The sequence below is a fragment of the Rhizobium sp. N621 genome (assembly GCF_001664325.1).
Classification (GTDB): domain Bacteria; phylum Pseudomonadota; class Alphaproteobacteria; order Rhizobiales; family Rhizobiaceae; genus Rhizobium; species Rhizobium esperanzae.
Genome location: NZ_CP013495.1, coordinates 2,760,184 through 2,815,131, shown reverse-complemented (window position 1 = coordinate 2,815,131; position 54,948 = coordinate 2,760,184). Strand labels below are relative to the sequence as shown.

General features: G+C 62.0%; 59 protein-coding genes and 3 pseudogenes (2 of these 62 cut by a window edge). 29 read left to right on the top strand and 33 right to left on the bottom strand.

What is annotated here, in order from left to right:
- Positions 1–154 carry the 3' portion of an ArsR/SmtB family transcription factor gene (locus AMK00_RS13750; protein WP_064810708.1) on the top strand. It extends 497 nt beyond the left edge of the window, so only the last 154 of its 651 coding nucleotides appear in the window; its start codon lies beyond the left edge, outside the window; the stop codon is at positions 152–154.
- Positions 151–1,389, top strand: coding sequence for an MFS transporter (locus AMK00_RS13745; RefSeq protein WP_064810707.1), 1,239 nt, complete (start codon positions 151–153; stop codon positions 1,387–1,389). Before AMK00_RS13750 ends, AMK00_RS13745 begins: the two co-directional genes overlap by 4 nt.
- Positions 1,390–1,411: 22 nt before the next feature.
- Here the strand turns inward: AMK00_RS13745 and AMK00_RS13740 are convergent, their stop codons facing one another.
- Both AMK00_RS13740 and AMK00_RS13735 read right to left on the bottom strand, forming a co-directional pair.
- Positions 1,412–2,308, bottom strand: coding sequence for a LysR family transcriptional regulator (locus tag AMK00_RS13740; protein WP_064810706.1), 897 nt, complete (start codon positions 2,306–2,308; stop codon positions 1,412–1,414).
- Positions 2,309–2,495: 187 nt separating this feature from the next.
- Positions 2,496–3,518, bottom strand: a complete 1,023-nt coding sequence (locus tag AMK00_RS13735) for an LLM class flavin-dependent oxidoreductase (protein ID WP_064810705.1) — start codon at positions 3,516–3,518, stop codon at positions 2,496–2,498.
- Between the two features lie 148 nt (positions 3,519–3,666).
- Here AMK00_RS13735 and AMK00_RS13730 point away from each other — a divergent pair, with 148 nt between their 5' ends.
- On the top strand, positions 3,667–4,296 hold the full coding sequence (locus tag AMK00_RS13730) for an SDR family NAD(P)-dependent oxidoreductase (RefSeq protein WP_237350400.1): 630 nt from the start codon (positions 3,667–3,669) through the stop codon (positions 4,294–4,296).
- Positions 4,297–4,395: 99 nt separating this feature from the next.
- Here AMK00_RS13730 and AMK00_RS13725 read toward each other — a convergent pair whose 3' ends face one another.
- Both AMK00_RS13725 and AMK00_RS13720 read right to left on the bottom strand, forming a co-directional pair.
- Entirely contained in the window at positions 4,396–4,725 is a 330-nt protein-coding gene (locus AMK00_RS13725; protein ID WP_064810704.1) for a hypothetical protein, read from the bottom strand.
- 5 nt (positions 4,726–4,730) lie between these two features.
- Complete coding sequence (locus AMK00_RS13720; protein WP_064810703.1) at positions 4,731–5,528, bottom strand: DUF899 domain-containing protein; 798 nt, start codon at positions 5,526–5,528, stop codon at positions 4,731–4,733.
- Between the two features lie 115 nt (positions 5,529–5,643).
- Between AMK00_RS13720 and AMK00_RS13715 the strand changes: the two genes are divergently transcribed.
- A complete protein-coding gene (locus AMK00_RS13715; protein WP_064810702.1) occupies positions 5,644–6,864 on the top strand; it encodes a hypothetical protein in 1,221 nt (406 codons plus the stop codon).
- 27 nt (positions 6,865–6,891) lie between these two features.
- Positions 6,892–7,521, top strand: coding sequence for a Vgb family protein (locus AMK00_RS13710; RefSeq protein ID WP_064803522.1), 630 nt, complete (start codon positions 6,892–6,894; stop codon positions 7,519–7,521).
- A gap of 73 nt (positions 7,522–7,594) precedes the next feature.
- Here the strand turns inward: AMK00_RS13710 and AMK00_RS13705 are convergent, their stop codons facing one another.
- Positions 7,595–8,542, bottom strand: coding sequence for an IS110 family transposase (locus AMK00_RS13705; protein ID WP_064809531.1), 948 nt, complete (start codon positions 8,540–8,542; stop codon positions 7,595–7,597).
- A gap of 569 nt (positions 8,543–9,111) precedes the next feature.
- Here AMK00_RS13705 and AMK00_RS13695 point away from each other — a divergent pair.
- Positions 9,112–9,405 (top strand): annotated as a pseudogene (locus AMK00_RS13695) (sensor histidine kinase); the annotation flags it as partial.
- An 11-nt stretch (positions 9,406–9,416) separates the two neighbouring features.
- On the top strand, positions 9,417–9,818 hold the full coding sequence (locus AMK00_RS13690; RefSeq protein WP_064803518.1) for a response regulator: 402 nt from the start codon (positions 9,417–9,419) through the stop codon (positions 9,816–9,818).
- Between the two features lie 233 nt (positions 9,819–10,051).
- Here AMK00_RS13690 and AMK00_RS13685 read toward each other — a convergent pair whose 3' ends face one another.
- Positions 10,052–11,464 (bottom strand): aminotransferase-like domain-containing protein, encoded by a 1,413-nt coding sequence (locus tag AMK00_RS13685; RefSeq protein ID WP_064810699.1) that lies wholly within the window; start codon positions 11,462–11,464, stop codon positions 10,052–10,054.
- 179 nt (positions 11,465–11,643) lie between these two features.
- Here AMK00_RS13685 and AMK00_RS13680 point away from each other — a divergent pair, with 179 nt between their 5' ends.
- Entirely contained in the window at positions 11,644–12,507 is an 864-nt protein-coding gene (locus AMK00_RS13680) for a DMT family transporter (protein ID WP_064811721.1), read from the top strand.
- A gap of 173 nt (positions 12,508–12,680) precedes the next feature.
- A complete protein-coding gene (locus tag AMK00_RS13675; protein WP_064806220.1) occupies positions 12,681–13,127 on the top strand; it encodes a DUF4168 domain-containing protein in 447 nt (148 codons plus the stop codon).
- Positions 13,128–13,228: 101 nt separating this feature from the next.
- Here AMK00_RS13675 and AMK00_RS13670 read toward each other — a convergent pair whose 3' ends face one another.
- The 3 genes from AMK00_RS13670 to AMK00_RS13660 all read right to left on the bottom strand — a co-directional run bounded on the left by AMK00_RS13670 (position 13,229) and on the right by AMK00_RS13660 (position 15,597).
- Positions 13,229–13,615, bottom strand: coding sequence for a cupin domain-containing protein (locus AMK00_RS13670; protein WP_064811720.1), 387 nt, complete (start codon positions 13,613–13,615; stop codon positions 13,229–13,231).
- Between the two features lie 144 nt (positions 13,616–13,759).
- Positions 13,760–14,026 (bottom strand): DUF2277 domain-containing protein, encoded by a 267-nt coding sequence (locus tag AMK00_RS13665; RefSeq protein WP_064803514.1) that lies wholly within the window; start codon positions 14,024–14,026, stop codon positions 13,760–13,762.
- 359 nt (positions 14,027–14,385) lie between these two features.
- The gene (locus AMK00_RS13660) at positions 14,386–15,597 is read right to left on the bottom strand and encodes an ROK family protein (protein WP_064810698.1); all 1,212 of its coding nucleotides are present in this window, start codon (positions 15,595–15,597) and stop codon (positions 14,386–14,388) included.
- A gap of 203 nt (positions 15,598–15,800) precedes the next feature.
- Here AMK00_RS13660 and AMK00_RS13655 point away from each other — a divergent pair, with 203 nt between their 5' ends.
- The 5 genes from AMK00_RS13655 (at position 15,801) to AMK00_RS13635 (ending at position 22,346) form a co-directional block, all read left to right on the top strand.
- Positions 15,801–17,075, top strand: a complete 1,275-nt coding sequence (locus AMK00_RS13655) for an ABC transporter substrate-binding protein (RefSeq protein ID WP_064810697.1) — start codon at positions 15,801–15,803, stop codon at positions 17,073–17,075.
- 202 nt (positions 17,076–17,277) lie between these two features.
- Positions 17,278–18,162 carry a carbohydrate ABC transporter permease gene (locus AMK00_RS13650; protein ID WP_064810696.1) on the top strand — a complete coding sequence of 295 codons (885 nt, stop codon included), beginning with the start codon at positions 17,278–17,280 and terminating at the stop codon, positions 18,160–18,162.
- A complete protein-coding gene (locus AMK00_RS13645; protein ID WP_064810695.1) occupies positions 18,162–19,013 on the top strand; it encodes a carbohydrate ABC transporter permease in 852 nt (283 codons plus the stop codon). The genes AMK00_RS13650 and AMK00_RS13645 overlap by 1 nt, the downstream gene beginning before the upstream one ends.
- Positions 19,014–19,050: 37 nt before the next feature.
- Positions 19,051–20,196 (top strand): ABC transporter ATP-binding protein, encoded by a 1,146-nt coding sequence (locus AMK00_RS13640; protein ID WP_064810694.1) that lies wholly within the window; start codon positions 19,051–19,053, stop codon positions 20,194–20,196.
- A gap of 17 nt (positions 20,197–20,213) precedes the next feature.
- On the top strand, positions 20,214–22,346 hold the full coding sequence (locus AMK00_RS13635; RefSeq protein WP_064810693.1) for a beta-galactosidase: 2,133 nt from the start codon (positions 20,214–20,216) through the stop codon (positions 22,344–22,346).
- 334 nt (positions 22,347–22,680) lie between these two features.
- Here the strand turns inward: AMK00_RS13635 and AMK00_RS13630 are convergent, their stop codons facing one another.
- From AMK00_RS13630 to AMK00_RS33030, 3 genes are all read right to left on the bottom strand, one after another.
- Complete coding sequence (locus tag AMK00_RS13630; RefSeq protein WP_064810692.1) at positions 22,681–22,974, bottom strand: 4Fe-4S binding protein; 294 nt, start codon at positions 22,972–22,974, stop codon at positions 22,681–22,683.
- Between the two features lie 42 nt (positions 22,975–23,016).
- Positions 23,017–23,946 (bottom strand): NAD(P)-dependent alcohol dehydrogenase, encoded by a 930-nt coding sequence (locus AMK00_RS13625; RefSeq protein WP_064810691.1) that lies wholly within the window; start codon positions 23,944–23,946, stop codon positions 23,017–23,019.
- A gap of 99 nt (positions 23,947–24,045) precedes the next feature.
- Positions 24,046–24,366, bottom strand: a complete 321-nt coding sequence (locus AMK00_RS33030) for an MBL fold metallo-hydrolase (protein WP_237350475.1) — start codon at positions 24,364–24,366, stop codon at positions 24,046–24,048.
- Positions 24,367–24,480: 114 nt separating this feature from the next.
- Here AMK00_RS33030 and AMK00_RS13615 point away from each other — a divergent pair, with 114 nt between their 5' ends.
- Complete coding sequence (locus AMK00_RS13615; protein ID WP_064810690.1) at positions 24,481–25,080, top strand: TetR/AcrR family transcriptional regulator; 600 nt, start codon at positions 24,481–24,483, stop codon at positions 25,078–25,080.
- 141 nt (positions 25,081–25,221) lie between these two features.
- Here AMK00_RS13615 and AMK00_RS13610 read toward each other — a convergent pair whose 3' ends face one another.
- From AMK00_RS13610 to AMK00_RS13545, 14 genes are all read right to left on the bottom strand, one after another.
- Positions 25,222–25,854 carry a hypothetical protein gene (locus AMK00_RS13610; protein ID WP_064810689.1) on the bottom strand — a complete coding sequence of 211 codons (633 nt, stop codon included), beginning with the start codon at positions 25,852–25,854 and terminating at the stop codon, positions 25,222–25,224.
- Between the two features lie 201 nt (positions 25,855–26,055).
- Positions 26,056–26,994 (bottom strand): sialate O-acetylesterase, encoded by a 939-nt coding sequence (locus AMK00_RS13605; RefSeq protein ID WP_064810688.1) that lies wholly within the window; start codon positions 26,992–26,994, stop codon positions 26,056–26,058.
- Between the two features lie 482 nt (positions 26,995–27,476).
- Positions 27,477–27,815, bottom strand: a complete 339-nt coding sequence (locus AMK00_RS13600; RefSeq protein ID WP_064803488.1) for a slr1659 superfamily regulator — start codon at positions 27,813–27,815, stop codon at positions 27,477–27,479.
- Positions 27,816–27,822: 7 nt separating this feature from the next.
- Positions 27,823–28,383, bottom strand: a complete 561-nt coding sequence (locus AMK00_RS13595) for a slr1658 superfamily regulator (RefSeq protein WP_064810687.1) — start codon at positions 28,381–28,383, stop codon at positions 27,823–27,825.
- Between the two features lie 3 nt (positions 28,384–28,386).
- Positions 28,387–30,747, bottom strand: coding sequence for a SpoIIE family protein phosphatase (locus tag AMK00_RS13590; protein ID WP_064810686.1), 2,361 nt, complete (start codon positions 30,745–30,747; stop codon positions 28,387–28,389).
- Positions 30,744–31,916 carry a class I SAM-dependent methyltransferase gene (locus AMK00_RS13585; RefSeq protein WP_064810685.1) on the bottom strand — a complete coding sequence of 391 codons (1,173 nt, stop codon included), beginning with the start codon at positions 31,914–31,916 and terminating at the stop codon, positions 30,744–30,746. The genes AMK00_RS13590 and AMK00_RS13585 overlap by 4 nt, the downstream gene beginning before the upstream one ends.
- Positions 31,913–32,419, bottom strand: a complete 507-nt coding sequence (locus AMK00_RS13580; RefSeq protein ID WP_064810684.1) for a hypothetical protein — start codon at positions 32,417–32,419, stop codon at positions 31,913–31,915. Before AMK00_RS13580 ends, AMK00_RS13585 begins: the two co-directional genes overlap by 4 nt.
- A gap of 73 nt (positions 32,420–32,492) precedes the next feature.
- Entirely contained in the window at positions 32,493–34,139 is a 1,647-nt protein-coding gene (locus tag AMK00_RS13575; RefSeq protein WP_064810683.1) for a putative bifunctional diguanylate cyclase/phosphodiesterase, read from the bottom strand.
- A 240-nt stretch (positions 34,140–34,379) separates the two neighbouring features.
- The gene (locus AMK00_RS13570) at positions 34,380–35,213 is read right to left on the bottom strand and encodes a sugar phosphate isomerase/epimerase family protein (protein ID WP_064810682.1); all 834 of its coding nucleotides are present in this window, start codon (positions 35,211–35,213) and stop codon (positions 34,380–34,382) included.
- The gene (locus AMK00_RS13565; protein WP_064810681.1) at positions 35,210–36,415 is read right to left on the bottom strand and encodes an NAD(P)/FAD-dependent oxidoreductase; all 1,206 of its coding nucleotides are present in this window, start codon (positions 36,413–36,415) and stop codon (positions 35,210–35,212) included. The genes AMK00_RS13570 and AMK00_RS13565 overlap by 4 nt, the downstream gene beginning before the upstream one ends.
- A gap of 57 nt (positions 36,416–36,472) precedes the next feature.
- Positions 36,473–37,417: a substrate-binding domain-containing protein gene (locus tag AMK00_RS13560; protein ID WP_064810680.1), complete on the bottom strand. Its 945-nt coding sequence runs from the start codon at positions 37,415–37,417 to the stop codon at positions 36,473–36,475.
- Positions 37,418–37,489: 72 nt separating this feature from the next.
- A complete protein-coding gene (locus tag AMK00_RS13555; protein ID WP_064803471.1) occupies positions 37,490–37,801 on the bottom strand; it encodes a MocE family 2Fe-2S type ferredoxin in 312 nt (103 codons plus the stop codon).
- Complete coding sequence (locus tag AMK00_RS13550) at positions 37,798–38,832, bottom strand: sterol desaturase family protein (protein ID WP_064803469.1); 1,035 nt, start codon at positions 38,830–38,832, stop codon at positions 37,798–37,800. Before AMK00_RS13550 ends, AMK00_RS13555 begins: the two co-directional genes overlap by 4 nt.
- 167 nt (positions 38,833–38,999) lie before the next feature.
- Positions 39,000–40,001 carry a LacI family DNA-binding transcriptional regulator gene (locus AMK00_RS13545; protein WP_064810679.1) on the bottom strand — a complete coding sequence of 334 codons (1,002 nt, stop codon included), beginning with the start codon at positions 39,999–40,001 and terminating at the stop codon, positions 39,000–39,002.
- Between the two features lie 252 nt (positions 40,002–40,253).
- On the opposite strand from AMK00_RS13545, the gene AMK00_RS13540 reads away from it, so the two are divergent.
- From AMK00_RS13540 to AMK00_RS13530, 3 genes are all read left to right on the top strand, one after another.
- Positions 40,254–40,946: a type 1 glutamine amidotransferase domain-containing protein gene (locus AMK00_RS13540; protein ID WP_064810678.1), complete on the top strand. Its 693-nt coding sequence runs from the start codon at positions 40,254–40,256 to the stop codon at positions 40,944–40,946.
- Positions 40,947–40,998: 52 nt separating this feature from the next.
- Entirely contained in the window at positions 40,999–41,412 is a 414-nt protein-coding gene (locus tag AMK00_RS13535) for a GFA family protein (protein WP_064810677.1), read from the top strand.
- Positions 41,413–41,524: 112 nt separating this feature from the next.
- A complete protein-coding gene (locus AMK00_RS13530; protein WP_064803462.1) occupies positions 41,525–41,968 on the top strand; it encodes an SRPBCC family protein in 444 nt (147 codons plus the stop codon).
- Positions 41,969–42,112: 144 nt separating this feature from the next.
- Here the strand turns inward: AMK00_RS13530 and AMK00_RS13525 are convergent, their stop codons facing one another.
- A complete protein-coding gene (locus tag AMK00_RS13525; protein WP_064810676.1) occupies positions 42,113–42,436 on the bottom strand; it encodes a hypothetical protein in 324 nt (107 codons plus the stop codon).
- 481 nt (positions 42,437–42,917) lie between these two features.
- Between AMK00_RS13525 and AMK00_RS33525 the strand changes: the two genes are divergently transcribed.
- Positions 42,918–44,666 carry a VCBS domain-containing protein gene (locus AMK00_RS33525; protein WP_064810675.1) on the top strand — a complete coding sequence of 583 codons (1,749 nt, stop codon included), beginning with the start codon at positions 42,918–42,920 and terminating at the stop codon, positions 44,664–44,666.
- Between the two features lie 123 nt (positions 44,667–44,789).
- Here AMK00_RS33525 and AMK00_RS13515 read toward each other — a convergent pair whose 3' ends face one another.
- The 3 genes from AMK00_RS13515 to AMK00_RS32575 all read right to left on the bottom strand — a co-directional run bounded on the left by AMK00_RS13515 (position 44,790) and on the right by AMK00_RS32575 (position 46,562).
- Positions 44,790–45,113, bottom strand: coding sequence for a hypothetical protein (locus tag AMK00_RS13515; protein WP_064810674.1), 324 nt, complete (start codon positions 45,111–45,113; stop codon positions 44,790–44,792).
- 82 nt (positions 45,114–45,195) lie between these two features.
- The gene (locus AMK00_RS13510; RefSeq protein WP_064810673.1) at positions 45,196–46,128 is read right to left on the bottom strand and encodes a hypothetical protein; all 933 of its coding nucleotides are present in this window, start codon (positions 46,126–46,128) and stop codon (positions 45,196–45,198) included.
- A gap of 260 nt (positions 46,129–46,388) precedes the next feature.
- The gene (locus AMK00_RS32575; RefSeq protein WP_088395674.1) at positions 46,389–46,562 is read right to left on the bottom strand and encodes a hypothetical protein; all 174 of its coding nucleotides are present in this window, start codon (positions 46,560–46,562) and stop codon (positions 46,389–46,391) included.
- A 105-nt stretch (positions 46,563–46,667) separates the two neighbouring features.
- On the opposite strand from AMK00_RS32575, the gene AMK00_RS13505 reads away from it, so the two are divergent.
- Genes AMK00_RS13505 through AMK00_RS13495 form a run of 3 tightly spaced genes read left to right on the top strand, consistent with a single transcriptional unit; the run spans position 46,668 to position 47,561 of the window.
- Entirely contained in the window at positions 46,668–47,093 is a 426-nt protein-coding gene (locus tag AMK00_RS13505) for a DUF1772 domain-containing protein (protein ID WP_064810672.1), read from the top strand.
- A gap of 56 nt (positions 47,094–47,149) precedes the next feature.
- The gene (locus AMK00_RS13500; protein WP_064803441.1) at positions 47,150–47,350 is read left to right on the top strand and encodes a hypothetical protein; all 201 of its coding nucleotides are present in this window, start codon (positions 47,150–47,152) and stop codon (positions 47,348–47,350) included.
- 1 nt (position 47,351) lies between these two features.
- Positions 47,352–47,561 carry a hypothetical protein gene (locus tag AMK00_RS13495; protein ID WP_064803439.1) on the top strand — a complete coding sequence of 70 codons (210 nt, stop codon included), beginning with the start codon at positions 47,352–47,354 and terminating at the stop codon, positions 47,559–47,561.
- Positions 47,562–47,862: 301 nt separating this feature from the next.
- Here AMK00_RS13495 and AMK00_RS13490 read toward each other — a convergent pair whose 3' ends face one another.
- Complete coding sequence (locus AMK00_RS13490) at positions 47,863–48,753, bottom strand: SDR family oxidoreductase (protein ID WP_064810671.1); 891 nt, start codon at positions 48,751–48,753, stop codon at positions 47,863–47,865.
- Between the two features lie 90 nt (positions 48,754–48,843).
- Here AMK00_RS13490 and AMK00_RS13485 point away from each other — a divergent pair, with 90 nt between their 5' ends.
- On the top strand, positions 48,844–49,668 hold the full coding sequence (locus AMK00_RS13485) for a helix-turn-helix transcriptional regulator (protein WP_064803435.1): 825 nt from the start codon (positions 48,844–48,846) through the stop codon (positions 49,666–49,668).
- Positions 49,669–49,871: 203 nt separating this feature from the next.
- Here AMK00_RS13485 and ftsZ read toward each other — a convergent pair whose 3' ends face one another.
- Entirely contained in the window at positions 49,872–50,894 is a 1,023-nt protein-coding gene (gene ftsZ / locus AMK00_RS13480; protein WP_064811719.1) for a cell division protein FtsZ, read from the bottom strand.
- 304 nt (positions 50,895–51,198) lie between these two features.
- Here ftsZ and AMK00_RS13475 point away from each other — a divergent pair, with 304 nt between their 5' ends.
- Positions 51,199–51,591, top strand: coding sequence for a hypothetical protein (locus tag AMK00_RS13475; RefSeq protein ID WP_064810670.1), 393 nt, complete (start codon positions 51,199–51,201; stop codon positions 51,589–51,591).
- 98 nt (positions 51,592–51,689) lie between these two features.
- On the opposite strand, the gene AMK00_RS13470 is transcribed toward AMK00_RS13475, so the two are convergent.
- Positions 51,690–52,220 (bottom strand): 2'-5' RNA ligase family protein, encoded by a 531-nt coding sequence (locus AMK00_RS13470; RefSeq protein WP_064810669.1) that lies wholly within the window; start codon positions 52,218–52,220, stop codon positions 51,690–51,692.
- A 166-nt stretch (positions 52,221–52,386) separates the two neighbouring features.
- Between AMK00_RS13470 and AMK00_RS13465 the strand changes: the two genes are divergently transcribed.
- The 5 genes and pseudogenes from AMK00_RS13465 to AMK00_RS13455 all read left to right on the top strand — a co-directional run.
- Positions 52,387–52,761 (top strand): VOC family protein, encoded by a 375-nt coding sequence (locus AMK00_RS13465; protein WP_064810668.1) that lies wholly within the window; start codon positions 52,387–52,389, stop codon positions 52,759–52,761.
- A 44-nt stretch (positions 52,762–52,805) separates the two neighbouring features.
- Positions 52,806–52,947: pseudogene (locus AMK00_RS33025) on the top strand (cupin domain-containing protein); the annotation flags it as partial.
- A pseudogene (locus AMK00_RS30805) lies at positions 52,948–53,046 on the top strand (DsrE family protein); the annotation flags it as partial.
- A 114-nt stretch (positions 53,047–53,160) separates the two neighbouring features.
- Complete coding sequence (blh, locus tag AMK00_RS13460; protein ID WP_064810667.1) at positions 53,161–54,441, top strand: bifunctional sulfur transferase/dioxygenase Blh; 1,281 nt, start codon at positions 53,161–53,163, stop codon at positions 54,439–54,441.
- 105 nt (positions 54,442–54,546) lie between these two features.
- On the top strand, positions 54,547–54,948 hold the 5' portion of the coding sequence (locus AMK00_RS13455; protein WP_064803423.1) for a hypothetical protein. 162 nt of this gene lie beyond the right edge of the window; only the first 402 of its 564 coding nucleotides appear in the window; it begins with the start codon at positions 54,547–54,549; its stop codon lies off the right edge, out of view.

The following is a 54,948-nucleotide window of genomic DNA, read 5'->3' as shown; positions in this document are numbered from 1 at the left end:
GCTGAGCGATATCATCCTGGAAGCCATGCGGGCCGCCCCACCATTGGGGGAGGCCGCTTCCCGGAATCCTGACATGGTTCCTTTCTATGTCATGCTGCACGCTTTCCCCTATCCGGGCCGCCTGCCGCACCGCGAGCGAGAGGACGGGACGTGAGAAAAGGCAAGCCTTTCCTGGCGCTTGCCGCCGCAGAGACGCTTTCGCTTTCCGGCACCCGGCTATCGACCATCGCCATTCCCTGGCTGGTGCTGAGCGCTACAGGCAGCCCCGTGCTGACCGGTCTGACGGCGATGATGGAGATGCTGCCTTATGTGCTCGCCAAGGCGCTCGGCGGGCCGCTGATCGACCGCATCGGCGCCAAGCGCATCGCCATCATCTGCGACACTGCTTCCGTTATTGTGGTCGGGCTGGTGCCGATTGTCGATCTCTTCGGCATGCTGACCGTGCCGGTGCTGCTGCCCGTTGTTTTTGTCATGGGGGTGCTGCGAGGCCCCTCCGATGCCGCCAAGCAAGCGATGGTTTCCGATATCGCTGCGCTGGCGGCCGTGCCGCTCGAACGGGTGACCGGCGTCTCCAGCGCCATCGAACGGCTAGCCTCGACGGTGGGCGCTGCCGGCGCCGGCGCATTGATCGGGCTGATAGGCCCGGGGCAGGCGCTCCTCGTCAACGCCGCCACCTTCGCCGCCGCAGCGCTGGTCGTCGCGACCGGCATACCCGGCAGGCGGCGCGCTCCGGAGTTGCCCGCCGCGCTGGACGCTCGGCGGGGCAGGGTGCCTTCCTATGTCGACGATCTCCGGGAAGGCTGGCGCTTTCTGCGCAGCGACGCCGTGCTCGTCAGCATTGTCACCATGGTGGCGATCACCAATCTGCTCGATCAGGCCTATCACGCCGTGCTGCTGCCCGTCTGGACGAAGAACGCCGGTCATGGGCCGGAACTGCTCGGAGCGATGTTCGCCGCCTTCTCCGGCGCTTCCATCGCGGGCGCGGCGATCGCCGCTGTCATCGGCGAGCGCATGCCGCGTCTGATCGTCTATACCGTGGCCTTCCTCCTGACCGGATTTCCGCGCTTTCTGGTGCTCGCGGTCGATGCGGCGCTCGGCTCCGTCTTTGCGACGCTCGCAATCGCGGGCTTTGCCTCGGGTTTCCTCAACCCCATTTTGTCGGCGGTGATCTTCGAGCGTATCCCCAAGCCGCTAACCGGGCGCGTCACCGCGATGAATACCGCCCTCTGTTTTGCCCTCATCCCCTTCGGGGGCCTCGTCGGCGGCGCGCTGATCAGCACGATCGGGCTTGGTTCAGCGGTGCTCCTCTGCGGGCTCGCTTATCTCGCCGCGACTCTCGCTCCGCTGGCGCTCAAGAGCTTCCGTGGTTTTGACAAGGCCATGGCATGAGTCCCCCGCGCAGGCTCTAGCCTTATCCGATTTCCTCGATCATCAGATCGATAAAGCAGCGCACCCGCGGCTCCAATACGCCTTTGTCGGGATAGAGCGCCACGATCTTCGTGTCGTCGGTTTCGAGGTCGGGCAGGACCTGCCGGAGACGGCCGGCGGTCAAATCGGCGGCGGCAACGAAGTCCGGAAGAAGGGCGATTCCGAGGCCGGCCAGGGCGGCGTCGCGAACGGCTTCACCGCTGTCGAGCCTCAGGCGGCTGCGCCCCTGGGCCTTGATCCAGCCGCCGCCGCTGCGAAAGCGCCAACCCTGCCTTTGGCCGCGGCTGGTGAAGAACAGGCAGTCATGGGCGGCGAGATCCGCTATATCGCGGGGCATGCCGCGTTGGGTGAGGTAGGAGGGCGAGGCGCAGAGTAGCGCCTTGTCACTGGCGATCACGCGCGTGATCAACCGGCTGTCGGCCGCCGACGGCGTCGCGCCAATCGCGATCGCCAGATCGAAGCCATCCTCGAGGTTGTCGGCCGGGCGATCGGTGAAGCTCACTTCGACCTGCACGTCAGGCCAGGTGCGAAGATATTTTTCGAGCAAAGGGAGCACGACAAGCGATCCGAAGACATCGGGAGCGGCGAGCCTGAGCACGCCTCGCGGCACACCGCTTTGCCCCCCAATGCTCGCTTCCGCCTCGTCGACCGATGCCAGGATCTGCAGCCCGTGGTCATAGAACACTCGTCCTTCATCGGTCAGGCTCAGTGTCCTCGTGGTCCGGTTGAGCAGGCGCGCGCCGAGCCGCTCTTCCAGACGGGTGACGGCCTTTCCCGCTGCCGAACGGGAGAGGCCCATCGCCTGGCCGCCGGCGATAAAGCTTCCGGCATCGACGACGGCCATGAAGATCAGGATATCGTTCAGGTTCGTGCGCGGCATGAAGGCAACTCGAGCGATTCAACTGCAGCCTTAACTCGGTCGCGATGTGACCGATTCAAGGCTCGCACCATCAACGTCGGCCGCGCCAGTTAGGTCCCGGGCGCATCGAAATGATGGTGGTCGGCGACAGCTGCCGTTTCGCGTCACCACCGCCCAAATCGAAGGCTCGCGCCAACAAGCCTCGCCGTCAGCGCCAGCCGAGCGCCGGAGCGACGTGAGTGAGGATCGCTTCGATGACGTGGGCGTTGTAGGCGACGCCGAGCTGGTTGGGCACGGTGAGCAGCAGCGTGTCGGCCTCGGCAATCGCCTCGTCTTCCGCAAGCTGCTTGATGAGCACGTCAGGTTCGGCGGCGTAGCTGCGGCCGAAGATCGCCCGGGTCTTCTCGTCGATGAAGCCGATCTTGTCGCCCTCGTCGTTGCCGTAGCCGAAATAGGCGCGGTCACGTTCGTCGACCAGCGCGAAGATGCTGCGGCTGACCGAGACGCGCGGCTGACGCGTGTGGCCGGCTTCCTTCCAGGCGTCGCGATAGGCGCGGATCTGGTCGGCCTGCTGGACGTGGAACGGCTCGCCGGTCTCGTCGTCCTTAAGCGTCGAGCTCTGCAGGTTCATGCCGAGCTTGGCTGCCCAGACGGCGGTGGCGTTGGAGCTCGCCCCCCACCAGATGCGCTCGCGCAGGCCCTCCGAATGCGGCTCGAGACGCAGCAGGCCGGGCGGATTCGGAAACATCGGCCGCGGGTTCGGTTTGGCGAAGCCTTCGCCGCGCAGCACTTCGAGGAAAACTTCGGCATGATGCCTGGCCATCTCGGCCTCGCTCTGACCTTCCGGCGGCGCATAGCCGAAATGACGCCAGCCGTCGATCACCTGTTCAGGCGAGCCGCGGCTGATGCCGAGTTGCAGCCGCCCTCCGGCGATGAGATCGGCAGCACCGGCATCCTCGGCCATATAGAGCGGGTTCTCGTAACGCATGTCGATGACCGCGGTGCCGATCTCGATCCGGCTGGTCTTGGCGCCGACGGCGGCAAGCAGTGGAAAGGGCGCGGCGAGCTGCCGGGCGAAATGGTGCACGCGGAAATAAGCGCCATCGGCGCCGAGCTCCTCGGCCGCCACGGCAAGGTCGATCGACTGCAGCAGCGCATCGCCCGCCGAACGCGTCTGCGATTGAGGCGAGGGCGTCCAGTGCCCGAACGAGAGAAAACCGACTTTCTTCATGCCGCGCCTTTATCCATTGCATCTCATGATGGATCGGTCATCGCATAGTTTTGGTGCGCAAGACAATCACAACCGGAATGGAATGGCGCGCTTGGCAGGCGACGCTTGCTGAAGCGGCACGCGAGGCAACGCTCGTAAATGGCGGGAAATGAGTCGCCTTTCCCGGGCCGGCGCGCCGATACGCAAGGAGCGATCGTCATTCGGGAACTCCGCTTTCACGGAAGCGGCGGCCTATAGCGCCAGCAAGTTCGGCCTGCGCGGCTTCTCCGAAGCACTGCGGGCGGAGGTGGCCGACACGCCGCGCATTCACGTATGCGACGTCTATCCCGCCTTTGTCGATACGCCGGGCCTCAGGCGTGGCGCCAATTATGTCGGCCGCCAGGTCACCGCGCCGCCGCCGGTTCTCGATGCGCGCCGCGTCGCCGAGGCGATTGTCGGCGTCGCCAGGTCGCCGCGCGCCACCACCACGGTCGGCGTGGTCACCACTGCGACGCGGCTTGCCCATCTGCTGGCGCCCCATCTTGCCGCCAGGGCTCTCGGCCGGCTGATGGCCGCCTATTTCAAGCGGGCGCCGCGCGCCGCCGAAAGCGACGGCAATCTCTACTGGCCTTCCACCGACGCCGCCCGGATCGATGGCGGGCTCCGATCGCGGCACAGGTATTCGGCGCCGCTCCTCCTCGGTCTCATCGCGGTTGCTGTGCTGGCGATCGGCGCCGCTGCGCCGAGGACGTACCCGCGCCGGCGGCTGGCGCTGGGCAGCCGGCACCGGTTTTGGTAGGCGGGTTGGATGGTGCAGATGCTGGAGGTTTGTATGGCATGCCGTGTGGCACGCCCTCTCCTCCGTTCGTGTGACGAGCACAGGCGAGCGGGTGAACTATCAGCATCGCTTCATGCCCCCACTGACAAGGCGCAGCCACGGAGCCAGGTGGAAGCCGGTCATCAGCAGGTACATCGGCACCATTCCGGTCAGCGGGAAGTTATCGGGCGTGGTGGTGCAGATCACGTCGGCGCTGCCGGTTGCGGCCGTCAGCAGCGCCATGATCGCGAAGGTCGGGGCGGCGGCGAGAGACAGAAAATCAGCGGCGAGAGCGGGTTTGGCCGGCTCGCCGGCGGGTTCGTCAGCGGCGGCGGCGAGCGACAGCCAGTTGTCTGTGTCGAGGGAGGGGTTGGCGTCAGCCCGTTTCGGGACGTGAGCGAAGAGTGCCATGACAGTCACTCCTTGCCGTAGCGGTCGTGGTGGCGCCACCAGATGCCGATTTCGTTGCGGCCCTTCGGCGCGCGGTCGAGCCATTGATACATGCCCCAGAGCCCGTCGAGCCCGCGCGCATAGCTGGAATAGCTGTGGTAGACGGCGCCATCGATGAGTTCGAAGGCGCTGACGCCGGGGCGGTCGCGGGTGTAGGTGGGAACGTCGGTGCCGGTCATCGAAGCGATCTGGACGATGGGTTCGTCGCTGCCGCGCGACTGCCATTCCGGCACGGCCTTGCCCGCCGGCGGTTCCGAGGCGGGCGGTTCGCGACGGTAGTTGTATTCGATCTCGCCGAGACGCTGCTGCTCCGGGCTGAACCAGACGCTGAAATCGGCGTTGAAATCGCTGCCGGCCGAGGAAGCCCAGGGAAAGCTCCAGTCCATGCGCCGCTTGAAGGCCTCAAGCTTTGCGAGCGGCGCGCGCGAGACGACCCAGAAGGCGACGTCGTGATTTTCCAGGTGGACGAAGAAGCCGTTGAAGCCGTCGGCGATCGAGGAGCAGGAGGGGCATCCGGCGCTGTAATCCGGCCCGAACATGAAATGATAGATCAGGAGCTGCGAACGCCCGCCGAACAGATCCTTCAGCGAAGCACCGCCGCCTTCGGTATCGAAGCGGTAGTCCTTGTCGATCCTCACACGCGGCAACTGCTGGCGTTTGGCCGCCAGCGCATCGCTTTGCCGCGTCAGTTCCTTTTCCTCCTCGAGCAGATCGAGTCTCGCCGCCAGCCATTGCTCGCGGGTTGCGTTCAGCATTGCCGTCATGGGTCTTCTCCTTTGCCTGTCTCTCGTCGTAGCATCCGGCTCGGTTGCCTGCCGTTGAGCGAAGATTACGGCCGAAGGGACAAACGCCGGGAGTGACAAGTGTGACGGGATTTGAATGGACTCGCTGATTACGGCTGCTGCGCAGGCGCTGGCATCGGGCGATACGCTCGGCGCGCTGAAACGGGTGGCGCTGCGCGACGATGCGCCGGCGTTGGCGCTACGCGGCATCGCCATGGCACAGCTCGGTGACCTCATTCGCGCCAAGGCGCTGCTGAAGAGTGCCGTGCGTGCTTTCGGACCGCGGGAGGCGGTGGCTCGCGCCCGCTGTGTCGTCGCCGAGGCAGAAATCGCGCTCGTCTCGCGCGATCTCACCTGGCCGCCGAAGACGCTGGAGGCGGCGCGCAAGGTTTTGGAAGCGCATGGCGACCGGGTCAACGCCGCCCATGCCGGCAATATCGCCATTCGTCGGCTGGTGCTGATCGGCCGCCTTGACGAAGCCGAGCAGGCGCTGGCCGCGCTCGACCCGACGCCGCTGCCGCCGGCCTTGCGGGCCGCCCATGAGCTTGTTGCGGCCGGCATCGCCGTTCGGCGCCTGCGCACGCATGCGGCCCGCGCAGCACTCGAACGGGCACAGCTTGCGGCCGAGCGGGCGAATATGCCCGTGTTGACGGCGGAGGTCGAAGCCGCTGGACATGTGCTCGATCTGCCGGCGGCGCGGTTGGTTTCTCGCGGGCATGACCAGCCGCTGCTGCTTGCCGAGGTGGAGGCGCTCTTTTCCGGCGGCACGCTCGTCGTCGACGCCTGCCGCCATGTCGTGCGCGCCGCCGGCGCGATGGTGCCGCTCGCGAGCCGGCCGGTGCTTTTCGCGCTCGCTCGTGCGCTTGCCGAAGCCTGGCCGGCGGATGTGTCGCGGGGCGCGCTGATCGCACGCGCCTTCCGCGGCAAGCATGCCGATGAATCGCATCGCGCCCGGCTGCGCGTCGAGATCGGCCGGCTGCGCGCGGAATTAGCCGGGCTGGCGGAGGTCTCGGCTACCAAGCGCGGTTTCGCCCTTTCCCCTGCCGGCGCTGCTGAGGTCGCAGTGCTTGCCCCGCTCGTCGAAGGGCCGCATGCGGCTGTGCTCGCCTTCCTCGCCGATGGCGAAGCGTGGTCGAGTTCGGCGCTGGCGATCGCGCTCGGCACCAGTCCGCGCACCGTGCAGCGGGCGCTGGATGCGCTCGCCGGCGAGCAGAGGGTGCAAGCGATCGGACGCGGCCGGGCGCGCCGCTGGATGAGCCCGCCGCTCTCCTCTTTCCCGACGATCTTGTTACTCCCGGGACCGCTGCCGAGCGACTAGTATGGGTCAACCGACAAGGAGGAAGACATGAAGACATCGGCTGCGACCATTCTGCGTGAATATGGACCCTTTCCCGGCGCGGAGCGCGTTCATGGCGTCACCTTCGACGGCCGGCATGTCTGGTTCGCCTCAGGCGACAGGCTGAATGCGCTCGACCCCGACAGCGGCGAGGTGGTGCGGTCGATCGAGGTCGCCTCCCACGCCGGAACGGCTTTCGACGGCGAATTCCTCTATCAGATCGCCGAGGACGTCATTCACAAGATCGACCCGAAGACCGGCCAGATTCTTTCCACCATCCCGGCCCCAGGCAATGGCGGCGATTCCGGCCTTGCCTGGGCCGAGGGCACGCTCTGGGTCGGCCAGCATCGCGGCCGCAGAATCCATCAGATCGATCCCGAAACCGGCAAGATCCTGCGCACCATCGAATCCAACCGCGTCGTGACAGGCGTCACCTGGGTCGACGGCCAGCTCTGGCACGGCACCTGGGAGGGCGACGACAGCGACGTCAGACGCATCGATCCGAAGACGGGCGAGGTGCTTGAACGGCTCGACATGCCGGACGGCGCCGGCGTCTCCGGGCTCGAATCCGACGGCGCCGGCTGCTTCTTCTGTGGCGGAGGCAACAGCGGCAAGATCCGCGCCGTGCGCCGGCCGTGAGCGCTGCGCCGCCGGGGGGCTGCTCCGTACAAGAAGCCGGCGTCAGCGCACCCGCCTCGCCCTTACGGGCGCCTCAGCAACCGTGTTGTTGGGGTTCGCTCCATGGGGTTCGTCTTTTGATAATCGTGTTGATCATGACGATGAATTTCCGCATGGCGGCGACGAGGGCGACCTTGGGTGGTTTGCCGGCATCGCGCAGTCTTTTGTGGAAGGCCTTGATGGCCGGGCTGCAACGGATGGCCGAGAGCGTTGCCATGTAGAGAGCGCATCGGACGGTGGCGCGGCCGCCGGCGATGTGGCGCTGGCCACGCCAGGTGCCGCTGTCGTGGGCGACCGGGGCGACGCCGACGAGGGCTGCGAGCTTCTTGTCGTCGATGGCGCCGAGTTCGGGCAGCTCGGCGATGAGCACGGCGGCGCCGACCTCGCCGATGCCTGGCACGGTCAGCAGCAGGTCGCGGCGTGCGGCCATGTCGGGCTCGGCCTCGATGGCAAGCGCGATGGCGGCATCGACGCGGGCGAGCTGGCTCTTGAGGGCGGCGAGGGTCTCGCCAATCAGCGCGGCGACGGCTTGCGGGGCATGTTCGAGGCGGTTCTTCTCGGCGACCGCCATGTCGATGAGCTGCCGGCGGCGGGCGACGAGGGCAGCAAGCGCGATGCGGCCGTCGTCGATATGGGGGATCTGTGCCGGCCGCATCGCTCTGGCGAAGTGGAGAATGACGCGGGCGTCGACCTGATCGGTCTTGGCCAGCCGCCCGCTGGCCCTGGCGAAATCGCGCACCTGGCGGGGATTGACGACGGCGATGGGAATACCGGCGGCCATCAGCGCCCTGACGATCGCCATCTCGTAACCGCCGGTGGCCTCGACGACGACCAGCTCGGCGCCGGCTATCGCCGTCGCCAGCGCGGTCCGGCCCGGCGCGTCGTTGTCAAAGCGGCCAACGGCGCTTTTGCCCTCGACGGCCACGTCGAAATGGGCTTTCGAGACATCGATGCCGACCATGAAAGCTTGCGGGATACGCATGGGTGCTCCTCCTTGCAACGCGGGCTCAAGGCCCAATCAACCGTTCGAGCGAAGACATGGCGACGGAGATGCTCGCTGAGGCACGAGTTCAAAACCCAGGGATGACACGCATCCCCGTCGCGCAACCCCACTATACAGCAACGGCAACGTACAAGGATGAGGCTCTCTTGGAAGCCGGCTTGGCCCTCCTTGGCGGTTGCGGTGAGATATTCTCCGATGCCCCGCTGTTGTGGCGCGGCAACTCCAACGCTCCCTCATGTTGAGGTGCGCAGCTCGTAGGGCGGAGCCTCGAAGCACGCCCTCAACACTGCTTCTTGCATCCCTCGACCGCAAGCACACCCGCCTCGTCCTTCGAGGCCCCTGCGGGGCGCCTCCGGATGAGGCTCTCTTGGGTGCCGGCGGCTCCGGCACGCAAATACCTGCCGATAGCAATTCACCGTCCGTCAACTTTTGCGTGTCAATTTCGAGGGAAGGGGCGCCATCAAAAGGTTGCGAGTATTGAAGGTCAGGCTCACATCGCATATCACGCTGGTCCTGGTGGAGCCAGGGCACGCACGATCATGATCGGCAACAGACCGGCGATAACTCGCGCCAAGGTTGGTGGGAAATTGGTGGAAATCGCCATTGCCGATAGCGGCATCGGCATGGATGCGGATGATCTGCCGAAACTGTTTCAACCTTATTATCGCGCCCGCAGCGCGACGGGGATTGCCGGAACCGGCCTTGGCCTGAACGTCGTCAAGCAGGTCGTCGAACTGCACGGCGGCACCGTCGAGGTGACGAGTGAGCTTGGCAAGGGGACAACATTTACCATCTTTCTGCCAATAGAGTTTCTATTGTCGGATCAACAAGTCGCAGCTTAAGGAAAGAGCATATGGTTACAGTCCTGTGCGTAGAAGACGAAGTCGATATTCGAAATCTCCTCGTCGAAGAGTTGAACGAAGCCGGCTACAGGACGCTCGAGGCCTCGAACGGCGCAGAGGGCCTGGAAATGATCCTGTCGAAATGGCCTGATATCGTCATCAGCGATATTTCCATGCCTGTTATGGATGGGCACCAGCTTCTGGCGGAAATCCAGATCAATCACCCGGAGCTCTCCAACATTCCCTTCATCATGCTGACGGCGCTGACAGACCGGGAAAACACGCTCGCCGGTCTGCGGGCCGGTGCTGCGGATTATCTCACGAAACCGCTCGACTTCGACCTGCTGCTCGCCAAGCTGGAGGGCTGCGTGACGCGGCTGGAGAACGATAAGGCGCTTAATCGGTCGTTTTGATTGGGGTGGTAGAAGACCCCGCCCCAAACTCCTCCCCACAAGGGCGAGGGGCTTAACTTGCCGCACCGGCGCTTCCCACTTCGTCGTTCATCCGCGAAAAGGCTGATATTTGCTGCGCGGGCGCCGCAAATTATTCCCTCCCTCTGGTGGGGAGGGGTTGGGGAGGGGTCTTCCGGCTTCGGAGCGTAAGCGACGTGCATGATTGGGTGTGCGATGAGGCCTTCGATCTAATCCTACCTCCCCAACACATCCCCCAACACCGCAAACACTCTCGCATCCAACGTCTGCGACACATTGAACCGCATGAAATTCGTCGCCGATTGCGACAGGCTGAACGCATTGCCCGGCGCCAGCACGATCCGCTTTTCCAACGCCGCCCGCGCCACATCAGCCGCGTCGATACCATCAGGCAGGCGGCACCAGAGGAACATGCCGGCCTGGGGCTCCAGCCATGGTTTTATCCCGAAGCCCTTCAGGCGGGCCGAGACCTCGGTCATGGCGCGCGCCAGCCGCTGCCTGAGTATTTCCATGTGTTTGCGATAGCCGCCGTCGCTCAAGACGTTGAGCACCAGCTCGGCCGTCATCCGGCCGCCGCCGAAGGAGGTGGCGATCTTGAGGTCGGTGAGGCCCTCGATCCATTCGGGCCTGGCGGCGACGAAGCCACAGCGGGCGGAGGCCGAAAGCGTCTTGGAAAAACTGCCGATATGGATGACGCGCTCGAGCCCGTCGAAGGCGGCAAGGCGAGGTGCGGCCGTATATTCGAAATCAGCGAAGATATCGTCCTCGATGATGGTAAGATCGAATTGGTCGGCGAGCTTCAGCACCCGGTGGGCCGTCACGGGAGAAAGCGTCGCGCCCGTCGGATTATGGATGGCGGAGTTGGTGATGTAGAGCCGCGGCCGATGTTCGGCGAGCGTCTGCGCGAAGAGTTCGAGATCGGGGCCGGAGTATGTGTAGGGCACGCTGACGATCTTCGCCCGGTGGGCGCGCAACAATGCATGAAAGTTGAAGTAGCAGGGGTCATCGACCAACACCCTATCGCCGGGTTCGAGCAGGAAACGGCAGAGCAGGTCGATCGCCTGCGTGCCGGAGTCGGCGAGCAGGACCTGATCCGGCGAGGCCTCGATGCCGCGCTCGCCCATACGTCGCGAAATCAGCTGGCGCAGCGGCGGCAGGCCAAGCGGCGAGCCATAATCGGCAAGGGACGGCCCCTCGGCGCGGGCAAGCGTTCGGAGCGCCCGGCGCATGCCCTCGCCGGGCAGCCAGGAGGGTGGCAGCCAGCCGCAACCGGGCTTCAGATCGGCTTCATCCGCCTCCAGCGATTGCCGCGAAATCCAGAAAGGATCGACGGCGCGGTCGAGCTTCGGCCCGGCCTCGGCCAGTGCGAAGGGGGCCGCCTGGTTGGCGACATAGAAGCCGGAACCCGGCCGTGAAAGGATCGCACCCTCGGCGACCAGGCGCTCATAGGCGTCGACGACGGTCGAGGTCGAGAGCTTCATGCTGGCCGCGAGCCCGCGCACCGAGGGCAGCCTTGCCCCTGGTGTCAGGCTGCGCCCGGCGATGCGCTGCCGGATCGTCGCCATCACCATCTCGACGCGGGTGCGCCCCGCTATCTCATCGTTCATCCGTACTGCCTTTTGAACCATAACAGTTTTGCGAAACCGTATCAGACCGTCACTGTCCTGGCCATCGGTATTGGCGGATAAGGCTGGACGGCTCGTTCTTGCGAATTCGATTCAGCTAACGCGCCTCAGGTTATTGTTATGCATGCCGTTTTCTCAAGGCCGCAGCGCTTCGACGGCATACATCTCGGAAGGAATGCATGATGGAGCGAATGACGACAGCGTGGGTCAATGGTTTGATCGGTGTGGTGATCTTCAGCGGTTCGCTGCCGGCGACGCGCGTGGCGGTGGCGCAGTTCGATCCGGTCTTCCTGACCGTTGCGCGGGCGGCGATCGCCGGGCTGCTGGCTCTCGGCCTGCTGATCGTCTTTCGTGAAAAGCGGCCGGCCGGGCGCGATATCCTCTCGCTCGCCGTTGTCGCGCTCGGCGTCGTGGTCGGCTTTCCGCTGCTGACCGCGCTGGCGCTGCAGCATGTCACATCAGCCCATTCGATCGTCTTCGTCGGTTTGCTGCCGCTTGCAACGGCCACCTTCGGCGTCATCCGCGGCGGCGAGCGGCCGAAGCCGGCCTTCTGGCTGTTCTCGGTTCTCGGCAGTACGCTGGTGGCGGGCTTTGCCTTGATGCAAGGCCTGACGGCCTCGCCGGTCGGCGACCTGCTGATGCTTGGGGCAATTCTCGCCTGCGGTCTCGGTTATGCCGAGGGCGGCCGATTGTCGCGCACGCTCGGCGGCTGGCAGGTGATATCCTGGGCGCTGGTCTTGTCGCTGCCGATCATGATCGCGGTCGCGTACGTTTACCGGCCGGCGAGTTTCGCCGGCATCGAAACGCCGGCGCTCATCGGCCTTGCCTATGTGTCGCTGTTCTCGATGCTGATCGGCTTTATCTTCTGGTATCGCGGTCTCTCGCAGGGCGGGATCGCCGCCGTCGGCCAGTTGCAGCTGCTCCAGCCCTTCTTCGGCCTGGCGCTCGCCGCCACCCTGCTGCACGAGCCGGTGACGTGGGCCATGCTTCGCGTGACGGTCGCGGTTATTCTCTGCGTGATGGGCGCGCGAAAGTTTGCGAAGTAGCGGCTGACTTCGGGCCACAAAACTGCCGCTCAATCGTCAGCAAATGGCCCTGTTATCGCCGCACTGAGCCCTTTTCAGGCTTCATCGTTGCGACCTCGCCAGCCTTTCGAGCGGCTGAGCGATCGACCGAGGCGGTCTTGCTGCCGTCCAAAATCACCGGAAAAGGAATGAAAATGATCACTCGTTACACATCCCTCGCAACGATGACCGCCGCGGTGTTCAGCCTGCTTGCTCTCAGCCCGGCATCCGCGACCGAGCTTGCCCAGGCGCAACAGCAGCCGCCGGCACAGGGCCAGGCGCCGATGCAAGGACAGGGTGGTACCGGTGCGGCTGCCCCCGTCAGTGACCAGAAACTCGAGGCCTTTGCCGTTGCCTATGTGCAGGTCGATAAGGTCAGGCAGGAATATTCGGCCAAGATCGACGCGACGAAGGACGAAGCCGCCAAGCAAAAGTTGCAGGAGGAGGCCAAGAAGCAGATGGTCGATACCGTCAAAGCCTCCAACGCTATCTCTGTCGAGGAGTACTCGTCTATCCTGACGGCGGCGCAGAGCGACCCGGCTCTGGCCAAGAAGGTCCTGGACAAGATCGGCACACCGCCGCCGGCGCAGTCGCAGCAATAGACAGCGCACTCCTGCATCATCCTCAAGTCGGACGAGGGGCGGGCGGGCTAGAAATCCCCGCGGCGAGCGCTGCCTGCGCCCGCCCCAATCCTGACGCGGCCTCACTTGGCGGGCACGACCAGTGCCTCGCCCTTGCGCACGATATAGGTCGCCAACTCCGAAGCCTTGCCGCTGCCGACGTTCTTTGCCGAGTGCACCACGCCGGAGGGGATGAACAGGGACTGGCCGGCCTTGAGCGTCACCGGCTCCCTGCCGTCGAGCCGATATTCAAGAGTCCCCTCGAGAACGTAAGCGATCTCTTCGCCCGGATGCGCGTGTCTCGGCGCAAGAACGCCGGGGGCGAAATCGACCCGCACCTGGACGGCCTCATGGCCGGGTACGTCGATATCGCTCCTGACGAGATCGGTGCGCTGCAGCGGTTGCTCCGCATGCGCTGCAGCAGCAGTGCCGAGAGCAAGGGCGAGCGCCATAGCCTGGATCATTTTCATCGTGTCATCCTTCCTGAATTGGCGGCCAATTAGCCGCATCGCCATTTCAGTCGATGATTGAACCAGGTATGTGTCGGGAAACCCTCATTTTTGTAAGCGCGTGTATCTGCCCGCCTGAGATTGCCTGCGAGAACGAGGCTTTGCTTACGCGAACCGCATCGCGGATCTCGCACGCGCCTTCGCTGCGACCTCCTCGCGATCGCGAGGCGGCTGAGACGTCTCCAGCGAATCGAGCAATTCGCGGGCGCAAGCAGCAATCGAACTGACCGCGCGTTCGAACGCGGCCTCATTGCGCTTCGACGGCTTGGTCGTTCCGCTGAGCTTGCGCACGAACTGGAGCGCGGCATCATGAATCTCTTCGTCCGTTGCAGGCGGATCGAAGTTGAACAGTGGTTTTATGTTTCGGCACATGGCTTGCTCGCGTGATGTTCTCTTTGGGAAAGTGGCCTCGCATGAAAGGTAGTCGCGTGAGCGCGAATTGCAACGAGGCCTGGGAGATGGCCGGGAGAGAGGTGGTCAGGGGGGCTAGCCTTTTTCGTCGTGCCGTGTGCCCCCCCTCTGCCCTGCCCGGCATCTCCCCCACAGGTGGGGAGATCGGCTGGGCGCAATGGCTTCCCAAGCAAAGACCGTATAGCTGCTGCGCTGCGGCGGTGAGGGAACGATGGTCCAACCTCTTGCCGGTCTTCCTCCTTGTGGGGGAGATGCCCGGCAGGGCAGAGGGGGGGATGCCGCACCGCTCCCCGGCAAGAGAGATCCCGTCGCTCTCACCCTCAAGCCGCCGACGTCGAACCTCTCACGCCGAGTGTCGCAATATCCGTCACCCCGCCCGACGATTCAAAGTCGAAGATCTTCTGGGTCACCAGCGCTGCCGCGCCGCGGGCCCAGGAATTGTCCTCCCAATCGGGCAGCAGCGGCGGGGCGGTGCGGAAGGTGCGGGCGGAGAGTGCTTCGCGCAGCGGCGTGAGGAAGGGGTCGCCGAGGGAGACTGCTTCGCCGCCAGCGACAATGACTTCGGGGTCGGTGATGTTGACGAGATTGGCGAGTGCGGTGCCGATGCCGCGGCCGGACCCGGCGACGAGGGAGAGGGCAGTGGCATCGCCGCAGGCGAGGGCTTTGCGGAGTTCGGGGAGGCCGAGTTCGTCACCGCGGCCGGTCGCCTCACGCCAGCGGCGTAGCATCGAGAGTTCGGAGTGATAGGCCATCAGGCAGCCGCGCTTGCCGCATTCGCAGAGGCGGCCGTTCTCTTCGAACAGCGTGTGGCCGAATTTGCCGGCGGCACCGTTTGCGCCGCGGTAGAGCTTGCCGTCGATGACCAGCGCACAGCTGATGCCGACGCCGACGGCGAGCACGGCCATGTTACGGTGCTGGCGGCCGAGGCCGAAGAGCTGCTGGGCGATGGCATAGGCGTTGGTATCGTCCTCCAGCCAGACCGGCACATGGACGCGGCTTGCCACCAGCGCGGCCAGCGGAACGTTGTCCCATTGGAAGCGATGGCTGCGTATGCAGGCGGTCTGTTCGTTGTTGATGACGCCGGGCATGGAGATGCCGATGCCGGCGAGTTTCGCTTTCGGCCGACCGGCGAGCTTCACCAGTTCAGGGACCGTGCCCGCCAAAAGGTCTGCGACATAATCCGGATCATGGCCCTCGAGGCCAACACGCATGGCGGCGACGGGATTGGTGGCGAGATCGGTCGCCACGCATTCCACCGAATCCACCATCAGCTTGAAGCCGAGGGCGAGCGAATGCTCGTAATTGATCTCGACCGGGATCGGCCGGCGGCCGGCGGGGCCGGGCACTGCCTTGCCCTCGGTGACGATGCCTTCTTCCAAGAGATCCGCGACGACGAAGGTAACCGCGGCGGGGCTCAGGCCGATCACGGTCGCGATATCGGCGCGGCTCCTCGCTCCTTCGCGGCGGAGAAGGTTGAGGATGAGGCGTCGGTTCATGGCTCTCGCCGTGGTCTGGTCGCCTTTCAGCTTCACGATGCATTCCTTAATTTTGTAAATTAATTATTGCGGGGTTGCACAATCTATGCATAAGTTCGGCCGCCGATCAACAGAGCCAGCGGGATTGTACGTTGGAGGTCAGGGCACCGGATCGGCGCGTTGAATGCCTGATCGAGCGCGTTCCAAGGAGGAGGCGGCTCGGGCCAGGCGGTGTTGATCGATCAACCGGGAGGAATTCAATGGTACTCTTAAAGCATTTTCCCTCAACCACCCGCAGAAGCTTCCTGAAAGGGGCGGGGGTGGTTTCGGCGGCGGCGGTCACGGGCAGCTTTCCGATGCCTGCGATCGCACAGGCGCAGGAAGTCACCGTCATCTCGTCCGAGAATAACGGCGCCGCACTCGATGCGCTGAAGTCGATCGCGGCGGGCTTCGGCAAGGAAGCCGGCGTCAATGTCGTCATCAACAATATGGACCACGAGGCGCACAAGACGGCGATCCGCAATTATCTCGTCGCCGGCGCGCCCGACATCTGCTTCTGGTTTTCGGGAAACCGCATGCGCGCCTTCGTCAAGCGCGGCCTGTTCGACGATATTTCCGATCTCTTCGAGAAGGAGAAATACAAGAACGTGCTGGGCGCGACCGCCGGCGCCGTCACCGATGACGGCAAACAATATGGGCTGCCCACGGGCGGCACGCTCTGGGGCATGTTCTATCGCAAGGATGTGTTCGATCAATACGGCCTGACGGTGCCGAAGACCGCCGAGGACTTCATGGCCTATGGCGACAAGTGCAGGGCGGCCGGCATCACCCCGGTTGCGATCGGCACCAAGGAATTGTGGCCGGCGGCCGGCTGGTTCGATCAGATGAATCTGCGCATCAACGGGCTGGACAGGCACATGGCGCTGATGAACGGCGAGATGAGCTATCTCGATCCGGCGCTGACGCCAGTCTTCGACCAGTGGGAAGCGATGATATCGAAAGGCTTTTTCACGCCGAACCATACCTCTTTCGGCTGGCAGGAGGCCGCAGCACTTCTGGCCCAGAAGAAGGCCGGCATGATGAACCTCGGCGCCTTCCTGCGCTCCGCCTTCACCGAGGCGGATCTGCCGCAGCTCGCCTACGCGACCTTCCCGGTGCTCGATCCCAAGATCGGCCATTTCGAGGAGTTCTCGGTCAATTCGGTTCATATCCCCGCCAAGGCGAAGAACAAGCAGGGCGCGCGCGATTTCCTCACCTATTTCTACAAACCGGAGAACCTGGCGGCCTATCTAGAACCGGGCGGCAATGTGCCGCCGCGCCACGACCTGCCGCCGAGTAAGGATCCGCTCGTCAATATCGCTGTCGAGACGATGAAGACGGTGCAGGGCACCTCGCAATATTACGACCGCGATAGCGACCCGGACATGGCCCAGGCCGGCCTGGTCGGCTTCCAGGAGTTCATGGCCAAACCCGAGAGGCGTAAGGCCATCCTTACGCGGCTCGAGGGGACGCGGAAGCGGATTTATAAGATCTGAAGGGTGGCGGATCGCTCCCGGCTTGTCGACGGCCGTGCCCTTCACTCGACGTCATCCTCGGCCTTGTGCCGAGGATCTGCTGCCCAATCGAACGGGGGCAGATGCTCGGGACAAGCCCGAGCATGACGGCAGGAGAGCGAGACGGCTTTATCAACAGCTTTGGGGCATCAGCCCGCTCCCAAGATAATTTGAGGCTCCAGAGATGCAGACATTATGGCGCCGCCAGCGTTGGTGGCTTACCCCGACTTTGCTCATCGCGCCTGCGATCGCGCTGTTCTTCACTGTCATCCTGTTGTCGGCGGTGCGCAGCGTCTGGATCAGCTTTCACGAGTGGGATGGTTTCGGGCCGATGGTGTGGATCGGGCTCGGCAATTACATCGAGCTCTATAACGATCCGCAATTCTACGTGTCGTTGAAGAACAATCTGATCTGGCTCGTCATGTTCATGGCGGCACCGCCGATCGGGCTCGCCATCGCGCTCTTGGTCAACCAGAAAATCGCAGGCATGCGCTTCCTGAAATCACTGTTCTTCATTCCGCTGGTGCTGGCCTCGGTGACGGTGGGCGTCGTCTTCACCTGGGTCTATACGCCGGAATTCGGGCTGCTGGCGCTGATCTTCCGGGCCTTCGGGGCAGTGGCGCCGGCAGTGCTCTCCGACGAGCATTTCGTCACCTTCGCGATCGTCATCGCGGCGCTGTGGCCGCAGATCACCTTCTGCATGGTGCTCTATCTCGCCGGCCTCAACAATTTGAGCGAAGAGCTGATCGGGGCCGGCCGCGTCGATGGGGCGAGGGGCTGGAACATGCTGCGCCATATCGTGCTGCCGCAGCTGACGCAGGTCACCTTCATCGCCATTGCGGTGACGGTCGTGGGCGCGCTGCGCTCCTTCGACATGATCTCCGTCATGACCGCGGGCGGGCCGTTCGGCTCCTCCTCGGTGCTCGCCTACCAGATGTACGAGCAGTCGATCTTTTCCTACCGCTTCGGCTACGGCGCGGCAATCGCCTCGGTGCTCTTCGTGATCATGGCCGTCTTCATCGCCTGGTATCTCACCCACATCATCCGCAGCGAAGAGAGGGGAGGCTGATGTATCCTCGTCCGATACCTGAAACCGCGACCTGGCAGCGCCGCTTCTATGTGTTCGCCGTCGTCGTCGTGCTCAGCCTCTGGCTCTGCCCGCTCTTTGCGATCGTCCTCACCTCCTTCCGCTCGACGGCTGACGTGATGGGCGGCAATCTCTGGGGCTGGCCGACCGAGATCGGCGTCATCGACAATTACCGGGCCGTCTTCACCGACACGCCGATGGCGCGCTATTTCCTCAACAGCCTGATTATCACCATTCCCTCGGTCATCGGCGTGCTCGTCATGTCGACGCTGGCGGGTTTCGTGCTGTCGCGCTACCGCTTTCGCGGCAACATGCTGATCTTCGCGCTCTTCGTCGGCGGCAATTTCCTGCCGCACCAGATCATGATGATCCCGGTGCGCGACCTGATGGTGCAACTCGACCTGATCGATACGACGGTGGCGCTGATCATCTTCCACGTCGCCTTCCAGACGGGGTTCGCGACACTCTTCATGCGCAATTTCATCGCGGCACTTCCCGATGAGCTGTTCCAGGCGGCGCGGGCCGAAGGGGCTTCGCCCTTCCAGACGCTCATCCATGTGGTGATCCCGCTGGTGCGGCCGGCGCTTGCAGCGCTGGCCATCCTGATCTTCACCTTCGTCTGGAACGATTATTTCTGGGCCGTGGTGCTGACCGTCAGCGACAGCGTCAAGCCTGTCACCGCCGGCCTTGCCAATCTGCGCGGCGAGTGGGTCTCGGCCTGGAACCTGGTTTCGGCAGGCACGATCATCGTCGCCGTGCCGCCCGTCATCATGTTCTTCCTGATGCAGCGGCACTTCATCGCCGGCCTCACCATGGGCGCGGTGAAGGGATGAGCCGGCGTCTTCCGTTTCAACAAGAGAGGGCCAGGGTGTGACCAGTCTCGAACTTCGTCAGATCAACAAGAATTACGGCGCCTATCACGCGCTGCGCGGCATCGATCTTTCGGTCGCGCAAGGCGAGTTCATCGTCATGGTCGGGCCCTCCGGCTGCGGCAAGTCCACGCTCTTGAAATCCATCGCCGGCCTGGAGACCATCTCCTCCGGCCAGATCGTGATCAACGGCCGCGATGTCACCCGGCAGGAGCCGGGCGATCGCGGCATTGCCATGGTCTTCCAGTCCTACGCGCTCTATCCGCATATGACGGTGGCGGAGAACATGGGCTTTGGCCTGCGCATGGCCAAGCGCCCGAAGGCCGAGATCGATGCGGCCGTTGCCCGCGCCGCCAAGATCCTCCGGATCAGCGACCAGCTCGACAAGCGCCCGAAGCAGCTTTCCGGCGGCCAGCGCCAGCGCGTGGCAATCGGCCGGGCGATCACCCGCTCGCCGGAGGTTTTCCTGTTCGACGAGCCGCTGTCGAACCTCGATGCGGCGCTCAGAACCCAGATGCGCGTCGAACTCAGCAGCCTGCATGCCGAGCTCGGCGCCACCATGGTCTACGTCACCCACGACCAGGTGGAGGCGATGACCATGGCAAGCCGCATCGTCGTCCTCAATCAGGGGATCATCGAGCAGGTGGGCTCGCCGCTGGAGCTTTATCGCAACCCCGACAATCTCTTCGTCGCCGGCTTCCTCGGCGCGCCGCGCATGAATTTCCTCGGCGTCACCCTCGACGATGTCAACGGCCGCAGCGTGACGGTTTCGGCCCCCGGCCTTGCGCCGCTGACTGTCGAGCTTGCGCAGCCGACGACGCTTTCGAAAGGCACGGGCCTGACGCTCGGCGTGCGGCCGGAGGCGATCTCGGTGGTGGCCGAGGGCAGCGAGGAAGGGGCCATCCATGGCGAGGTCCGCCTCGTCGAGCATCTCGGCCGCGAGACCATTCTCTATGTCGATGCCGGCAATCTCCGCACCATCGCATCGGAAAGCGGCACCGGCAACATCACCGCGCAGCTCTCTTACGTCGCGCCCTTCGCCGCCGGGCAGAAGGTGGCGCTGAAGCTCGATGCGAACGAGCTCTATCTCTTCTCCCCCGATGGCGGCCGCACGCTCAGCGCCCGCAAGCCCATCCTCGACAAATAATCAGGAAAGAACCGCCCGTGTCCGACAAGACCCTCTCCGCATGGAACACCGTCCAGACCGACCGCTTCCTCGTCGGTGTGCCGCATTATCCCGAGCATGTCGACGAAAGCTATTGGGAGCGCGATGCCGAGCGCATGGCGAAAGCCGGCTTCAATGTCGTGCGCATGGCCGAATTCGCCTGGCACATTCTGGAGCCGAAGCTCGGCACCTATGATTTCGATCTCTTCGATCGCGCCATATCAATCCTCGGGCGCCACGGCATCGATACGATCATGTGCACGCCGACGGCCACGCCGCCGCGCTGGCTGACGGCGGCACACCCTGAAATTTTAAGGGTCGACGGCAAGGGCCGGCCGATGAGCCACGGCTCGCGCCAGCACTGCGATACGGCAAGCCCCGTCTTCCGCGAGCACAGCAAGCGCATCACCCGGGCGATGGCCGAGCATTATCGCGGCAACCCTCATGTCGTGGGCTGGCAGACCGACAATGAGCTGAACACCAGCATGCCGGAAAGCTTTTCCCAGGCGACGCTCAGTGAGTTCCAGGCCTTCCTCGCCGATAAATACCGCGAGATATCAAAGCTCAACGCCGCCTGGGGCGGCGATTTCTGGGCGACGGCCTATGACAGTTTCGATCAGGTGGTGCTGCCGATCGAATTCGGGCCGACCTTCCCGAGCCCCGGCCATCTGCAGGATTACCACCGCTTCCTCGCCTTCTCGACGGCGCGCTTCCAGCACGACCAAGTGGAGATCCTCAGGGAGGTGAAATCCTCGTGGTTCGTCTTCCACAATCTCGGGGGCTTGAGGGATATCGATTTCCGCGGCCAGTTCAGCAAGGATCTCGATTTCGTCGGCTACGACATCTATCCCATGCTCTATGACGAGTTCATGCGGCTCGGCAACCACGCCAAGGTGCAGGCGCTGCATCTTGATATCTGCCGCGGCTTTTCCGGCAATTACATCGTGCCCGAGCAGCAATCGGGCTTCGGCAGCCAGCCGGGCTTCTGCACGCTGACTCCGGAGCCAGGCGAACTGCGCCGCATGGCGCTCTCCTCGGTCGCCCGCGGCGCCGACGGCCTGATGTTCTTCCGCTGGCGGCCCGCCCATTTCGGCGCCGAGATCTATTGGATGGGCATCATCGACCATGACGATATCGGCCGCCACCGCTATGAGGAAGCCACACGCTTCGCGACCGAGATGACGGCGCTGCAGCCGAAGATCCTCGGCACCTATGTGCGCATGGATGTCGGCATCGCCGGCTCCGATTTCGACAATCAGGAAGCCCACAAGACCTATCCGATCGGCCTGCCGAGCCCGCAGGACGATGCGATCCTGCTGCATCAGCATTGCTACGATCGCGGTATTGCCTGCGGCTTCATCCACCCCGAGGACGATCTTTCCAACCTGAAGCTCTTCTATGTGCCGCATTGGGTGATGTGGAAGGACGAATGGACGGCGAGGCTCGAAGCCTTCGCCGCATCAGGCGGCACTGTCGTCATCGGCGCGCGCACCGGCACCCGCACGCAAGACAACCACGTCATCCGCGAGACGGCTCCCGGCACCGCGCTTTCCAAGCTGACCGGCGTGCGTGTCGAAGATTTCGGCCGCCTCGCCGCCCCCGGCGCCAACGGCCTCTTCGACGTGATGGAGCGCTCCGGCGGCCTCGTCATCCCGCCGAACAAACCGGCCGAAAGCAATCGCCGCGTCCGCCGCTTCAAGATCGGCAACCGCGAAATGGCCGCTGGCCATTTCTATGAAAACCTCACCATCGCCCCCGACGTCGAAGTCATCGCCGCCTGGTCCAACCGCTACGCGGAAGGCCAGCCCATGGCGACCTCCCGCAAGGTCGGCAGGGGCCAGGTGGTCTATCTCGGCACCTATCTCACGCCGGAGCTGACCGAGGCGCTGACGGAACGGCTGTTTGCGCCAGCCGGCATCGAGCCGCTGGTCGGCGGGTTGCCGGAGGGTGTGGAGGTGACGATGCGGATGAACGAAGAGCGGCGGCTGCTGTTCGTGCAGAATTATATGGATCAGGCTGTGACGGTGGGTGGTGTGCCGGCCGGGCGGGATCTGCTGGATGGGGAAAAGAGGGTGATGGGGAGGCTGGAGCTTGGGGGGTATGGATGTGCGATTGTTGAGTTGGAGGGGTGAGAGCCGGCACATAGAACGTTGACGATGTGGTAGCCCTTCCCGCCGTCGTTGCACCCGCCTCGTCCGTGAGGCCCTGCGGGGCGTCACTTCTCCTCCCTTCTTCTGTCCTCAGGGCTGATGTGACAGGAATCCAGCCACCGCGCGTCGGCAGCACTCGCCTGGGGTGGAAGCGAGTCTCCCGCGCCCAAGGACTTGCGCGCTGGATCCCTGTGACGAGCACAGGGATGAGCGTCCTCGCCCGGGCCTGGCATCCTCCGACATCCCTCATGCTGAGGTGCGCAGCCCAGAAGGCGGAGCCTCGAAGGACGCGCCGCAGCGCTGCTGCTTGCGTCCATCAGCCAGCGCGCTGCAGGCGAATGGCGTGCTCGGGACAGGCCGAAACGCAGAGCCCGCAGCCCTCGCAGGCGGCGGCGTTAGGGGTGGCCGCCGTCTTCATGCCATGCGCCCAGATCTTGAATTTGGCAAGAAGGGGCAGGTCCCTATACGTCTCATCGGGGATGCGCACGATTTCGAACACGTCCACGGGGCAGACGGCGACACAGGCCGCCTTGCCCTCGCATCGGGCAGGATCGACCGTCGGGCGGACGATGTCCGGAGCCCGGCGGCTGATGTTTGGTTGCTTTTCCATGGAAAATCCTTTGGATGCGATGACGTTGGCCCGACGCGCGTTTCAGAACGCGAGCACTGTCTTGCCGGAGCTGCGCCGACCGGTTTCCGCATCGGCGATGACCGCCAAGGCGTCGGTGAAGGGCGCTTCCAGGCCGATCGCCGGCCGCAGCGTGCCGCTGCCGGCGAGTGCGGCGATCTCGTGCAGATGCCTGATGCCCATGGTGGCGAAGGCGAGTTTGTAGCGGCGCGACAGCATTCCGCGCAGGAGCCTTGTCGGCGTCGGGTTGATATCGACGAAGACGCCCCTCGGATTGAGCATCGAAAAGCCGTGGCCGACGTCGAGCGTGCCGAGCGTGTCGAAGACGGCGTCGTAGGTTCCTTGCCGTGTATAGGCCTGGGCGTTGGAATAGCCGAAGACCGGCGCGACGCCGGCGGTTCTGGCGCTCTCCCTCGATGCCGATCCGCAGGCGCCGGCGACTTGCGCGCCACGGGCAAGCGCGAGCTGCACGGCAAAAGCGCCGACGGCGCCGCAGCAGCCGTTGATGAAGATACGTGCGCCCGGGCGCGCCTGCGCCCTGTCGATGATCGCCACCCACGCCGTCATCGCGGCAATGGGGAGGGAGGCCGCTTCGGCGAAGGAAAGCTGTGGCGGCTTCTTCGCCGTGTGACTCGCCTCCACCACCACCGCTTCGCCAAAGGCGCCGGATTTCTTGAAGTCCACAGTGCCGAAGACTTCGTCGCCGACGCTGACGCTTCCGACATTGCTGCCGGTCGCCTCGACGATGCCGGCGAAATCCGTGCCCATGCCTTTCGGAAAGCGTCTCCCGGTGATGAGCTTCATGGCGCCGCGGCGCAGCTTCCAATCGAAGGGATTGATTGCCGCTGCCTTCACCGACACGCGCACCTCGTTGTCGCCCACCTCAGGCATGTCGCATTCGCCGAAATACATTTTTTCCGGCCCGCCATAGCGGTCATATTGCACCCTTTTCATATCCGTCCTCACTCTGATCTGGTGTTGGACAGATATTACACGCAGTGTAATTTTGCAAGTGATGCGATTTTCGGCGCGAGATCGAAAGGGGTGCGCTCCTCAAGGCGTGTTGACGAGCGCCGGCCCCGCTCCTGATTTCAGAGTGGCCTCCTCACTGCGTTCCATGTCATAAACACGGGTCTCTCCCTCCTGCAGAGTGACGAAACTATCCTTATCTACCCCCTCTTTCTCCAGGGCTTCCCGCAGGCTCATCCGAGGCTGCTCAAAAGGTTCGGCCGCGAGCTGAAAAGTACCGAAATGCATGCCGATGCTCAGTTTTGCGCCCAAGTCCTTGTGCGCGACGACTGCTTCGGCAGGGTCTATATGGACCGGTTTCATGAACCAGCGCGGCGCATAAGCGCCGATTCCGAGAAGCGCGATGTCCGGAGCGCCAAGGCGATTTCCGATCTCGGCAAAGTGCGTCGAATAGCCTCCATCGCTGCCTGCACAAAGTGCGATTTTACAAGGAATGCGATTCCTGATATCGCAGCCGACATGGAACAGGATCGACCGAAGGAAGGCTGGCGCGAAAAGAAGCGACGCGAGACGCTCCAGCGCATCACCGACTCAGCTCTCAGTCTGTTTGCCGCCAATGGCTACGAGGCGACCACGCTGGATGCGATCGCCGGGGCGGCCGGCATTTCGCGGCGCACCTTCTTCTATTATTTCGCCTCCAAAGAGGAGATCCTCGCCGCATGGCAAAAGGGCCTGCCGGAGGCCTTTCGCGCCGCTGTTCTGGCAGAACCGAAGGATCGGTCTCCGCTCGATGTCGTCTGCAGCGCCCATCTCAAATTGCTGGCGAATTTCGATACCGAACAGGCCGCCGTCATCGACAGGATCCTCCGCTCGAACGAACAGCTGCGCGCGAGCAACCAGACCAAATATCTGCAGATGGAGCAGGCGACATTCGAGGTGCTGTGCGAAATCTGGCCGCAGGCGGAGCGACGCCGGGCGCTGCGCGTGGTGGCGATGGTGTCTGTCGGCGCGTTGCGCCTTGCGATCGACCGCTGGGCGGAAGAGCAGGGACAAAAGTCCCTTTCTGACTATGTGAGAGAGGCCTTTGCCGATCTGAAAGCTGAGTTGGCCAATGCATAATGGCCGATAAGAAGGCTTGGACCGCTGGAAAATTGGCAAAAAAATAGAGCATTTCCGGACGCAGACAGAAACGGAAATGCTCTCAGTTCGGTGCGAAGCTTACCAGAGTCGGCTTCGCACCTCTCACATCTCGCCATGTGGCTATTCGTCTGGCGCCGCCGACGCGGCGTTTTCCAGCGAGGTGCGGATCTGATCAATCTTGCCGTCGGCATCGCCAACCCCGAGAATGGTCTTGGCTTCATCCAGGACCGTCGGGCTGACCTGACCGGTTTTCGTTGCGGAAGCCAACGCGTCCTCCAGCGCCTGATCGCCCAGCAGGGGATCGTCGGCCGCAGGCTCGATACCGTTGTCGATTTCATACTGGGCATAAGCCACGGCGTAAGCCGAGATGGCAGTCATGCGTGGATCCGATGTATTCATCAGCGCCCGATAGTTCCGCTTCAAGGAATTCAGGCCCGCAAGCTGCGCCGACAGGTTCTTCTCCTTCGTGCTGGTGGCTGCGGTGTCTGACTTGCCCGATTTGGACTTGCCCGATGCCTCTGACGATTTGCCTCTCACGGCCGACGAGTTGGAGTTGCCATGGGTTGAACCACTGTTCTGGCCGCCACCATTTCCATGGCCGCCGCCGTTACCACCGCCGTTGCCGCCGCCATTGCCGCCACCGTTTCCACCGTCCTTTGCCAGGGCGTTCATGTCGAGCCAGGCAAGCGTTGCCGGGCTCGCTGCGAACGCCAGCGAAAGAACGGCCAGGGACGCTAAGGTTGAAATCCGCATCGTATTCCTCCGAATCAGAGCATCAGGTGCCGTGCAGTTGCACGACTGAGCAGATGTGAAGAATAGATTGCGATCGAGCGTTGCACATCGGACTGAGGTCCGGCGAAAGGCCCCGGCTATGGTCCTAAGGAAACATCCGAGGCGCGGCGTGCGGGCGGCCTTGGTCGAAGCTCGCGAAGGCGCGCAAACGGTTCGGGAGGACTATCGCGAGCTTTCCAGGTGGCTCTCACCACGCAAAAGGTTCAGCCAGGCCTGCGACACTTTCTCCGCGCCTGAGCCCCCGATATGGCAATCGTCGTAGCGGTCGTCTCCATCGAGTGCCGCGTCAGAATTGACGCCCTCTCGGATACCGTGGCCGCTTTTTGACAGTGCCAGTTGCGCCCGTACGATCGCATTGTCCGGAATATGCTCCTTGAAGCCGCCGTTGCTCGGTTCGAGGCATTTCGATGCGATCGAAATGTAAACGGGTGCTTCGACGCCGTGCTGACGCAATGTGTCAACCATCGACATGAAATGTTTCTGATAGGCCTCCGAAGTGGTGCCCATAACGAGGTCCGCCTCTCCCTGCACCCAGAGGACGCTCGTTATCCGATAACCGGAATCCTGAAGCTGTTTCACTGTATCGACCAGCACAGGATTGAGGTCGCCGCCTGTCGCCCATCGTGCGACATCAGATCCGGAATATGCGAGAGGTGCGAGGACGACGCTGTCATTTTGTCCCGATGCGATCAATTTGTTCCCAAGAAGCGTCCAGTACTCTCCCTTGGTATCGGTCGATCCAAGAAGCGGCGATGCCGCGATGAAGCACCGTTTGTCAAAGGCGTTTACAACGCGAGCGCCATAATTCGACCGGTGCCGTTGTCCACCGTCGTTGGCCGCGTTCGATTGACCAAGAACGAGTAAGACAGCAGTTCGCTCAGTTTGAGTTGGGCAGGTCACAGTGGTTTTTGTTTCGTCCCCGATGAGTCGTTCCTTGTCGTCGAAAGTATAACGGCTTGGAGCCGCCCCCTTCTCTCCGCCAATCATTTTCTTCAGCGCGGAAAGTTGTGGCCAGGGAAAGATCTCATGTCGCGCGCTCATGCCGCCGAGAAAGTATACGGCGATCAAGGCGGCCAGGCCGACTGCTATTGTTTTACGCATGTCGTTCCCTTTGAAACATCATCCGACCACATGGAGCCTGCGGACCGATCAAGGCTGCTCCAGCCACGAAGGTTTCTTTACACCTGCTACATCTGCTTGCTCGGGCATGCCCTTTGCAAAAAAAGAGTTCGTCGAAGATCGAGCCCCAGTCGACGACTTGTCGCGTGGCTTCGCCGAAAACCTGCTCTAAACTATAGATCGGACCAGTGATTACAATCATCCGGATGGGTGAGAGATCGTGCTATGCGGAATGAGTTCCATGGAGCAAATTCCTCTTTGCTCGTCCATGGAAAAGCGATCACAGATCGGCGCGGCGAGGTCAAATGTGGGAGCGGAGCACCGGTCCCCATCCGAGGTGCGGCATGCGGGCGTGCCGAGTTTGGCGAGACGCCAACCCCAATCTCCGTCGTCCTCGGGCTTGGCCCGAGGACCCATGCTGCGGCTGCTGGTGGGTGCCGCGTGGATGCTCGGCTCAAGGCCGATCACGCCAGGCGCAAATCGAGCAGCGGGTGCAGCTTCTTCAGATTCGGGAGGGATTTTGCCTGCCACGGATGTTGATTGGTCCCTTTGACGATGAGCAGGAGGTCGCCCATCTTTCTGGCTTCGATCGTCAGCTTCGCCAGGAGGTTGATGCCCGAGGAATTCAGGAATTCGAGGCCCGTCAGGTCGAACGTCACCTGCTTGTGCCCTTCATGGAGAAGGCCTGTTATCAATGAATAGATCGGCGCATAGGCGTCCGGGCCTGCCAGGCGGAAGACGCCATCAAAATACACCTCGTTTTTTTCCGCCCATACGCGGAAGTTTTCGTCGCTGATTTCCATTCTTTGCTCATCGATTGGAGGAGGGGGGCATAGCCACAGCTGCAGTCGTCGTCAGTATGATATGCTCGTCATTATTCTCTTCGAATGTCCATGCCATTCTCGCATCGTAATCGCTCAAAAGGGTGAGCAGGCCTAAACCGGAGCCGCTTTCTGGCGATATGGCGTTGATTTCGATTTGCTCAAGAAGAAGTACACCGGGCTCCTTCGATTGAAGGCGGTGCAGGAGCTGCTGGAAGCGAGACGCTGTCGCGCTGTCGACGGTATTCTTGACTCTGAACAGAAAGCTTCCATCGATTATACCGGCTTCGATGAGGATTTCGCCAGGCTGTCGGAATTTGACGGCATTTTCGATCAGCTCGTTGCTGAGATATCCAATATCATGATGCGCCTGCAGGTAATCTTTCCTCGACCGGGAATAAGGCAGCGCCATGATCTCCGCTATGAAGTCCGACGTCATTCCTGAATGCTTCCATCCAAGCTGAAGCGGCCCATCCCTCAATGTCAGGCGAGCACCGGAATCCAAGCTGATCTCCGCCAAAGATTCGATGCCGTATATTGTGGGCGCCATGTCTCACCTATGCCGTACTGCGAGAAGCGTGATGTCGTCATAGATCTTCTGCGATCCGATGAAGTGCATTAGTGTCGCGACAATTCCGGAAACGACCTTCTCTGCGCTCTGACCCTTCAAGCGAAGCGCTTCGCTGCAGAGACGTTCGATGCCGAACAGCTCTCCCGCATCGTTTGCTGCTTCTGTTACCCCGTCGGTGTGCAGGAGGATGAGGTCGCCTTTCTCGAACGCAATTTCTCGAGTTTTGATGAATGCAGAAATATCGGCGTCCAAGCCGATTGGTATGCCGAGATCCATGGTGTCGACGCGTTGGATCTCACCGTTCGCCCGCACGATTACAACTTCCTCGTGCTGCCCCGACAAGATCATCTCCCGGCCGTCATAGTCGAGAAAGGCCAAGGTCAGATGTTTGTCTATTTTCGTCCTCACTATGTTCTTGAACAGGGCGCTGTTTAGATCCGCCAGAAATTTGACGGCGTCGGTGTTTCCCGCCTCCTGAAGGGCGCGGGCGACAGACTGGACCATCAGCATCAATACGCCGCTTTCGAGCCCGTGGCCGGTGACGTCGCCGATGCCGATCTTCAGCCGCCTTCCGTTTTTCAAGACGTCGTAATAATCACCGCCGACTTCTTCCGCCGGTCGCATATAGGCTGCGATCTCGATGTCCTGAAATTCCTCCAGCTCCTGTTGCAACGGAAGAACCATGAGCTGGATTCTTTCAGCGACGGCCACCTCTGTTCCGAGACGGCGATTTTCTCGCTGGAGCTGTGCGTTCAGCGCCGAAATTTCTTCCTTCTGATCTTCGATCTGGGCCGTTCGTTCTTCGACGAGTTGCTCGAGATTTTCGGTGTGATAGCTGATCTGTTCAGCCATCCGATTGAATGCTTCACCGGCAGCGCCGACCTCATCCTTGCTTGTTATCGCCACTCTGACCGAATAGTCCTGCGCCTGAATGCGCTTGGCGGCCCCCGCAAGTGCGCTGATCCCGCTCGTTATGCGTTTCGAAGCCGCAAACACAGCGATCGTCACGATCAGCAGCGACATCAAGATCGCCAGGATCTGATAGATCACGATCCGGTTGGTGGCCTCGGATATTTTCGCCTGGGCGGCGTAGAGGGAGGCATCGATTTCCCGTTCCGGCACAACCACTCCCAGCAACATCGCCTCTTGCCGAACCGGGCCGCTGGACCAGAGATTGGTCGCAGGCAGTTTCTTGACGATGACGATATAGGGGACCTCATTGCCGTCCCGCTGCAGCAGCAGATGTTGAATGCCCTGCTCCCGGTCGAGCGCCAGTTTCGCGATCGCAGGCTGGGAGCTTCCTTTCAAGGAACGCTCCAGCCCGGTCACGCCGGTTCCGCTCGCACCACTCGCGGAACGCAGGCCGAGCGTCTGTTCGCCGGTGCCGTTGATCGCGACCACGTTTCCGTCGGACATGGCCAGGAAGCCGAAGCCGGACTGGGCCACCTTGACGTTTTCAACCGTCTGGGCGAGCTGGTCGAGCGTGATATCGGCGCCGGCCGTCCCGGCGACGTCCTTCCGGTCGGCGGTCCAGAGCGGATGAAAGAAACTGACGATCAGCTTGCCGGTAATGGCATCCGTATATGGGGCCGTCTGCGTGATATCGTCTGCGACGGGTCGCGTTTTCGTGTCCTGGGCCCAGCTCTGCCAGGACTCATACAGGCCCGGAAAAAAGAAGTTCCAGAAATCAGCTTCGTTGTGCCCGGGATAAAGGCGGTCAAAGGTCTGAGCCTGGTCGGTGTAGGGTGCCGTTCTGAAAATCGGTCGTTCCCTCGGTCCGATGTAATACATCTGCAGCTTTGAAGCGCCGTGCTGCAACAGGCTCGGCGCGACGAGATCGAGAACTGCGCTTGTCTCTATATCGCGCCGGATTTCCGGTTTCGGCTGATGGTCCTCACCGAGCAGGTAACCCCAGACGCTGACGACCGAAGCGGAGCCGGGCGCGTTCTGAGACCACTTCCCCTTCTCGTCGTAAGACAGACTGACGCTGCCGGGCGACGTGCGGGCGATCGCCGCTCCGACATCGGAATTGCGGGCGGGATTGTCGATCTGCCCCTGGAGCACTCCCGCCAAAGTGTCGACGTCGTTGTGAACCTGGCGCAGGAGCAGCGTCACTTGGGCTGCGGTTGAATCGGCATAGGTGCGGATATATTCCTGGCTGGCGGCTTCGAGGCCCTGGCCGACTTCCAGCGTTGCGTCACGCGACAGCCTCTGAACATTCCAAAGTGCCAGGCCGCCGCTGACCAACAAGTCGAAGAGAACGGCTCCACCGACGACCAGGATGAATTTCGCCCGAAACGAGCTCAGTCCGACCGGTCTTTTCGATGACCATCCATCCATCACAGCGGCTTTCGACCAGAGGCTGCCCAGATCGGCCAGCCTGCGTAACCCTTGGGGTGAAGAGCGGCAAAGACGTGATCCTTGAATCCTTGCCGGAATCTGCGAATGAAATCCGGCGAGTCGCCGCGGCGCACCGCCATCTCGCCTGCATAGACATTCTCCCAAGCTTCGATGATGTCTGCGAAGTCCTGGGGATCGCCGTCAAGATTCGTGACCATGAAGCAGTCGACTTGGATGTTATCGAATCCGGCGTTGAGCAGAAGGTGGCGGCTTTTCGGGCCCATCTCGACATCCATGTCGAAATGCCTGAACAATTTCGCCACCTCCTCGTAGGTCCATTTTATCGAGTCGCCATGCGGCTCACCCAAACAATGCGAATTCTTTTCATTCGTGATGTAGACACGGCCGCCGGGCTTGCAGATGCGATAAAGCTCCCGCAGCAGCATCTCGGGGCGGTCAAAAATCTGCAGCGAGTGCCGGCAGGTCACGAAGTCGAATTGATTGTCTCGAAGCAGCATCTGAGACGCATCGCCATAGGTGTACTCGATGCCTTCCAGGCCGAACTCGGCGGCGACTTTGCGGGCATAGTCCAGACTGCGCACGGAGTGGTCCAGTGCGACAAGGCGCGTCGGGTTGAATTCCCGTTGAACCAGAGCTGCGAAATCACCAATGCCGCAACAGATATCGGCCATGACAAGGCCGGGGCGCAGACCGTGGCGTGGCAAGAGTTCGCGTTCGTGCCTCCATGTCATTTTCGTCTGCGTGCGCAGAATGGGAATGAAGCTCTCGTCCTCGACAAAGCTTTGCCCGGGATAAAAGGCCGAATCATAGACTTCCACCGACAGGTTTGGTTGCGAAGCCGTTAACGTCTCGAACAGCGAGGCAGACCACGCCATCACGCTCGACGTAATGATCTTAATCTGCCGTTCCGGCCTGGTTCGGCAGCCTGCCGCCACGACATCGGAGAGGGCGGCGAAGGCCGTCATATTGATGTGCGTCAGGCGTTTGACGTTGAGGTAAACGATGCCGCTATATCTTTCCAAACTTTGCCGCATCAGTTCGAGGGCATCGGCAATCTCCGCGGTGCTTTCGGGCCGCATCTTGCCGGACAGCACGAGCTCTTGGTTTGTCGGATCAAACCGCACGGTATAGGGCAGGGGAAGCAGGCTCATTGGAAATCCTCGGCGGAGGGGAAATCGGCAATGATTTCGATCCCGTCCTCGCCGTCTCTCTCGATGCGGATAGCGGCGCCTAATATCGTCGCCAGATTACTGAGCAAGGCCTCATCGGGCTTGGTAACCAGGTGACCGGAGCCGTTATCGAGGCCATGCTCTATTTCGCTTGATCCTACCTTGATATGTTTGCGGCGGAATTCCTCATCGCAAGGAAAGGCAATTCTCAGCCGGTTGAACGTCGCGTTGCGTGAGAGGCTGAAATGTATCTTTCCCCGTTCGTTTGTCGCGCGGAAGGCGAGCTCTACGAGTTCGTTTGCCGCGACCGAAAGAAAGTTGGAGTAGCGAGCGGGATCACTGTGACCCTGACCGAGGATGTCGGAGAGATATTCGGTAATCTCGTCGCAAAACTGCCATTGAGATTTGAACATCGCAACGTTCATTTCCAGCGATACCATCGGTACAAATGCGTGGTCGTCGAAGCGGGATGCTTCCTCTTCCAATATGCCCTCCGTTCGTGTGTCAGGAGCGTTGGATCTGCATGCAATGTAGAAGCACGGCGAAAAGTTTCGAGCACTATTGTCGGGCGCGGCTTTTGGATGCTTCCGCCCCTTTGATGAATTCGTCAACGGCCTCCACGGGAAGCGGCCTGCTCAGCAGATAGCCCTGAAGCCTGTCGCAGCCCACACTGTGCAGCCATTCCGCCTGCCCCGGGGTTTCAACTCCCTCGGCTGTCACCTGCATGTCGAGGTCATGTGCAAGGTTCACGATGCAGCGGACGATTGCTTGGCTTTTCAGATCGGTTTCGAGATCGGTAATAAAATATTTGTCGATCTTAATCGTGTCGAAAGGGAATGTCTTCAGATAGCTCAGGGACGAATATTCGGTGCCGAAGTCATCCAGCGAAATTCGTAAGCCCAGTAAGTTGAGCGTGTTGAGCGTATCAATGTTGTTGACGGTGCGCTCGAGCAGCACGCTCTCGGTTATTTCGAGTTCCAGACGCTCGGGCGGCAGTCCGACCACGTCCAGCGTGTGGGAAATCCGGTCGGTCAGGCCGCTTGTCAAGAATTCAGCCGCTGACAGATTGACGGCGACGAGGTAGTTCTCCGGCCATTTCATCGCCTCACGACATGCCTGCTCCAAAACCCACGCGCCAATGTCTGGCATCATTCCGTCCGCCTCGGCCATCGGAATGAATGCCGCCGGTGGAATTTTTCCAAGCAGGGGGTGGTGCCATCTTAGCAACGCCTCGAAGCCGACAATGCAGCCGCCCTCGGCAATCGGCTGGTATTCGACATAGAATTGCTGTTGCTCGAGCGCCATACGCAGACTGCGGCGCAGCAGTTCCCGCTGCTCCAGCAATTCTAGCATCGTTGGGTCATAGGCTTTTGCCCGACCACGCCCCTCTTTCTTGGCGTCGTAGAGTGCGAGGTCGGAAGCTTTCATCAGTTGTTCTGGACTCGTGCCATCCGGCGGAGCGGTGGACATGCCGATGCTTGTGCCGACAAAGAGCTCGATGCCGTCTATCGTGAAGGGTTTTTTGAAGGCGGCAACCAGGTCTTCCGCCAAGCGGTGCGCTTTGGCCGGATGTCCTCCGCCCACGGAGATCACTGTGAATTCGTCGCCGGCCAATCGATAGGCCCGGTCATCGCTGGAGAGGCAGGCTTGGATACGCCTTGCAGCCGATTGAAGAAGCTTGTCGCCCGCAGCATGCCCGAGCGTGTCGTTGACAGGTTTGAAGTCGTCAAGGTCGAGTTGCATTAATGAAAGGGTCTCGCTCGAGCCTGCAGTTTCCTGCAACAGCGCGCTCAGGTCCTCGCTGAATTGGCGCCGGTTCGGCAGTCCAGTCAGCGGATCATGGGTGGCGAGATGTAAAAGGGTTGCGCGCTCGTCGTCAATGTGTTCCTCGGACCGAACCACGGCAAACAGATCACCGATCCGATAGATCGTCAAATCATGTGATCCGCCGAGTGCGCCTGTTATTCGCAAAGGCTGAGCGCTGTCACCCAGTGAACGGAAAGCGAGCATGACGGCCGATTTGTCCAGCTCCGGAAAAAGCTCCCAGAAGGAGGCGGCTGGTTTGACGGAAGCGGGCAGCGCATTGCCAAGCAAATTTTCAACCGGATTGAAATCGCGATCAAAGAATAAAAGCCGGTCGATCAAGCCCCAGGTTATTGCCTCCGTTTTTTCGAGGGCCAAGCGGGTAGCAGGAATTTTCCGCATGTCGGAGGCTCTCCCTGATTGAATGTCTTACCAGATACTATAGCAACTCAACTCCCGCACAACTTGTGCACGTTAAGAAATACATTAGGCATTTCTGATTAACAATCCCTAACGTCTGCCCAATGTGCTTGCGGCTGTGGATGCGCGCGCACTGGTCCGACGAAGTGGTTGCCGCCATCGGAAGGCGGCTGCAGGGGCTGACGAGAGAACGGATTGCCGCGATTGTTCATGCGCTGCGGCTCAGGCAATGGCAGCCCACAGTTCGCGCACCATCTGGCGCAGCGCCAGCGCCTCGGCCCATCGGTCCGTCGAGTCGTTGCCGTCTCTCCCGGTGATCGCATAGGGTTTGGGGCCTAATTCGCAGGTAAAGACCAGCTCGGAGTCATCGGCTGCGCGTGATCGCCAATGGCGAAAGCCGTAATCCCACCACTGCAGGAAGAGATCGACCCAGGGCCGGTGGTGCGCAAAGGAGATTTCGATTTGCACCTGCTCTCGGGAAGCGACACGGCCGTGAAATGCATGGGCATTCCGTAGGATGCGCCGGATGTATGCGTGACTTTCCTCATTGACCGGAAAGGCGAATTCGCGACCGACCAGGAAATGCGACAGATCGGCCAGCAACGGCAGATCGGGACGTCGATCGAGCAGATCGAGCGTGAAGAACAGGTCCGTCGTCATCCTGTCGCGATGGGTTTCGATGAATACCGGAATACCCGCATCTTCGGCGAGCCGCATCCAGCCATCGAGAATCGGCAGGCAATCCTCGATCCGGCGGGGGCGGATATCGGGCTGCAGGTTGATGTGGCTGACCGGAAAGGCCTCAGCAAGTTCCAGCGGCAGACGCAAATCCTCGACGCAGCGGGGGAAGCAGACCGCCTCGATCTTCAAGCCCGTGCCCCGGATGGCTTCGTTCAGCCGAATGACATTCGCACGGTTGGTGTAGTGCGCGCTGATGCCATCAAAGCCCGCATCGGAAATCATCGCGACGTTTTCATCGAGTGTGGGCTCGAACCCGTCCGTGTGCCGGCGCTCCATGGCCCAGAGCGACTGAAAGACCAGCAGCTTCTGCGTCATGCGGCCCGCGCGCTTTTCAGAAGGGTCTTGAGGTTTAATCCCGGGTCGGAGAGTTCCGCAGCCGCGGGGCTGATGCCTGCTGCGATCAGGATCTCAGCAAGCTTGATATCCTTGGCCAGGCCGTTGCCGATGCCGAGGCCGGCGGCGGCCACGAGGCGGCCTTCGTCGAAATAGAATTCAAGCTCGCCCGCCACCGTCGCACGTGGGACCGTCTGATGCCCGGGCTGCGGCAGCCCCGCCACCTGAAGGCCAAGATCATACTGGTCCGACCAGAACCAGGGAATGGCGGTAAAAGTCTCGGCGGCGCCTGCCATGTTCCGCGCTGCCGTTTCGGCCTGCGCCCTGGCGTTGCGCCAGCTTTCATAGCGGACATGCCCTCCGCCGGGTTGGGCGACCGCCGCGCAATCGCCTGCCGCGTAAATCTTCGGCGCGCTAGTGCGAAGACGCCGGTCCGTCAGAATTCCATTGCCTGTTGCCAGCCCCGCCGCTTCCGCCAGGGCAGTCTCGGGCAGGACCCCGATGGCGCTGACGATGAGATCGGCGGGGACCACGCTGCCGTCGCTGAGGGTAACGCCGTCATTGCCGATTGCCGCAACGCCGCGATCGAGGTGGAAACGCACACCTTCGGCATCGTGTCGGGCATGCAACTTTTCGGCAAAGCGGGCGGGAACGGCGCGGCCTAAAGGTTTCGGCGCGGCTTCGATGACGCTGACCGCTACATCCATTCCGCGAAGCACTGCTGCGAGCTCCATCCCGATCAGTCCCGCCCCGATGATCGCGACGCTGTGGCCCGGAATGACATTGGAAAAGATCGCTTCGGCATCGGCATGGGTGCGGAAGTCGAGCGCGCGCTTTGCGCCGGGGCAGGCAAGCCGCCTTGGCCGCGCACCAGTCGCCAGAAGCAGCTTTTCATAACGCAATAGCCGACCGTCGCTTAACGTCACGGTCGCGGTGGCCGCATCCAGCTTGGCGGCGGACAACCCCTTGAGATAGGTGATGCCCGCTGCATCAAGCGCATCTGCCGCGCAGATCAGCTTCATCTGCACCGCACCGTCGACGGCTTTCGACAGAGGCGGCCTTTCGTAGGGCAAATGCGGTTCGGCTCCGACCAGCGTAACGGGCCTGGAATAACCGGCCTCACGCAGGGCGAAGGCCGCCTGGGTGCCGGATTCGCCTGCACCGATGATGACGATACCGTCCATTGTGTTCTCCAGAGAAGAGCGGCCGGCGCTCGTGAGGAGGAGACACCGGCCGGAGGATCAGTTCTTTTTCGCGTATTCGGCCATGTTCTTGGGTGTGACCAGTTCGAACGGCACCCAGACTTCCTTGTCGACGGCATTGCCGTGCGCCAGCGCGACGGCTGCATCCACCGCACTTGCGGCCTGCTGTTTGGCGTTCTGGAAGACCGTCACGTCAAGATCACCCGCCGCCATCGCCGCTAGCGCGTCTTGCGTGGCATCAATGCCGACGACGATGACGTCGTCCATCGACACGCCGGATGCCTTGAGCGCCTGAATGGCGCCCAGCGCCATCTCATCATTGTTGGCGAAGATCACGTCGATCGGACGACCTGCCGTGAGCCAGTTCGTAGTCAGATCCATTGCGTTGGTGCGCGTCCAGGCGGCGGTTTGTTCATCGGCGATGGTCACGCCCTTGCAATCGCCTGCCGAAAGCGTCGCCTTGACAGACGAGGTCCGGTCGCGCGAGGCCTGATGCGCGAGATCGCCCATCAGAATGTAAGCCTGGGCGTCGTTGGCCTTGCCCTCTTTCTTCAGCAGATCGCAGGCGGCTTCGGCGCCGAGCCTTCCGGAATCCGTTTCTTTCGAACCGACATAGGCCTGCTTTTCGGGCAGTCTGTCGATATTTTCCGGTTCGAGATTGAGGTAGACGAGCGGAATGCCCGCCTTTCGGGCGGCCTCGCTGATGCCGGTGGCGGCCGATGTATCGGTCAGCGTCATGATGATCGCGTCCACTCCCGATGCGATGAAGTTATCGACCTGGCTGCGCTGTTTGGAGACGTCGGTCTGCGCATCCTCGATCTGAAGGCTGACGCCGTTCAGCTTGGAGGCTCGTGCCTGCAGCCCTTCGCGCAGCAGCGTCTGGAAATTGTTATCGAAACTCTGCATCGAAACGCCGATCGTCTCGGCCGAGGCAGCAGTCGTCGTCAGGGCGGCCAGGACGGCCGCCACACAGATTGATTTCATGTTTTCCTCCCAAAGGGCGCCGGGCCACCCGATCTATTCCGGAGGCTGTTCAGGCCTGCCTGTGTTGCGGGCTCAGATCAGAGCCACGCGAACCTCTCCGTCGATCACCTCCGCCGGATAGGTTTTCAGATTCTCGCAGGCGGGCAGCCTCAAGGCTTCGCCGGTGCGATAGTCGAAGGCGCCGGAATGCTTCGGACATTCGACCTCGAAATCCATCACCAGCCCGTCGGCGAGATGGATCGCCTCGTGGGTGCAGAGGCCGGCGGTGCAATAGACACTGTCATCAGGGCCGCGATAGATGGCGTAGGTGCGCCCGCCATGGTCGAAGCGGATGGCGCCTTCCTGTTCGATGTCCTCGAGTTTGACGGCTGTGATCCAGGTCATTCGGCGGCTTCTCCGACTTCCAGGCGGGCCTTGCGGGCCGCGAGTTTTTCCTTGCGCCTGCGGTAGCGCTCCTGCATCTGCGCCTCGCCTTCGGCAGAGCCGTCGTGCCAGGTGCCGAACCACTTATCGAGCGGGATCAGGGCGTCGCCGTAGTTCACCTCGAAATATTTGTGGTGGAGGTAATGCGCATAGGCGTGGCTATCGATGAGCTTGTCCCCGCCGATTTCGACCTTGTCGAAGCCCACATGGCCTGGAATGGCGCCGAAGCCGGCATAATGCAGCTGGTAGAGCATGATGATCGGATTGGACGGCAGGATCAGGTGGTAGAACGCCGTGCCGAGATAGAGCAGGTGCTCGACCGGATGCATCGACAGCGACGACCAGGGCGAGGGATTGACCGAGTTGTGGTGGACCGAGTGCACCCACTTATAGAGGAAGGGCGTATGGATGAGCCTGTGGATGCAGAAGAAGTGGAACTCGTGAATGATCGGCACGACGAGCGCAACGAGGGCAAGTGTCCAGGGGTGCTCCGTGAAGCTCAACCAGGGGGCGTAACCGTTGGCGTAGGCCCAGAGCATCGCAGCTTCGATCGCCGTCCAGATCGTCACGCCCGACAGGAAAGTGCGCAGTATGTTGTCGACGTTCTGGCGCTCGAACCAGAAGGCTTTGTTCTTCTGCTCGGACGGAAACTTTCCATTGTATTTGAAGCGGTTTTCCTGCCGCTTCAGCACATAGAGATGCACCTCGAAGGCGCCGTAAAAGAGCAAAACGCAGATCGCGTTCACGGCGTAGAGCCAGGCGATCCAGCCAATGCCGAGCGTTTGCATCGTCTCCACCGGCGGAATGACCCAGGCCCAGTAAGCGATCGCGGAGGCGGCGAAAATCGCATTCCAAGGAAAGAAGTAATGCGGCAGCCATTTCAGGATCGCCATCAGCCGCGGCGGAAACGCAAACAGCGGCGCGGTTTCCGCCGGCTGGTTCGGCGCCCAGTCGCCGCGCTTGTTGCGCGTGCCGAATTTCAGATCGTCCATTGCTCTCTCCTTCGGCCGGACGGATTCGTCTGCCCGCATATGCATCTTGATCGCGGGAGAGCGCCTTTCGTGCCCGGATGTCGCGGCTGTCGACGCGTCGGCTCTCTCCTGTCTTGAAAGTAGCAGGAGACCGCCACGGCGCCGAAAGCATTCTTGATCAAATCAGATCAAAGGCTTTCCTTGGTAATGGTGATGAAGCGGATGGGCGCCCGATCCGGTTCGATGTCGGTCAGGCCGATCCGGCGCAGGATCAGATCGAGCGATCGCCTGGCTTGCGCCTCGGGCGCCTGGTCGAGGACCACATCCATGGTGCCGTCCTGCAAGGCGCTGCGCGTATAGTCGGTGAGCTCGTGGCCGACGAAGAAGATGCCGCGTTCGCGCGCATGCCGCCGCAGCACATTGATCAGCGCGGAATTGCCGCCGCCGGCATTGTAGAGGCCGGCAAGATCAGGATACATCCGTAATGCTGAGGACAGGAGTTCAGCGCCGAGATGCTCTTCGTCGAGACCGAACCCCAGGCACTGGAAGCTGGTGGCACCGGGGTGCTCAAGAAAATAGTCCGAAAAGCCGCGGATTCGATCGCGGTGCACCTGATAGATCGGATGGCAGATCGCAAAGACGGGACCAGTCCGGCGTCCCATTCGGCCGATGAAGAGCGCTGCCGTCCGGCCGGCGGCATAATTGTCGATGCCGACGAATTCGCCTGTATGTTCCGAGGCGCGAGTGACGACGTGGACTACCGGCAAGCCTTGGGCGCTGACCTTCTCGACGGCCGCGCCGATCACCGGGTTGCTGGGCACCGCCAGGATCAGGCCTGCGCGCCGCAGGCCGGCCGACAAGATTCGGCGCGCAATTTCTTCCGGCTTCATCTCTTCGGTAAAGCTGCGATGCACGATGACCAGCGGGTCGAGAGTCGCCGCAATCCTCTCGAATGCCGCGGAGAGCCGCTGATAGAAGGTGGTTTCGGGACGTACCATCAACACCTCTATGCGCAGCAGGCCGCGATGGGTGTCCGGGAGCTTGCGGGGATAATCCAGCGCGCGCGCGGCAATGATCACCTTCTCGACCAGCTCCGGCCGAACGCCGCCGCGCCCGTTCAGGACGCGCTCGACCGTTGCAGTGCCGACGCCGGCATGGCGGGCGATATCCCGATAATTCGGCTTGCTCACTTTCCAACTTCCCCGAAGGCTTCGCTGAACCGATGCGCAACAGCGTTACCGATCTTCTATGCGTCTCCAATAAGAATTTGAAGGGCGGGAGGATCAGGCGCGTCCTCATCATTCCGAATGGAACTGGAGGCTTGTGTCGCACCGGTGGCCGATCTATGATTTTGCCAGTTCAGCATGAGATTGCAGGCAGTATTTCACCGTTAAACCGGGCGCGGGAGACTTTGTCCTCCGGCCGGCCGAAGGAGCTGGGCAATGAAAATTCTCATGGTTCTCACATCGCATGACCAGCTGGGAAACACCGGCAGGAAAACGGGATTCTGGCTCGAGGAGCTCGCCGCCCCTTATTTCGTCTTCCGTGACGCCGGCGCCGAGATCGTGCTCGCTTCGCCGAAAGGAGGTCAGCCTCCGCTCGATCCGAAGAGCAACGAGCCGGCGTTTCAGACGGAAGACACGCGCCGATTCGAAGGCGACCCGGCCGCCACGGCTGCGCTCGCAAACACGTTGAGGCTGTCTGACGTCGACCAGGCCGATTACGACACCGTGTTCTTTCCCGGCGGGCATGGTCCGCTCTGGGACCTGACGAACGACCACAACGCCCACACCTTGATCGAGGAGACGCTTGCCGCGGGAAAACCGCTGGCGCTCGTCTGCCACGCGCCGGGGATTCTGACCAAGGTCAAGGCGCCGGACGGCGGGCCGATCGCGAAGGGTCGGACGGTGACCGGATTCACCAACTCCGAAGAGGCCGCCGTGCAGCTCGTCGAGGTCGTACCCTATCTGCTCGAAGACGTGCTGAGAGAGCAGGGGGCGAAGTTTTCGACGACGGAAGACTGGGCCGTACACGTCGTCCAGGACGATCAGCTGATCACCGGGCAGAACCCGGCCTCGTCGAAGCAGGCCGCCCGCCTGCTGCTCAACGCGTTGGGCGAGCAGACCGCAGCCTGAGTCCGATGGCAACGCCTTCCGACATTCCTACACCAGATGAAGGGCGCCAGGCATTAGCAGGAAATATACCGGGAAATGCGCCTGCGGTGCGGTGCAGTTCGCCTTCGATACCGATCCGACCTTTGTCGCCGACTGCCATTGTCTGGATTGCAAGAAGGCCTCGGGCGGTGAGGCCGCCACCTTCTTCGCCGTGCCGCAGTATGATTTCACGCTGACGGCCGGCACGCCGAAAGCGTTTCATTACATTGCCGATTCCGGCAAGGGGCTTGACCGCAACTTCTGCCCCGATTGCGGCGCAAGGCTGTTCAGCAGCAACCTCGAACGTTTCCCTGGCCTTGTCTTTGTTACACTCGGCAGCCTCGACCGGCCCGAGTTGATACAGCCTGGGGTCGAGATGTTCACCAAACGCCGGTTGGCCTGGGCAACGCCGCTCCATCTTCCGCAGTTCGAGGGCATGCCGAGCTGACACACGCATATCCCGAGTGATTTTTCTTGAAGAAAAGTTCGATCCCGTGTCGGATCGGTGAGGATTTGTCCGTCCTTAGCTCGTTCATTCCGTCCATTAAAGGATCACGACCATGCCAAGCACCATACGACTGCACCGCGTTTTCGCCACCAGCCCGGAGAAGGTCTATCGCGCCTTCATCGAGGCCGATGCGCTCGCCAAATGGCTTCCGCCGAACGGCTTCCTCTGCACCGTGCATCACCTGGAGCCGGCCGTCGGCGGCACCTTCAGAATGTCCTTCCGCAACTTCACTACGGGCAACAGCCACGCCTTTGGCGGCGAATTTCGTGAGCTCGTCCCGGGCGAACGCGTTCGTTACACGGACAAGTTCGACGACCCGAACCTGCCGGGCGAAATGGAAGTCACGGTGACGCTGAAGAAGGTCTCGGTCGGCACTGAGGTGGATATCACCCAGGCCGGCGTGCCCGATCTCATCCCGCCCGAAGCCTGCTATCTCGGCTGGCAGGAGTCGCTGCGCAATCTGGCTCGGGTCGTCGAGCCTGACATCAACGAATGATGCAATTGCGCGAGACGTGACGAGCGCCGCCGCACAGCCGCTCGTCACCTCTCCGCCCGTCATTCCACAAATATTCGATGGAACGGGGGGCGAAGGCGGGACTTGCAGGAGCTGGGGGCGTGATCGGTCGCAATCGGCCCAATTCTAAGCGTAATCCGCGCTTTGCCTGATCGAGCCGATCGTCTCGCGTGCGGGAAGCAGCGAAGACAGCCAAAGGGAATAGGTCAGGGTCATGCCCGTCGACCACAGGACTATCGGCAGTGTCATCACCTCGGAGATCAGTTTGGCGAGTTCCGGCGGATCGATCTCCCAGGAGAACAACACGGCCGCCGCCTCCGGCTGGCCGCTCTCCAGGCTTGTTTTCTGCATGTCCTCGAGCACGGACGCAGTGACGGCTTGTTCGGCTGCTGACGGGTTCTGAACTGGAAGGATGGCGGTTTTAGCATTATTTTCGGCTTCGCCGGACATTTGGAGCTCCTTGTTTGGCTTCGTTGTAGAAAGCCGATCCGGGACAAGAAGTTTCATGACATGTCGATGAAATGATCGGCATGGATTCAGCCGGTGCTGACCTGATCGAGGAAAAGCGGAAACGCTCTGACGTTTGAGCCTGCGCTTCGCCAACGGGCTCGCGCGCCGTCGCACCCCATTGCCCGTCAGGACGAGGTCTACACTTCAGCCTCGGCGATCGCCGTCACGCGTGCCGCGCTGACAAGAGGCCTCTCTCGCAGTGAACTCGGGGAGAAATTAACCGTCGCAAGAAAATCGCCTTTCATTTCACAGTATATATGTTAACACTTCATTAGGAGTGGGGAGTATTCCGGTTCTTGTTTAAGAAAAATGGTGTTTGCCTCGACAATATCGGGGTGATCGCGCGTTCATGCGTGCCGTGTTGGCCTGAATAGTCTTGAATCAGTTCCCGGTTACTTGTTTTGTGTTTGGGGGTATTTTAATGGCTACGCAAAGCACCGGTGGCAGCACGACTTCTTTCACCAATACGCCACAGGCGAAGGATGACTCTTACATCTGGACGGAAGATCAGCTGCTCAGTCTCCAGCTCTACAATGCGGCCACCAAAACCATAACCCTTGACGTGATGTCGAACGATCTTGGTGGGAATGCCAAATCCCTCTTCTCGGTCGAAGACGGAGACGGCAATCCAATTACCACTGACTATGAGCTTCTTGCGAAAGACGTCGGAGCGAATGGGGCATCTGCCTGGGAGACGACTCTGCTCGGCAATTGGGTCAGGATCAACAATGGAAAGATTGAATACCGTATTAGCGATGGAAGCGGCATCGCGGGCTCGGGCGCGGATATCAACACGCTGTCTGCCGGTGAGATCCTCAAAGATAGTTTCGTCTACGCGATACGGCTCGGCAATGGCACGTTGAGCGAGGCAAATGTCTCGATCTCGCTCACCGGCGCCAACGATGCGGCTTCGATCGTCGTCGATGCGACGGTGACCGACGACCGGGCGACGGTCGAGGCGGGGGCGGCCGGCAGCGGCGATCCGAGTGCCTCCGGCAAGCTGACGGTCAGCGATGTCGACGACGGCGAGGCGGTGTTTGCCGCCCCGGCCTCACTCAACGGCATCTATGGCAGCTTCAGCTTCGATGCCGCCAGCGGCAGCTGGACCTATACGCTCGACAACAGCCGGGCGGCGACGCAGGCGCTCAACCAGGGCGACGCGGTCAGCGACACGCTGAGCGTCAGCTCGCTCGACGGCACCGCCAGCCACAATATCGTCGTCGCCATCACCGGCGCAGATGATGGACCAGCTCGGGAGGCACCGACTGACATCAAGCTGACGCCTGTCGTCCCGGCGGACAGCGTCAACTTCAATAGTTTTGAGTTCAGTGGTCTGCTGACGGCGAGTGATCCCGATACGGGTGGATTCAGCTTCAGCATTGCTTCGCAGTCGAACCCTGGCTTGTTTTCAATAACCGGCAATACGCTTAGTTCGGATGCGCTATCGACGAACGGTACATTTTCAGTGACGGTAACGGCAACGCAGACCGGAGATCCTATAGGGCCGGCCTTCGAAAAGACCGAGACGTTCACGATTATCACCGGTGGCAATGGCAACTCAGTGGACAATCCGACCGGTGGAACGGGCGACGATGTGCTCTACGGCGGTGGCGGTAACGATATGATGTTCGGGCTGGGAGGTGACGACACTCTTTTCGGCCAAGACGGCAACGACACCCTAAACGGCGGTGTTGGCAACAACACCCTGACCGGGGGCGTGGGAAATGACACCTTCTTTTTCCAAAAGTTTGCCACCACCACGAACCATATGACTGACTTCAATGCTGGGACGAATAGCACAACCGTGGATAAGTTCCAGTTGGACGTCGGAGGCGGCACGTTCGAGTTCGCCGTCGGCAACAACAATACAAGCGTGGACAATGTGAAGGTAGGAAACAACGGCACGATCAATGTTGCCGGAACGGAGATTGGCGTCAAAACGGACGTGAGCGTCACGAACGCAACCGTCCAGAGCACCATCAATGGTTACAGCAACATAACCACAGGGGCATTGTTCGTATTCCACAATACGGATCTCGGCCATGTGGCGGTCTACTACGATCAGAACCCAAGTTCAGCCGGCGGCGCGGTGCTGGTCGCTGAATTCGACAACATCACGACCCTCGGCGGGCTTGCCAATTTCAACTCGGGCGACTTCTTGTTTGGCTGAGGCGGTCTGTGCTCACGACCAGCATTCTCTACCCGCCCTTCATTCCGCAAATATTCCGTGGAACGGGGGCGGAGAGGCGGAGCTTGCAGGGGCTAGGGGCGTGGCCGTAGTCGGCCGAAGTTGCTAAGCGTAATCCGCGCTTTGCTTGATCGAGCCGATCGTCTCGCGTGCGGGGAGCAGCGAAGACAGCCAGAGGGAATAGGTCAGGGATATGCCCGTCGACCACAGGATCATCGGCAGTGTCATCATCTCGGAGATCAGTTTGATCAGGTCCGGCGGATCGATCTCCCAGGAGAACAACGCGACCGCCGGCTCCGGCTGACGGGTCTCAAGGCTTGCTTTCTGCATGTCTTCGAGCACGGACGCAGTGGCGGCTTGTTCGCCTGCTGACGGGTTCAGAAGTGGAACGATGGCGGTTTTACCATTATTTTCGGCTTCGCCGGACATTTGGAGCTCCTTGTTTGGCTTCGTTGTAGAAAGCCGATCCGGAGCTAGAAGTTTCATGACATGTCGATGAAATGATCAGGCTCTAAAGCCTGATCCCGCGCTTCGCCAGCGCTTGGCGCGCCGCCGTCGCCCCCCAGTCCTCGTCAGGGTCGCGGCCTTCGATCTCAGCTTCGGCGACCGGTGTCGCGCGGATCAGCGGCACAGAGCCGAAGGGCAAGCCGTCGATGCGGCTGGGGTCGCAGCTCAGGATGATGCGGGTTAGCGGCGCGTAATCCTCCGTCAGCCGGCAGAAGAGGATGGCGCCGTGCTTTTCAACGTCACGGGCAACGTGGTGGCCGTCAGCGACGAGATCGCCGAGATTGATCAGGAGATTTGCCCAGTTTGCCATTCCCGTCGAATCCAGAGTCGCGGGATCGAATTCCATGAAGAGCTCGCATTCGACGCCATTTTCAGGCTCGGAGATACCCGCCCAGGGAGTGGAGAGGCCGTCGGTAGCGAGGATGAGCTTTTCCGGCGCATCGACGGCAAGCACACGGCGGTGCGGGCCGAACCATTTCGTCTGGTTATGGACGTTGGCCGTTTCGCGCTCGGCAGCGAAGCCCTCCCGCACGCCGCCGCGGGTCTGCCAGAAGGCGCGCCGCGCGGCCGTGGCCGCCTCATAGACCGGGTCCTCGGGCCCGCGCGGAACGATCGATTGATCATAGGTGGTGTCGATGGTGAGCTCGCCGCGCATGAAGGGAAGCTTCGCCTTCTTCCAGCGGATCACCACCTTGTTGAAGCGGTGCGATGCGGCCGCATCGAGCTTCTCGATCACATCCTCGATAATATCAAGCGGCTTGGTCGATTCCTCGCTGACAAGGTTTCCTCCGGCATCGCGATAGCCGCCCGTGCGTGAGGAATGCCCGGCCTGCATGGTGGTGGCGATCCACTCGCCACTGACGGCGCCCGCCGGCGCCGCCTTGCCGAGAACCGGAGTGAGCTCCCGGATCGCGTCGTCAATCGAATAGGATGCCACGTCGCCCCTCCGCTTTAGTCCCGCTATGGTCCGCTAGCCGTCCGCGAAAGTTAGGGCAGGGGCGTTTCCGTTCAAGGTAGCCCGGGAAGGTGCTCTCCGCCCTTCGGGCTGGGCGTCTCTTCACGGTCGTTACGATACGCTGTTACTTTTGGCGAAGATTAAACAGGGGCGGAGGAAGGGGCGAGCCGCGGAGGTGCCCCACAGCGCGCCCTTTCGCAATTATCCCATCACCGCAAACGCGATAGGAAAGGCGTCCCGCCTCAATTACGCCCATCGTTCGGCCTTGCCTTGGCGCTGTCGTTGGTGGTGTCAGACGCTGTTTTTCCGTCTGGTTGCTGGCCGAAATAGGTGCCGCCGAGGTGGCCGCCGGCGCTGGTGTTCCTGACCTGCTGTTCGGCGCGTTTTTGAAGTTCACGAACGTTGGTCTTGCTCATGTTCGGCTCCTTTTTTTAAGGTTTACGACCTTTCACCAACCGATGGGAGCCGACACGGTTCCATATTTTCGGGGAACCCTTCGTCCGGCTGTCGGTTCCTCAGACATGAGATTTTTTGCCGTCATCATCACGGGCTTAGCGGTCTTGGCGCCTGCCGCCCACCTTCTCTCGCTCCCAAACAAGATCGGCATGGGGAAGGCGGATTATTTTATCGCTCAGCGGGCCTATGCCGGATGGTGGATGGTCGGCCTCATGCTGCCGCTCGCTTTTCTCGCGAATATCGGCAACGCCGCGGCCCTCAGAGCCGATGGAGCGGCCATGGTGCTGTCGATCGCTGCCGCCGTGCTGATCGTGGTCAACCTCCTCATCTTTATGATCTTCACCCGGCCGGCCAATGCGGCGACGAAGAACTGGACCGTGCAGCCGGAACATTGGGAGAGCCTGCGCCGCCAGTGGGAGTATTCGCATGCCGCCAATGCCGCGGTCACCTTCCTCGCGTTCTGTTGCGCCACGCTCGCCTCGATCCGGTAATACCGGAACACTTCGCCATCTTTCCGGTTTTCCCTACTCAACAAGGAGAAACGAAGATGGGCATGACGACACCCAAGGACGGAGCCCCCGGCACGACCGACCAGTCCCCCCGCTGGGAAGGACCGAAGGGCAATAGGCCGCGCGGTTATCTCAAAGCCAAGGACGATCCAGACAAAAACCGCGACGCCAATGGCGAAAACAATCGCGATCCCGAAATGAACGACATTTCCGACGCGATGAAGCAGAAAGGCGAATGACATGGCCAATCCCGAAAAAGACGCGGCCGGCCAGTTCGCCAAATCCCGGGCCGACCGCAAAGCCAGCGGTGTGGCGAGCGCCAAGCCGACCGTGATCACCGGCTCCGAGGACGCCACGGTGAACAAGCACCCGCCCGGCAAGAAGAAGCCCGAGAAGGACTGGGACATCAACTACGATCCCGCCGATATGAATGAGGGGCGGATGCGCTGAGGCGCCCGCCGCGTCCTTCGAGGCCCCTGCGGGGTACCTCAGGCTGAGGCTCACTTGGATGGCGCGGCGCCCGCCAATGCCGCCTCATTTGACGTGGTGTCCCCAGCGCCTCCTACCGGTGCGGCGTTCTCCACGGCTCCCTATCCTGAGGTGCGTAGGCGGAAGGAGGACGCGCTTCAACATTGCTTCTTGCATCCATCCACCGCCAGCCCACCCGCCCGTCCATCGGGGCCTCTTCGGGTCACTTCAGGATGAAGCTCTCGTGAGCGTTGGCGCGATATCTCTCCCCCTCAGGCTTAAGCTACCCACCGAAATAGGCCGGGTGGTCGATATCGGCAAGCAGACCGGCCTCCGTCGGCTGCCAGCCGAGAAGGGCGCGGGTGTGAGCGCTGGAGGTCGGCACGTCGAAGCCGGCAAACATGGCGAACCATCCGAAATGCTCCGCCGCCTCTTCCCGCGACAGCGAGACGGCCGGCACGTTGAGCCGCCGGCCGATGAGTTCGGCAATCTCCCGGAACCGTACGCCCTCTTCTGCGACCGCCAGGAAGGGACCGCCCACGGCGCCGCGCTCCAGCGCCAGGCGGTAGACGCGGGCCGCATCGCGCCGGTGCACGGCCGGCCAGCGGTTGCCCCCGTCGCCTATAAAGGCGGAGACGCCTTTCTGCCGGGCCGTCTCGATGAGGATCGGCACGAAGCCGTGATCGCCATGGCCGTGCACGGATGGCGGCAGCCGGACGGTGGAGGCGCGCACGCCGCGGGCCACAAGCGACACCGCAGTGATTTCGGAGGCGCGGGGATAGGTGTGCGTCGTCGGCATCGGCGGGTCCTTCTCCGTGCCGATGCGGCCCGGCGCATGGCCGAGTCCCGCAGTGACCAGTAGCGGTCGGTTGGAGCCGCGGAGGGCTTCGCCGAGCGCCTCGATGGCGCGCCGGTCGGCGGCGCAATTCTCGGCGAATCTCGAGAAGTCATGGTTGAACGCGGTGTGAATGACACCGTCGGCCTCGGCCGCGGCGCGCTTCAAACCCTCCAGGTCGTCGAGCGTGCCGCGCTGGACCTCGGCGCCGGCGGCCGCCAATTCGGCCGCTCCCTTGTCCGAACGAGCGAGGCCAAGAACCTGATGGCCGGCGGCGATCAACTCCTTGACGACGGCCGAGCCGACCCAGCCGGTAGCTCCAGTGACGAATACGCGCATGTCGATCTCTCCTGATTTGACGGGACAGATATCGGGCAGGCTGCTATCATGGTAAAGTAGTGACCTTATCATGGTATAATGGCTAACAGGATGAGCGAATTCGTCACCTCCGAGAACCGGCTGGGCGCTTACCTCAAGGACCGACGCGCCAGGCTTGATCCCGCCGCCCTTGGCTTTGCCGGCGAGCGCCGCCGCACGCCGGGGCTGCGTCGCGAGGAGGTGGCGAGCCGCGCCAATATCAGCCCGACCTGGTACACCTGGCTGGAGCAGGGCCGCGGCGGCGCGCCGTCCGCTGATGTGCTCGACCGGATCTCGCGGGCGCTGATCCTGACCGATATCGAACGCGAACACCTCTTCCTCATCGGTCTCGGCCGCCCGCCGGAGGTGCGCTATCGCAAGGACGAAGGCGTCACGCCGCGGCTGCAGGGCGTGCTCGACGCGCTCGATCCATGCCCGGCGCTGATCCGCACCGCGATCTGGGATGTCGTCGCCTGGAACCGGGCGGCGACCGTGCTGCTCACCGATTACGGCGCGCTGCCGCCCGAAGAGCGCAACGTACTGCGCTTCATTTTCCTCGATCCGCGTGTGCGCGCCGCCCAATATGACTGGGAAAGCGTAGCCCGCTTCGTCGTCGCCGCCTTCCGGGTGGATGCGGCGCGCGCCGGTGCCGCCGCCGAGGTGGAGCCGCTGGTCAACGAACTCTGCCGCAAGAGCCCGGAATTCCTGGCCATGTGGCGCGACAACGACGTGCGGACCCACGGCGAGGGCGCCAAGCACATCAAGCACCCAGTGCTCGGGCTGCTCTCTTTCGAATATTCGGCCTTTCAGGTGGACGGTCGGCCGGATTTGAGCATGGTGGTGTATAATCCGGCGACGGCGGAGGATGCGGCGAGGATCAGGAGTTTGCTGGGGTGACGGGTTATCCGCGTTATTTACCAGCCAGCTAAATTGGTTCACCGCTATCGGGAATTTTTCACCTATTAGCCGCCTTGGGCATGCTCTTCGTGCCATTGGCCTTCACAGGCCGAGTACCGACGTTGCCCCGCCCATTCCCCACTGGCAGGGCAACGTTTATCCGGCAGCCCCGCCATGAGCGAGCCGTGGTAACAGCGACCGTATTACTGCAGCGTGCGCGTCTGAATCGGTTCGGCGGGCGCGTGAGAAGGGGACGCGGATAGAGCGTTTCCTTCCAGGCCGGTCGCCACCACCGAGACGCGGAATTTGCCGTCGAGGCTGCGGTCGAAAATCGCGCCGACGACGATATCGGCGTCGTCCTGCACTTCGTCGCGAATGCGGCTTGCCGCTTCGTCCACTTCGAACAGGGTCATATCCGAGCCGCCGGAGATCGAGATCAGCACGCCTTTGGCGCCCTTCATCGAGATATCGTCCAGAAGCGGGTTTGCGATTGCCGCTTCCGCCGCCTTCATCGCCCGGCTTTCGCCGGCGGCTTCACCGGTGCCCATCATGGCGCGGCCCATGCCCTGCATGACCGACTTCACGTCGGCGAAATCAAGATTGATCAGACCTTCCTTGACGATGAGATCGGTGATGCAGCCGACGCCGGCAAAGAGCACGCGGTCGGCCGTCATGAAGGCATCGGCGAAGGTGGTTTTCGCATCGGCGATGCGGAAGAGATTCTGATTGGGAATGACGATAACGGTGTCGGCGGCCTGACGAAGCGCCTCGATGCCAGCCTCCGCCGTCCGCATGCGGCGATTGCCCTCGAAGGTAAACGGCTTGGTGACGACGCCAACGGTCAGGATGCCGGCCGCACGTGCGGCGCGCGCGATGACCGGAGCTGCGCCCGTGCCCGTTCCTCCGCCCATGCCGGCGGTGACGAAACACATGTGTGATCCTGCCAGGTGATCCATGATCTCGTCGAGCGATTCTTCCGCCGCCGCATGTCCGATTTCCGGCAGGGAACCGGCGCCGAGGCCCTCCGTCACATTCGCGCCGAGCTGGATGCGGCGCGATGCCTTGGAGGTGGCGAGAACCTGGGCATCGGTGTTTGCGGCGACGAATTCGACGCCTGCCAGTTTCTCCGCGATCATATTGTTGATCGCATTGCCGCCGCCGCCGCCGACGCCAATCACGGTGATTTGCGGCCGCAGCCCGGTAATGCCGCTCTTGGCGTCCGTCATCGTCTTCTCCTTCGATATCTCGTTTCCGCACGCCCTCGTCGCGGACAGCGAATCGGCGTTGAGCATAGTCGCGCAACAAGGCAGAGGCGAGGCGAAAGAAGCGCTGGCGCCCTGAGCGGCACGAAGTTCTGGTCAGCTCTGCGTCGGCAAATTCGAAGCGGTGGGCAAGCGCATGGCGCTTCCTCTCGCAGCACGGCGTCAAACGTAGCCGCGCTGCTGATTTCGATCACAAGCGCCTACGGGGCGTGAACTAAAGCCGCGCCGCGGTGTTTAAGGCATGCGTCTTCTCTGAAAGGAACATCCCATGCAAAGACTCTTGCTATCCGGTCTTGCCCTTGCAGCATCGGCCACCACCGTCTTCGCCCAACAACCGCCCGCCCCACCCGCCGGCGAGCCACCCGCAGCGAACGAGCCTGCATCGCCACCCCCGCCTGCGCCTGATGATGAGAGGATGATGCGTCACGGGCCGGATGAGCAGTCCCGAGACCGCCCCGACTACCGGTGGCACGGCTCGAGAGGCGACATGGGCTTCCGTCACTACCGCGATCATCGCCTGCCGCCGCTGTCCAAGGCGGCCCGTTTTCAGATCGAGGATGGAAATACCCGGATCGACCTGAAATGCGCTGAGGACGAACCGACGAAGGTTTGCGCCGATCTGTTGCTCCAGGTGATGGATCGCCTGCAGGGCCGGGATTGACTTCACGCAGCCGCGCTTGGCAAACGCGTTATGACCCATCCCTGCCCGCGTTCTTTTGAGAGGCGCGGGCTTCGCCAAAGCGCCGGCACTGTCCACGATCACTGCGACGCCAGTCCGATTTCGCTCAGGACTTCGACGGGCGGAAATCTCACGCAGTCTGCGGCATCGAGAGTCACCCGGAATTTCATCCGGTTCCGATTCGCCCAGTTGATCGCCGCCTGCGATTTTGCCTTCGGGATTTTGGTGGCGATCGTGCAATGCGGCACCCAATTGCGCGGCCGATAGTGCTCGTGACAGTGGACGGGATCGATTTCCCAGTGAAGCGCCGCATGCAGCTGGAAGAGGCGCTCGTCGTGGTTCGGCCGCGCCCATAAGACCAGGAATTCGTTCTCAAAGTAACCGATCCCTGAAAAACTTAACGTTACGGCAGGGGGGATGCGGAAAACACGCTCGGCTGCCTCTGCCAACCGGTCGACCGCAATCTCCTGATAAACGGCGAGGGTGATATGAGGCGGGTAGTTCATAGCCCGCATCGAAGCCGTCTCTTCGAATGTTGCGGCTTCATCCCAGAGCTTGAAAACCGGCGAGGCGGTGTCGTTCAGACATTTGAGGCTGATCGCGTAAGGCATTAGCGCATATCCGGTCCCTTCCCGCAGACCATAAACCGACGGAACATTCGATGTCGAGCGGCAGCAAGGACTGATTGCGGCCGGTTCGCATTGCCATCGGGAGATGCGCGTGAGAGGCTCGAAGGGAGAGCATCAATCATGACAGGAACGGAATGGGAGAGATGAGATGATCGATCACATCACCATCGCTGTGAGTGACCTCGAGAAGAGCAAGGCATTCTACGAAAGCGCTCTCGAGCCCCTTGGCTATCGCCGCGCCTTCGGCAAGGAGGGCGTGTTCTGGGCCTTCGATGTCGGTGGCAGCCTCTTCGAGATCCAGCGCACCGACGACCAGCCACCGCTCACGCGTCTGCGCGTCGCTTTCCGGGTGCGAGACAGGACGGAGGTCGCGGCCTTTTATCAGGCGGCCCTTCTGGCCGGAGCGCGGGATAACGGCGCGCCCGGTCCGAGACCGGAATACGCCGGAAACTATTATGCCTGCTTCGTCCTCGATCGCGATGGATACAATATCGAGGCAATGATCAACGAACGACCGGCGTAAGGACGTCAGCCTCATCAGATGTCGCCGTAGGGGTAGGTAGATATATCGAGTTCAAAAATGCCGTCGTTTCTTGGCTGGCGGGGAGCGGATTGCGAAGACGCCGTTCGGCGCGAGAATCGTCATCCGTGCCACGGCCGTCGAGACCGGTGGCGCATTCGGCCTGTGGAAACCTTCACGCCGCCGGGAGGTTACGCGCATGACGATCTTCTCGACGGCGTCGTCATCGTCGGCGCCAGTGCCATGCATGCGGAGATCAAGCAAGGGGCGGCGACGCTGTCGTTTTGAAGGGCCGGGCGAGCGCGAGAGCAGGCGCCTCTATTCTTGCGCTCGGCAATATACTTGTGAGATTGTACCGCTATACGTGCGATACTGCGTGATCAGGGCGGCGCGGAGGCTTCGATGATGCCCGTGAGGGTCAATGAGCGGCTATCGGTGGCGGGGCAGCCCGATCCAGCCGATTTTGCCGATTTCGCCAAGGAGGGCTTCGCCGCCGTCATCAACGCCAGGCCCGACGGCGAGGAGGCGGGCCAGCCAGGCAATGCTGCAGAAAAGATTTCCGCTGCCGCCGCCGGACTTTCCTACAGTTTCGTGCCGGTGAACGGCAATGAGATTACCGAGGCCGATATCCGCGCCTTTCAGGCGGCCATGGCTGAGGCGAAGGGACCGGTCTTCGCCCATTGCAAGAGCGGCACGCGGGCATTGACGCTCTATGCGCTGGGCGAGGTGCTCGACGGGCGGATGAAGCCGGCGGATGTCCAGACCTTCGGCGAAGGCCTCGGCTTCGATCTTGCCGGCGCACGCCGCTGGCTCGAAAAAGCGGCAAGCCGGCGGCTTCAGGTGAGGGCCTTTTTCGAGCCCCGCACCTGCAGCGTGCAATATGTCGTTTCAGATCCGGTGACGAAACGCTGTGCCATCATCGATCCGGTGCTCGATTTCGACGAGATGTCGGGCGCGACGGGAACGGTGAACGCCGATGCCATCCTTGCTTACATCGAGAGCGAACGGATGACGGTCGAGTGGATCCTCGACACGCATCCGCATGCCGATCACTTCTCCGCCGCCCATTATCTCAACGAAAGGACTGGCGCGCCGACGGCGATCGGCGTCCATGTCACCGATGTGCAGAGGCTTTGGAAGGAGATCTATAACTGGCCGGCGCACGCGACCGACGGCTCGCAGTGGGACCGGCTGTTTGCCGACGGCGACACGTTTGAAATCGGCGGTCTTACCGCCCGTGTGATGTTTTCGCCCGGCCATACGCTGGCATCGGTGACCTATGTGGTCGGCGATGCCGCCTTCGTGCACGATACGATGTTCACGCCGGATTCGGGGACTGCGCGCGCGGATTTTCCGGGCGGCAGTGCGGCCGCCCTCTGGCACTCGATCCAGGCGATCCTGTCGCTGCCCGAGGAGACCCGCCTCTTTTCCGGTCACGATTATCAGCCCGGCGGTCGTCACCCGCGCTGGGAAAGCACGGTCGCAGCCCAAAAGCGCGCCAATCCGCATATTGCAGGCATGGACGAGGCCGGCTTCGTGGCGTTGCGTCAAGCGCGCGACCGTACGCTGCCCAAGCCGAAGCTGATGCTGCATGCGCTGCAGGTCAACATCCGCGGCGGCCGGCTGCCGGAACCAGAGGAGAACGGCCGCCGGTATCTGAAGATCCCGCTGGATGCCTTGTGACGGAGGCGGCGAGGTGGCGACGGCCGTCATGAACTCGTTGGCCTTTTTCCCGGACTGGCCTATGATTTCCCGGAATGTATGCGTCCGGTCGAACGGAGTTTAGACATGCTCGAACGAAAGCAGCTTCCTTTGCGCCCGGCATCTCCCGGTTTCGCCGTCGCCTGGGTCACGGTCATTGCTGGCGCCAGCGTCGCTCTCAGCCTGTTTTTTGCCTGCGTCACGCCTTTCGTTGCCCTGGCGGCAGTCTCGGCGGTCGTTCTTCCCCGGAAGATGGCGATAATGGCGGTGCTGCTCGCCTGGCTTGCCAACCAGACGGTCGGATATCTCATACTCGACTATCCCCAGACCTTCGACAGCTTTGCCTGGGGGCTGACGATCGGTATCGCCGCATTTGCATCGCTTGTGGCATCACTCGGCGCGGTTCGCCGTAAGGCCAGCCTTGCCGCCACCATGGCCGGCGCCTTTATTACCGGGTTCGTTGCGTATGAAGCCGTGCTCTTTGCAGCG

Excerpts from the sequence above, each read along its gene's own strand:
- AMK00_RS13690 (WP_064803518.1), top strand. The coding sequence starts at position 9,417 with ATGGTTACAGTCCTGTGCGTAGAAGACGAAGTCGATATTCGAAATCTC.
- AMK00_RS13585 (WP_064810685.1), bottom strand. The coding sequence starts at position 31,916 with ATGAGCCTGCTTCCCCTGCCCTATACCGTGCGGTTTGATCCGACAAAC.
- AMK00_RS13650 (WP_064810696.1), top strand. The coding sequence starts at position 17,278 with ATGCAGACATTATGGCGCCGCCAGCGTTGGTGGCTTACCCCGACTTTG.
- AMK00_RS13665 (WP_064803514.1), bottom strand. The coding sequence starts at position 14,026 with ATGTGCCGAAACATAAAACCACTGTTCAACTTCGATCCGCCTGCAACG.
- AMK00_RS13595 (WP_064810687.1), bottom strand. The coding sequence starts at position 28,383 with ATGGCGCCCACAATATACGGCATCGAATCTTTGGCGGAGATCAGCTTG.
- AMK00_RS13630 (WP_064810692.1), bottom strand. The coding sequence starts at position 22,974 with ATGGAAAAGCAACCAAACATCAGCCGCCGGGCTCCGGACATCGTCCGC.
- AMK00_RS13495 (WP_064803439.1), top strand. The coding sequence starts at position 47,352 with ATGGCCAATCCCGAAAAAGACGCGGCCGGCCAGTTCGCCAAATCCCGG.
- AMK00_RS13710 (WP_064803522.1), top strand. The coding sequence starts at position 6,892 with ATGAAGACATCGGCTGCGACCATTCTGCGTGAATATGGACCCTTTCCC.
- AMK00_RS13725 (WP_064810704.1), bottom strand. The coding sequence starts at position 4,725 with ATGGCACTCTTCGCTCACGTCCCGAAACGGGCTGACGCCAACCCCTCC.
- AMK00_RS13600 (WP_064803488.1), bottom strand. The coding sequence starts at position 27,815 with ATGGAAATCAGCGACGAAAACTTCCGCGTATGGGCGGAAAAAAACGAG.
- AMK00_RS13720 (WP_064810703.1), bottom strand. The coding sequence starts at position 5,528 with ATGACGGCAATGCTGAACGCAACCCGCGAGCAATGGCTGGCGGCGAGA.
- AMK00_RS13740 (WP_064810706.1), bottom strand. The coding sequence starts at position 2,308 with ATGCCGCGCACGAACCTGAACGATATCCTGATCTTCATGGCCGTCGTC.
- AMK00_RS13675 (WP_064806220.1), top strand. The coding sequence starts at position 12,681 with ATGATCACTCGTTACACATCCCTCGCAACGATGACCGCCGCGGTGTTC.
- AMK00_RS13530 (WP_064803462.1), top strand. The coding sequence starts at position 41,525 with ATGCCAAGCACCATACGACTGCACCGCGTTTTCGCCACCAGCCCGGAG.
- AMK00_RS13705 (WP_064809531.1), bottom strand. The coding sequence starts at position 8,542 with ATGCGTATCCCGCAAGCTTTCATGGTCGGCATCGATGTCTCGAAAGCC.
- AMK00_RS13730 (WP_237350400.1), top strand. The coding sequence starts at position 3,667 with ATGAGTCGCCTTTCCCGGGCCGGCGCGCCGATACGCAAGGAGCGATCG.
- AMK00_RS13680 (WP_064811721.1), top strand. The coding sequence starts at position 11,644 with ATGGAGCGAATGACGACAGCGTGGGTCAATGGTTTGATCGGTGTGGTG.
- AMK00_RS13550 (WP_064803469.1), bottom strand. The coding sequence starts at position 38,832 with ATGGACGATCTGAAATTCGGCACGCGCAACAAGCGCGGCGACTGGGCG.
- AMK00_RS13500 (WP_064803441.1), top strand. The coding sequence starts at position 47,150 with ATGGGCATGACGACACCCAAGGACGGAGCCCCCGGCACGACCGACCAG.
- AMK00_RS13610 (WP_064810689.1), bottom strand. The coding sequence starts at position 25,854 with ATGCGGATTTCAACCTTAGCGTCCCTGGCCGTTCTTTCGCTGGCGTTC.
- AMK00_RS13715 (WP_064810702.1), top strand. The coding sequence starts at position 5,644 with ATGGACTCGCTGATTACGGCTGCTGCGCAGGCGCTGGCATCGGGCGAT.
- AMK00_RS32575 (WP_088395674.1), bottom strand. The coding sequence starts at position 46,562 with ATGAGCAAGACCAACGTTCGTGAACTTCAAAAACGCGCCGAACAGCAG.
- AMK00_RS13490 (WP_064810671.1), bottom strand. The coding sequence starts at position 48,753 with ATGCGCGTATTCGTCACTGGAGCTACCGGCTGGGTCGGCTCGGCCGTC.
- AMK00_RS33525 (WP_064810675.1), top strand. The coding sequence starts at position 42,918 with ATGGCTACGCAAAGCACCGGTGGCAGCACGACTTCTTTCACCAATACG.
- AMK00_RS13645 (WP_064810695.1), top strand. The coding sequence starts at position 18,162 with ATGTATCCTCGTCCGATACCTGAAACCGCGACCTGGCAGCGCCGCTTC.
- AMK00_RS13605 (WP_064810688.1), bottom strand. The coding sequence starts at position 26,994 with ATGCGTAAAACAATAGCAGTCGGCCTGGCCGCCTTGATCGCCGTATAC.
- AMK00_RS13525 (WP_064810676.1), bottom strand. The coding sequence starts at position 42,436 with ATGTCCGGCGAAGCCGAAAATAATGCTAAAACCGCCATCCTTCCAGTT.
- ftsZ (WP_064811719.1), bottom strand. The coding sequence starts at position 50,894 with ATGACGGACGCCAAGAGCGGCATTACCGGGCTGCGGCCGCAAATCACC.
- AMK00_RS13735 (WP_064810705.1), bottom strand. The coding sequence starts at position 3,518 with ATGAAGAAAGTCGGTTTTCTCTCGTTCGGGCACTGGACGCCCTCGCCT.
- AMK00_RS13625 (WP_064810691.1), bottom strand. The coding sequence starts at position 23,946 with ATGAAAAGGGTGCAATATGACCGCTATGGCGGGCCGGAAAAAATGTAT.
- AMK00_RS13565 (WP_064810681.1), bottom strand. The coding sequence starts at position 36,415 with ATGGACGGTATCGTCATCATCGGTGCAGGCGAATCCGGCACCCAGGCG.
- AMK00_RS13475 (WP_064810670.1), top strand. The coding sequence starts at position 51,199 with ATGCAAAGACTCTTGCTATCCGGTCTTGCCCTTGCAGCATCGGCCACC.
- AMK00_RS13515 (WP_064810674.1), bottom strand. The coding sequence starts at position 45,113 with ATGTCCGGCGAAGCCGAAAATAATGGTAAAACCGCCATCGTTCCACTT.
- AMK00_RS13505 (WP_064810672.1), top strand. The coding sequence starts at position 46,668 with ATGAGATTTTTTGCCGTCATCATCACGGGCTTAGCGGTCTTGGCGCCT.
- AMK00_RS13470 (WP_064810669.1), bottom strand. The coding sequence starts at position 52,220 with ATGCCTTACGCGATCAGCCTCAAATGTCTGAACGACACCGCCTCGCCG.
- AMK00_RS13670 (WP_064811720.1), bottom strand. The coding sequence starts at position 13,615 with ATGAAAATGATCCAGGCTATGGCGCTCGCCCTTGCTCTCGGCACTGCT.
- AMK00_RS13655 (WP_064810697.1), top strand. The coding sequence starts at position 15,801 with ATGGTACTCTTAAAGCATTTTCCCTCAACCACCCGCAGAAGCTTCCTG.
- AMK00_RS13560 (WP_064810680.1), bottom strand. The coding sequence starts at position 37,417 with ATGAAATCAATCTGTGTGGCGGCCGTCCTGGCCGCCCTGACGACGACT.
- AMK00_RS13570 (WP_064810682.1), bottom strand. The coding sequence starts at position 35,213 with ATGACGCAGAAGCTGCTGGTCTTTCAGTCGCTCTGGGCCATGGAGCGC.
- AMK00_RS13540 (WP_064810678.1), top strand. The coding sequence starts at position 40,254 with ATGAAAATTCTCATGGTTCTCACATCGCATGACCAGCTGGGAAACACC.
- AMK00_RS13485 (WP_064803435.1), top strand. The coding sequence starts at position 48,844 with ATGAGCGAATTCGTCACCTCCGAGAACCGGCTGGGCGCTTACCTCAAG.
- AMK00_RS13555 (WP_064803471.1), bottom strand. The coding sequence starts at position 37,801 with ATGACCTGGATCACAGCCGTCAAACTCGAGGACATCGAACAGGAAGGC.
- AMK00_RS13575 (WP_064810683.1), bottom strand. The coding sequence starts at position 34,139 with ATGCGGAAAATTCCTGCTACCCGCTTGGCCCTCGAAAAAACGGAGGCA.
- AMK00_RS13615 (WP_064810690.1), top strand. The coding sequence starts at position 24,481 with ATGGAACAGGATCGACCGAAGGAAGGCTGGCGCGAAAAGAAGCGACGC.
- AMK00_RS13465 (WP_064810668.1), top strand. The coding sequence starts at position 52,387 with ATGATCGATCACATCACCATCGCTGTGAGTGACCTCGAGAAGAGCAAG.
- AMK00_RS13685 (WP_064810699.1), bottom strand. The coding sequence starts at position 11,464 with ATGGTTCAAAAGGCAGTACGGATGAACGATGAGATAGCGGGGCGCACC.
- blh (WP_064810667.1), top strand. The coding sequence starts at position 53,161 with ATGATGCCCGTGAGGGTCAATGAGCGGCTATCGGTGGCGGGGCAGCCC.